The sequence below is a fragment of the Peribacillus sp. TH14 genome (genome assembly GCF_016651145.1).
Lineage (GTDB): Bacteria > Bacillota > Bacilli > Bacillales > DSM-1321 > Peribacillus > Peribacillus butanolivorans.
This window is the reverse complement of sequence record NZ_JAEKEK010000001.1, coordinates 3,246,102-3,303,772: the sequence shown is the minus strand read 5'-3', so window position 1 is coordinate 3,303,772 and position 57,671 is coordinate 3,246,102. Positions and strand designations below refer to the sequence as shown.

Below are 57,671 nucleotides of genomic sequence, written 5' to 3'. Positions count from 1 at the left end.
CTTTTTTATCCCAGCAGCCAGAGGTGAACGTGGTACCGATCATCATCAATAACAGAACTAGCCATTTACGATTCATTGCCTTCACCTTTTTTCTTGTCAGAAGTTTTCATTCCCCGCGATGCAGGAGGAAGGGGTCTTTGATTATCGCCTTCTCGTATCAGATTATTATTGGAGCTTAATAACTTTGGTCTTTCTTTGAACGCCCACATAGGTCTTCTGAAGAATGTGTCACCTAATCCTTCCGGGTTCAGAGGGGCGAGCGGTGACATATAAGGAACTCCAAGTGAACGAAGGCTGCATAAATGGACAATAAGGACGATAAAGGCTAAAATCATGCCATAAAAACCTAAAACACCGGCACAAATGATAAACCCGAAACGCACTATACGGGCGGAAATGGCTATCGCATAAGATGGGGTAGCAAAACTGGCAATCGCCGTGATCGAAACGATGATGACCATTGCCGGCGATACGATGCCAGCCTGGACTGCCGCCTGCCCAATCACCAATGCCCCTACAATGGACATGGTCGAACCAACCGCCTTTGGCATCCGAAGGCTTGCTTCCCTTAAAATTTCAAAAGTCATTTCCATGAGAAGCGCTTCAATGACGGCCGGCAAAGGAACCGTTTCCCTTTGGGCCGCAACGATGACCAGCAACTTCGTTGGGATCATTTCCTGATGAAAAGTCGTGGCTGCGACATAGACAGCTGGCCCGATTATAGAGATTATAAAAACGATGATCCGTAAAAAGCGTGTGGCTGAAGCAATATCGAAGCGATTATAGTAGTCTTCGACAGATTGGAAAAACTGTACGAATAAGGCCGGGGCCACCAAGACAAAAGGCGTTCCGTTAACAAATATCGCCACTCTTCCTTCAAGAAGATTACCCGCAACCATATCAGGTCTTTCTGTATTATTAAGGGTGGGGAACGGCGTCATGACCTGGTCTTCTATCAATTGCTCAATATATCCTGATTCAAGAATGCTATCGATGTTAATTCGGTTTAAGCGCTTCTTGACCTCTTCGACGATCCCTTCCTTGGCAATCCCATTTATATACATGATAGAAACATCCGTCTTTGTCACAGTGCCTATTTTCATAGACTCTATCCATAAATCCGGACTGTTAATAATGCGGCGTAACATGGCAATGTTTGTTGCATTCGATTCAGTAAATCCTTCTCTTGAACCGCGGACCGTCAAATGTGTGCTTGGTTCCTGAATGGAACGCCGTTCTCCCCCTCTTGTACTGGCAACCAGGGCTTTGTTTACGCCGTCAACAAAAATGATGCTATCCCCTGATAATAATGACAATAATAATTTTTCCCAGTCCGTAACAGTTTCTACACCACCGAGAGAAACTACTTCTTCAGAAATCACGTCCAGTGATTCTTTAGGAAGTAGTTTTTCTTTTAGATGAGGGTTTTTCATGATTGATTCAATTAAAAAGTCCGTAACGCTTGGATTATCTATCAAACCCTGCACATACAAGATAGTCGTTTTAATTTCAGGGTTTTGACTGATTTTCAACGTTCGGACAATAATGTCCGGGCTGTTACCCGTTTTCTTTTTCATATTGTCTAGATTGGCTGAAATAGAGCTGTCAATATATTCAAGTTTTTTACTTTTAGATTGATCTTTATCATCTATCTTTTGCTTCTCACGTTTCTTCATTTGTCCTTTATTTTTGAAAAAAGAAACCATCGCGCCGAACCTCATTCCTTTTTCGTTTCACTCATTTTGTCCAAAGCACATTCCCTTTATTCTACGTTCAAAGCTCATCCTCTCCGCTTTCCCGTTTGAGATGACATAAGAAAAAGGCTGTCATAATGACAGCCTCTGATGTTTATATAAGATTATGTAATAGCAGTTCGGACTTGAACGGCCCTTTTATCATTTTTTATATCTACTATAATCACTTTCTTTTTCCCTTATTTCTTCTAAAAATTAAAACAACGAAAAGAATAAACAGTAATACAAGTATTGCATAAACGATGTTTGAATAGATGTCCATATACCCTACGATGTCTTCCCATGAAGATCCTACAGCGGCTCCAACATTCACCAGAATCACGTTCCAAATCAATGTTCCGGTTGTTGTGTATAGTAAAAAAAGCCAAAAACTCATATGAGACATGCCTGCGGGAATGGAAATTAAGCTTCTAATCAACGGAACGAGTCTACAGAAAAAAACAGTCCACGCTCCATATTTATCAAACCAAGAATTTGCCTTATGGACGTCAGTTACTGTTAACCGAAAAATATGCCCCCATCTACCCACAAACTTCTCTATCCTTTTCACATCAATCAGTAAACCAATCCCGTAAAGTACCACAGCCCCTGCCACTGATCCAAGAGTTGATGCAATCACGACTCCGAATATAGTCAAATTTGTTGATACCGTGGTCATAAAACCTCCAAAGGTTAGAATGACCTCTGACGGAATAGGCGGAAAAATATTTTCAAATGCTATTAATAGAAAGATTCCAATATACCCAAAATTATTCATAAACTCCGTAATCCAGTTTTCCATTTAAAAGCTCCTAACTATTTCAATCATTTGATATAATCAGCAGCTAACTAGTTTAGTCCCTAGCTGCTTTCTTACTGAATTGCCTGTCCTAACTTTAGTTAATCTCTTTATTTTTCTGGCTTTCTTTATACTTTTGGAAAACCCAAATAGAAATGGCAAGCCAACAGCCACTCGCTAAATATCCTCCAATAATATCACTAGGATAATGGACTCCCAAGTATATTCTACTTATTCCTATTGTAAGGATCATCATCACGCTGAACAAAATCAACAGAGTTCTCCCCCACATAGTCGAAATATGCCGCCATAGTAGAAATGTGAGAATACCATATAAAGTGAATGCATTCATCGCATGTCCACTTGGAAAACTGTATCCCCCTATCTCAATGAGTCGATGTAAATCAGGTCGGGCTCGTTGAAAGAAAAGTTTCAATATCAAATTGAGGAGAGTTGAGCCAACCACGACAGCACTAAATAAGACTAGCTCCAAACGATGTTTCAATACCTTATACAAGTAAAATAAAACAAGTAAGGAAAGTATAATTATGGAACTAGATGAACCAATAAACGTAAAGACCTTCATGATGGTTGTTAAAAACGGAGACTCTAAGCCTTGAACGAAGGAAATCACCGCTCTATCAAAATTCAAGAATTCATATGCACTTATTGTGAATGCCATTATACTAAATCCAATTAAAAAAATTACACTTAATACAAAGGCAATAGACAACTGAAACTTTAATTTCATAATAACATCCTTTCACTTTTTAAAACCGGTGTTCCATGATTGAAGTAAGATCTCATTATAGAGTTTTAACTTCATCCTATATGATCTAAACCATAACAAGGAATGAAAGGAACTTGCATTTCTTTCTGTTTATCCAGTGTATATACTAATAATTCATTAGTTAACCCATTTATTCTATCTGTTTCATTTATGATTGTATGTATCGAGCTTTATAAAACGTCTTTTTGATTTCCCACCATCTATTTAATAGAGAAAGATTTCTATGAATAATAAGAAGTGGAATCGGAAGGACATATGAGGCATCTTCAGCGTATCCATTATTAGAATATACAAACTGAATGAAGAAGAAATAAGATTTTGATTAGATTTTCATTAAAATTTGCTAATCTTTCTACAAAAAATAAACAGGTCGGTTATCTTCCTCAATTAACTCCACAATTTATTCAAATAATAGGTAAAGAACCACTCATGAATGAAAATCCTTGCTCCCGCTAAATAATTTAAAATCATTCTATCTTTTAATACTACTCTATACAGCTTAACCAACTCAACTTAAGGTTACGGTAAATATATCTCCTTATCCAACTTCAACTTGCTGGATTCTACACCAACATGGTCTTAACCTTAATGATGAAAGTAATATCTATATCGAATAACCCTTATGTGTTAAGAATATATTTTGGTAAAGAATTTTTATATATAGGTATTTCAAATTAAAAAGGTTCCTAAATTTCAGGTACGATAAGGCAAAGCAACGCCTCTTTTTGTCTTGTGAAAATTAGGGACACTTAACTTAAACAAATACCTTTCTCCTAAAAGTTATTGCTCATTTGGAGATTATCTACCTTTCCTTCTATATCGATAACATCAAATTTACTAATTGACTCCCCAAATAAACAAGTAGTAACAGCCATTATTATAAATAAAACCTCAAGTATTTTTTTCAACTTAAACTCCTTCTTAACTTTGGTGCTATCTAAAATACCCCTATTACATTTACATAATTACCCATTATGGTACAATCAAAGATATACATATTCTGTCATCCGTATTTGAAAGGTAATTATTATGGGGGATTTTCTTTCTAGCTTTCTACTTATTACTGGTTGGAAATATTTGTTAATGCGACTTTTTATATGGTTAATAAAGCTTGATAAACACATAATTGCTTGTTTCTTTATAGCTCAATCCTATCATTTTAGATCACCTGAGTCTGAGCAAAAAAAAAAAAATAGAAGGTGGAAAATGAATGAAAGTGAATTTCGGAAAAGTAGCTAAAGATTATGCTAAATGGAGAAATGATTTACCTGGTGAATTAATAGAGAGCTTAAAAATCAGAGGAATAAACTTTGCTAATGTTCCGGTTGCAGACTTAGGTTCTGGGACTGGCGTTTTGAGTAGAGCTTTATTTAAGGAGAGAGCTAAGGTGGTTGGCGTTGAACCATCAAAGGAATTGATAGAAGAAGCGCATAATATTGATAGACAAGAAAATAGTAGAATAAAATATGTTAATCGATATTCAGAGGATACAACTTTAGAAAGTGATACTTTTGACTTTGTAACCGTTTTAAGGGCTTGGCACTGGTTTGATCGAGAAGCAGCCTTGAATGAAATAAAGCGGATTATTAAAGAAAATGGCACGTTAATAGTGATGGATTCAGGATTCGTTTCTAAAAGTAACGTAATAAAAGAAACGCTTCAAATCATTAAAGGTCATATGCCGGATGGCAAACTAACCTCTGCAGGATCTAAAGCGAATGTCCAACAATTTATTAACGGCTTTCCGGTTGAGTGGTTTAAAGAATGGCAGGAACATCAATTTGATTTAACAGATACATATAAATTCTATTACGATGTGACATTTAAAAACGAAGAATGGTGTGGAAGAGTGGGGTCATTATCCTGGCTTTCAAGTTTTTCCGAAGATAAGCGGGTACAAATCCTCGATGAAATCCACTCACATTTGGTAAAAGAGTTTGGGAACATTCAGCATACCATTCAACATGTATGCAATGTAGTAATTTTAAAACGAAAAAAACCTTATGCTGGTTAATGGCATAAGGTTTTTCTTTTTAATGTTTACTGAATGCCTTAAGTGGTAAGCTAGTTAGAGTTTGCCCGGTCGCTGAATCGGTCAGATTCTCTTCCAACTGAAACGAATCCACTGATTCAATATGTGAGTATTTCTCTAGAAAAGTGGTAAGGGCAATTTTTGCTTCCAGTCGTGCTAGCGGAGCACCTAAGCAGAAATGCGGCCCATTTCCAAAGGCTAGATGTTTCTTATTATTAGGACGGTGTATATTAAGAGTGAATGCGTCTTCAAACATCTCCTCATCCATGTTTGCTGCACTCATCCAGGCAACCACGACATCCCCTTTCTTCAAATCTACTCCTAATAAATCGTTATCTTCCTTTACTGTACGATCTAATTTGGTTAAATTGAATCGGTAACGCAGCATTTCCTCAACGGCTTGTGGAACTAAATCCAGGTTATTACGTAACTCTTCATAGACTTTATTGTCATCATATAATAGTGAATAAAAGGTATTGGCAAGTAAATGACTGGTTGTCTCGACTCCCGCTCCTAAAATCAACATGGTCGTACGCACAACTTCATCATCTGTAAAGGTTTCACCATCTACTTCGGCCTTCAATAGATCGGATATGATATCATCCGCTGGATGTAACCGTTTCTGTACAACAATTGGATATAAATACTCATAATATTCTCTTGCTGCCACTTGCTTCATTTCATTTACTTTTTCTTGTTTTTCTTTGTCAAAGGGAAGGAATAAGATATCTACCCATTTTTTAAACAGTAAACGATCTTTTGAGGGAACGCCCATTAAGTCTGACATGACAATAATCGGAAGCGGACTTGCCAATGATTGTACAATATCAATTTCCTTGTCTGTCCCCATCTGTTCGACTAATTCATCTGCAATTTCCTGAATGCGAGGTTCCCAGTTTTGGAGACTTCTAGGTGTGAATGCTGCGGCCAACAGTGATCGGCGTTTTCTATGCACAGGTGGATCCGCTTCAGTGATCTTGATTTTCTCAGGTGCTGAACCTTCCTTACTATCCGTTCCAACAGATATAGTGGTTCGTTGGCGTTCACTCGTAAAATGTTTATAATCACTAAGAACACGCTTAACATCTTCATATTTAAAGACATTCCACGTATCTGTTCCTTCGTGATAGCTCACTGGGTCATTTTCTAACATGTGTTTACACCAGGCGTATGGACTAAATTCCTCTGCACGGGACTTAAACTGAGTGACTTCTTTAATAGCAATAATTTCTTTCATGATACCGACTCCTCCTACTTCTCAAAGATACCTAACAAAAGGATTGAATGTTTAGCATTCTTCATCTCCGACACTTAGTTATAGGGTCATCATTCATGTACGTAAATTTTTGATGGTTTGTTTGTATTTTCTTTATTTCCCTTAAATATCTAACCCACTCCATTATAAGATAAGAAGCCATCACAAACCATGCATCATCTATACCAACTCCTTAGCAGGCAGTTTGCCCAACAAATGTCATGTATTCCATCATCTCGCCATGTAAAACTGCTTATTTTTAACAAATCCTATTTCTTTTTATGATTCGTTATGTCTTTCAAAAGATGAAAAAAACCTATCTTCTTTTCAAATTCTGAGACAGGGGTTTTTCATTAGCTATTTTAATAGATGATTTCCCTGACTAACCTTCACAACCATCAAAGCGGTAATTAGACTGTACCCAATGACTCTTTTGCATAGAAAAAACGGCCACAGAATGTAGCCGTCAATCGCTGTCCTTTTTAATTAGTTCATATAAATCATCCATTTTCTTTTCCATGATATCCAGTCTAGTTTTGCGTTGCTTGACGGAACGGAAAAGCGATACGATACCTACTATGATCAGGATTAGAAATACAAAGCAAAACAATTGGTATATCATATCCGCCATATTAAAACTACTCACTATGTAATCCCCCTAAATAGCATTCTAAGTTTTCTATTATACACCTTAAAATTAACAATTTAACCTTTAAAGGGGAATTAAGAATTAAAATCCATTTTTTCTTTCCTGATCTTTTTTATGTTCCAAAAACTCCATCGTATATTGAATGAAGCTCTTTACAATATCATTACATGGCCGGCTTTTATGCCAAACCAACCCAACTGTTCTGGAGCAGGGAGGCTCAATGATCTTCAATTTTGCCGTTTGTAAATCATGTAATCTTTCATTTGATAGCAATGATGGAAATAAGGCAACGCCGAGGCCTTTTTCTACGAGCTCATGAGTGATTCCCGTTTCGTCTCCTTCAAAAGCAAAATCAGGATAGAAACCTGCTTCTCTGCAAAAGCGTTCCGTCATATCGCGAAAATCATAACCTAATGGCATAACGATGAAAGGAGCATTCTCCACTTCTTTTAGATAGATGCTCTTTCTATTGGCCAAAGGGTGGGAAAGGGGCACGGCTAGAAGTATTTCTTCTTCTAGGATGGGAACCCACTCAATATGTTCCCCTATCACAGGTACTGTTGAGATACCGACGTCTATTTCCCCTATTTCAATCTGTTTTTTGATTCGTTCGAAGGAAGCCTGATGTTGTCTAAATCGGGCATTGGGATGTTTCTTTAGAAAACCGCCTAATAACTCTGGCAGAATACTCGGAATGGTAACAGCTATGGAGATTAATTTATCCTGCTTATCTGCCAGGTAGGCTAATTCCTTTTCCCCTTCTTTTAATTGTAAAAAGACCTGTTCGACAGTTCGCAAATAGGATTCACCGAGTTTATTTAATTGGATTTGCCTGCCTCTTCGATCAAATAATTCATAACCAAGACTATTTTCCAATTTACCAATCATTTTACTAAGGGCTGGCTGAGTGATGTTCAATGCTTCCGCTGCTTTTGTTAAATGTTGATGTTTTGCAACGATTTGAAAGTATCTCATTTGTAAAAGATCGATCGGGGACGCCCTCTTTCTACGTATTTTAAAAACCCATTATATACTATAAGACTTTTCATCACTTTTTTGGATTTTCTTCAAAACAGGTTTCCTTTGACCAACAAAGGCACCGGATATAATTAATAATACAGTAATGAAAATCAGGATCAGTTTTGGTAATGCCCAACTATGAGTAAGATCATGAATCAAGCCAATCAAGATTGGTCCGATCGCGGCAAGTAAGTATCCAATAGATTGTGCCATTCCTGAAAGAACAGCTGCTTGTTGTGCACTTTCCGTACGTAATCCGAATGTGATCATGGCAAAGCTGATGGCCATACCGTTCCCTAAACCTATCAAAACCATACAAATTGGTATCAGCGAAAGCTGACCGAAACCCATACCCACCATACCGATGGTCATTAATATCCCTGATATGATTCCAAGAATACTCCTGTTTGAGATACGCATCGCGACAATCGGGGTAATGATGGTCGCCGGCAGCGAAGTGAATTGATTAATACTTAGCATCCAGCCGCTTTTAGCCTGATCCATGCCTTGAGCCATCAACATATCAGGAAGCCATGCTGACAAAATATAAAACGGTAATGATTGTAAGCCCATGAAGAGTGTGATGTTCCAAGCTGTCGGCGATTTCCACATTTCAAAAGAAAAAATCGATGTTGTTGATTTTGAAGCGCGATTCATTCTTTCTCCCCGCTTGCCCTTCACTTGGGGCAACCAAAGAATCAATGTGGCAATAGCCAGAATTGCCCAACATAATAAAGACCCTTGCCATCCTAAGCCTGCTTCTTTGGCTAATGGAATACTGATTCCAAAACCGATGGCTGATGAAAGGTTCATGCTCGCTATATAGGCACCAGTCAAGATGCCTGCTTTCTCTGGATGTTTCTGTTTGATGATACCTGGAAGTAGAACATTCCCAACTGCAATGGCAATTCCCATAAAAGCCATTCCGGTCATTAAAGCCGTAACTGATGAAATCGATCGAAGGAATAATCCCACTATGAGTAGCAGTAATGAGTATAGTAAAGTCCATTCCATTCCAATTCGCTTAGCAATCAATGGGGCCGCAGGGGAAACCAAGGTAAAGGCTATCAGCGGAATCGTCGTCACCATCCCTGCGACTGCATTATTGATTCCTGTATCATCACGAATCAGGCTAATTAATGGACCTATTGACGTAATAGGTGCACGAAGATTGGCCGCTATGAACAGAATGCCGATTACCCAAATGATGCTGATCTTTGCTTTATTGTCTTTGATTCCTATGGTTTTTCTCATTTATCCGTTTCTCTCCTGAGCGCATAGAGCCATTATTTTTCGATTCAATCTCATTATACTCCCGCTCTCGTGAGGAAAATAATAGAAATTCAATCATCACTTCATAACCAAATGGTTATGAATGACCATAAAATAAGATATGCGGCAGGTTATGAGTAAAAGCCAAAGTCCTCCCTTGGATTCGTTCCATCCTTTATCAAAACAAAGCAATAGTCTACAATACTGTCATTCTCATATTTGACTAATACGAGATACTAACAATAAAAAAACCGATAGCAATTTTGCTATCGGCCAAGCGTTTATGCTTCTATTTGATCGTTGTCAGAATCATCTTGAGGTACAATTAATTCATTATAGAATGCTGCCATTGTTGTTCCTGCATAAGGGGCCAACCATAAAAGTCCAATCCCTAAGGTGAATATACACAGTATTCCCCAGCCTATGAAGCTTAAGTGCATTAGAAAATACTTCCATTTCAACCCTTTCATTCGTTTCTTACTTTCTGAAAATGCTTCAAGCACTGTTAATTGAGGGTGATCTTTTAATAAGAAAAATAGTTGGGAATATGACAGACTTTTGATGATTCCTGGAATAATAAATAATAATGACCATAAAAATATGAAAATACCTTGTAAAATTGACGCACCGATAATCTTAAAAGAGGTTTTTCCTTCTTTATAGATAGCGAATACCTCTGGAATATCAGGGTTTCCTTTCCTGACTATATTCAGGTAAAACCAAGTTGTTGCTATAGTCAGCGGGATTAAGGCTATAGATAGTACGGTTCCGAAGATATCCGACCATACCGGTGTTTCTTCTTGCGCGAACCACTGTGTAAACCCACCGCTTCCGATCACTTCAACAATTATAGGTAAAATGACATTGATCAAGAACAAGAGCAACATAAGTGAAACGGCTACTCCCCATTTACCTTTCAAAGAAAGTAGGGCTTCTCTTTTTAATTCTGAGATTCTCATACGTTAATTAACCTCTCCTTTTTTAAATAGAAGAAATCTGAAAATACACTCACTTAGCAAGTATGGGTAAATTCAGAAAAACTACTATTTATTTGATGTTTAAATCTCCTGTTGTATTCTAACATAATATTTCTAACTATAGGCTTAAATTCCTATAAACTTCTCTCAGAAAAATATCCCTACGATAATAACCCGACTTTTCTAGAAAAAAGAGAGAGAGAATCTGTTTCGAATAATCCTTTATCACCTCCCAAATTGCACTCAAAAAGTATAGTACAAATCTTTTTAAAATTTCCTGCCTTGTCTTTTATGTTTATGAAAGGGAATATAACAATATTCCATCTATTACTTCAGGCACAATGAAAGCCTCGAACTTCAGCAAGCCATATGGTGTTTAATAGAACAATTGCTCACATAATGTGAACTCCGCGGATAAACGTGCTATAAACTAAGTCGGATTCCTTTCAAATGAAAAACACCTTCGTTGAATGTACAATGAAGAAAAGTACATGCAGCAAAGGTGTTTTTATTTATAATGCAAGGAATCCTCAGTGCTTTAGGAATTCTCTATATTTAACTATGATATCTGTTTGAACAACAACAAAAAAGAGCATCCCAAAAGTCGAATTGCCTACACCTTTGGAACACTCTCTTTTCTATAATTAATCAGAGCCTGTTATAACAAAATCGTCTTGGAGCAAAGCTAAAGGAAGCTTTCTATTAATAGGATCCCCTGCCGTGACATTAATTTCAGTAATGTGACCACTGGCACCTATTGAAACATCAATCAATTTCCCATCTTCTGTTTTCACTAAAAAGAGCCTTTCCCATTCATAAACATAGGAATTCTTTTGAACATAAACTTGTTCGATGGTCCCATTCTGAGCACACTCAATTGTGTAAATCGGTTTTAACAAGGAATCACCCCTCCACTATCTATCATAATATTCAGCTTATACCCAACCCCGGAATATCGAGGCTTCTGCCATTTTTCTGACACCCACCATATATGCAGCTAATCTCATATTCACTTTTCTTGTCTCAGCCATATCATATATTTGATTAAATGAGTTGACCAATAACTCTTTTAATTTTTTTTGAACTTCTTCATCTTCCCAGTAGTAACCCTGATTATTTTGAACCCATTCAAAGTAAGAAACAGTTACACCACCTGAACTTGCTAATACATCAGGTACAAGAAGCACATTGCGTTCTGTTAAGATTTTAGTGGCCTCCAAAGTGGTTGGACCATTCGCTGCCTCTACGACAATTTGCGCTTTTATAAGATGTGCATTTTCATTCGTGATTTGATTAGAAATAGCAGCTGGCACTAAAATATCACAATCTTGTTCTAGAAGCTCTTGATTGGTAATTTTATTTTCGAATAATGTTGTTACCGTTCCAAAGCTATCCCTTTTATCAAGTAAGTAATCGATATCGAGGCCATCTGGGTTATATATGGCACCATATGCGTCAGAAATACCAATCACTTTCGCACCTGCATCATGCATGAATTTTGCTAAAAAGCTTCCCGCATTCCCAAATCCTTGGACAATAATGCGTGCACCTTTCAGTTCTATGCCCTTACGCTTTGCGGCTTCCTCGATACAAATCGTGACACCTTGTGCAGTTGCCTTTTCCCTACCGTGTGAACCGCCCAGCACTAGTGGCTTACCTGTAATGAATCCAGGAGAATCGTGCTCTCTTATTCTACTGTATTCATCCATCATCCATGCCATGATTTGAGAATTTGTATAAACATCCGGGGCCGGAATATCTTTAGTCGGCCCCACTATTTGGCTAATCGCTCGAACATACCCGCGGCTAAGCCTTTCTAATTCACCCATAGACATTTGGCGCGGATCGCAGATAATGCCACCTTTTCCTCCGCCGTATGGCAGATTCACAATCCCGCATTTTAAACTCATCCACATCGAAAGTGCCTTTACTTCTTCCTCATCGACTTCAGGATGAAAACGGATTCCACCTTTTGTAGGACCAACAGCATCGTTGTGCTGGGCACGGTATCCAGTGAATATCTTTGTTGAATTGTCATCCATCTTAATTGGAATTCGGACGGTCAGCATACGAAGAGGCTCCTTTAAAAGCTCAAACACTTCTTCCGAATAACCAAGCTTACCCAGCGCCTCCTTGATTACGACCTGTGTGGATTCAAGCAAGCTGGCAGTTTCTTTTTCTTCTTTGATCGTTGTACTCAATGGAATTCACCTCATAGGGATATTAGGATAAAACTCTTTTAATACGTTCAATTGCCCAATCTAGCTCTTCTTTAGTGATCACTAGCGGCGGAGCAAAGCGGATAACTGTATCATGTGTTTCTTTACACAGTAATTTTTCTTCTTTTAGTTTTTCACAATAAGGTCTTGCCGCTTCAGTTAATTCCAATCCAATAAATAAGCCTCTTCCACGAATATCTTTAATCATAGGATTATTGATTTCTTTTAAACTATCCATGAAATATTTCCCTAGCTCTAATGAACGTTCTGCCAGTTTTTCATCTTCAAGAACTTCTAATGAAGCGATAGAAACTGCACATGCTAATGGATTACCACCGAATGTAGAACCATGTGAACCAGGATTAAATACGCCAAGAATTTCACGGTTTGCTGCGACACATGAGATTGGAAATACTCCACCACCAAGTGCTTTTCCTAAAATATACATATCAGGAATCACTTCATCCCAATCGGAGGCAAACATTTTTCCTGAACGGCCAAGTCCTGATTGAATTTCATCCGAAACGAATAGTACATTATTTTCTTTACATAGTTCGTAAGCTTCTTTTAAGAATCCTTGTGGAGGAATGATAATTCCCGCTTCACCTTGGATCGGTTCAATTAAAAATCCAGCTGTTTGAGGAGTAATCGCTTCTTTCAATGCTGCAAGATCTCCATAAGGAATAAGCTTGACTCCTGGTAGCATTGGTCCAAATCCTCTTCTGTATTCTTCATCTGAAGACAATGATACGGCTGCCATTGTACGGCCATGGAAATTGCCTATACAAGCAATAATCTCCGCTTGATTTTCAGCGATTCCTTTCACGTCGTAGCCCCAGCGTCTAACAGCCTTGATAGCTGTTTCAACTGCTTCAGCACCAGTATTCATAGGCAGCGCCATATCTTTTTGTGTAAGACGAGCAACCTTTTCATACCAAGGGCCTAATTTATCACTATGAAATGCACGAGAAGTTAACGTTACACGATCTGCTTGTTTTTTTAGTTCATCGATAATTTTTGGATGTCTGTGGCCTTGATTCACTGCAGAATAGGCACTTAGCATATCCATATATTTGTTTCCTTCAGGATCTTCCACCCAAACTCCTTCTGCCTTTGAAATGACAATTGGAAGTGGATTGTAATTGTTTGCACCATATTGCTCTGTTTGTTCAATTAATTTTTCTGTTACTGTTGTCATGTTGATTCCCCCCTATGATTTATAACGTTTCTGCTGTTGTTTTTCCTTGTAGATGAAGAACTAAATAATCTGGTCCACCTGCTTTTGAATCTGTACCTGACATATTGAATCCGCCAAATGGTTGGTATCCAACGATAGCTCCTGTACAGCCACGATTGAAATACAAGTTCCCAACATGGAAATCCTCACGTGCTTGCTCGATATGTTCACTGTTAGTTGTGATAACTGCACCTGTTAACCCATAATCTGTGTTATTAGCAATCTCAATCGCATGATTGAAATCTTTTGCTTTACAGAACGCTACTACTGGTCCAAAAATTTCTTCCTTCATGACACGAGCATTTTCATCCACATCTGCAATAATTGTTGGTTGGATAAAGAAACCTTTTGAATTGTCTCCTTCTCCTCCTGCAACTAACTTCCCTTCTGTTTTACCGATCTCTACGTAGCTCATGACTTTGTCGTAAGCAGCTTGATCGATAACTGGACCCATAAAGTTATTTACATCTGTTGGTTCTCCAACTGTTTTTTCTTTTGTTAATTCAATAACACGATTTAATACTTGATCATACACATCTTCCACAATGACTGTACGTGAACATGCAGAACATTTTTGACCTGAGAATCCGAATGCAGAAGCAACGATGGATTGTGCTGCAAGTTCCAAATCCGCCTCTGTATCAACAACGATCGTATCTTTACCGCCCATTTCAGCGATGACACGTTTCAACCAAATTTGACCTTCGTGAACTTTTGACGCACGCTCATAAATACGAATTCCAACATCACGAGATCCAGTAAAGCTGATGAACCGCGTACGAGGATGATCCACTAAATAATCGCCTACTTCAGCACCGCTTCCTGGAATGAAGTTCACAACTCCTGCAGGTAAGCCGGCTTCTTCCAATACTTCGATAAATTTAGCCGCAATGACCGGTGTTGTACTTGCTGGTTTCAATAAAACGGTATTTCCTGAAACAAGAGCTGCTGTCGTCATGCCTGCCATAATCGCAAAAGGGAAATTCCAAGGTGAGATAATGACACCTACACCAAGTGGCACATAACTAAATGTATTTAGTTCAATTGGGCGGCTTTCCACTGGCATACCGTCTTTAAGCTTCAACATTTGACGTGCGTAGTATTCCATAAAGTCGATTGCTTCCGCTGTATCAGCATCCGCTTCATTCCAGGGCTTCCCTGCCTCTTTAACCAATAGAGCTGAGAAGTAGTGTTTTCTTCTCCGAACAATGGCTGCTGCTCTGAATAAAATATTTGCACGCATTTCTGCTTTTGTTTTTCTCCAAGTTTGGAATGTCTTATCTGCCGCTTGCATTGCTTGCTCTGCAAGGTCTTTGTTTGCTTTTGATACAATCCCGATTACTTCTTTTTTGTCTGCTGGGTTTACAGAGGTAATGACTTCATCTGTAAAGATTTTTTCACCGTTAATAACTAATGGATATTTATTTCCTAATTCTTTAGCTACATCATTCAAAGCTACCTGAAATGCTTTATTGTTTGCCTCATTATTAAAATCAGTAAATGGTTCGTGTTTGTATGGTTGGACCATTATGTCTCATCTCCCTAAGATTTATGTTTTTGCTTCTCCCTTTATAACTAGCAAGTTCCGTGCCAACTTTTCAACTTTTTTGAAAAATATAGATTTTTCTAAAGGAAATGCAAAGAAATTCAGCACTTTTGGTGAAAAATAGCATAGTGTGCCATTATTTTTTGCTTTAATTCTTATATTTGTGCCTTGAACACTATAGTTTTTATTAATGCAAGATTTGTGCCAACTTGTTTTTTCACGAAAAACAAGGAATTTTTATCTTTTGTGCAAAAAAAATTTGCACTTTAATGCAAAATAATCTTGCTGTGCAAATTTTTATTGCGCCTTTTCTGCAAATCCTCTACAATAATCTCTAAGAAATGAATAAAAGTAGGAGGCATTAATGAATTTAGATCAGATCATAAAAATAGAAGGTTTTCAATCTATCCTGTATTCACTCGTAGATGTAATTGATATCGGGATACATATAATAGATACAGAAGGTCTAACCATTGTTTATAACAAGAAAATGGCTGAAATTGAAGGAATGGATTCAGAAGATGTATTAGGGAAAAAGATCCCTGATATTTTTAAGTTCCAAGAGGAAACTGAGAGTACGCTAATACGGGCTCTTCATTCCGGAAAAGCAACTGAAAACTCAAAACAGACCTACTTTAATAATCTCGGACAGGAAATTACAACAATCAATAATACGTTTCCAATTTTAGATCAGAAGCAAAATATTATCGGTGCTATTGAAGTAGCAAAGGATATAACAAATCTTGAAAGAATTATTAAAGACAATATTTTAAATAAGGGCGATACCAAATATACGTTTGACAGCATCATTGGAACTAGTGAGAATTTCTTAGACGTCATTGAAAAGAGCAAGCGCTCCACAAGAACCACATCCTCCATCTTGATAGTCGGGGAAACAGGTACCGGAAAAGAACTCTTTGCCCAAAGTATCCATAATGGAAGTAACCGTTCGACACATCCTTTTATTAGTCAAAACTGTGCTGCACTGCCAGATAGTTTAATTGAGGGAATTCTCTTTGGAACGAAGAAAGGGGCTTTCACAGGATCCATTGAAAGGCCTGGGTTATTTGAACAAGCTCAAGGCGGAACCATCCTTCTTGATGAAATCAATTCTTTAAACCCGAATTTGCAAGCAAAATTATTACGGGCCCTTCAAGAAAGAACGATTCGCCGAGTAGGAGATACAAAAGACAAAAAAATTGATGTTCGAGTCATTGCAACGATAAATGAAGATCCAATAGATGCGATTTCAAATGATCATTTACGAAAGGATTTATATTATCGATTAAGCGTTGTATCCTTATTTATCCCTCCACTTCGTGAGCGGAAAGAAGATATACCATTGCTGGCTCAATCCTTTATTGAAAAGTTCAATGCGTTGTTTGAATTGGATATTGAAGGAATCAGCGATGAGGTCTACTCTCTTTTTTATGATTACGAATGGCCAGGAAATGTAAGAGAACTTGAGCATATTATTGAAGGGGCTATGAATTTACTAGAACCCGGGGATACAAAAATTGAGATCCCGCATCTTCCAACTTTATTTAAAAAGAAAGCTCATATGGAAGAAACTCAGCTGGATATTAAAAATGACCTTATTCAAAATGAAGAATTACAAGACACAACCCTATCTCTTGATGATTATATTGCTAATACAGAAAAGATTTATTTAGAGAAGATATTAAAAGAGCATGGCATGAATATCTCTCAAGCAGCTAAAGCCTTGAATATAAGTCGCCAAAGTCTTCAATACCGCTTGAAAAAGCATCAGGTTAAATAACATCATTCCCGCACAAAGAAGGCCCCCATTGATTGAACTATACCCCGGATAACGGACACACATAAAAAAGTGTCCCTTATCCGGGTTTTTTTATGTTTCAATAGATGTAATGAGTATGGACGGAGGGTTTCTATGAGTAAGAATATATATACTGAATTTCAGATTAAAGAACTTGAAAAGAATCCAAATATCATTAGTGCTTCCGAGCGATCTATTTCCTATAGTCCTGAATTTAAGACAAAAGCTGTTAAGGAATATAAAAAGGGAAAGCCCCCTCTCAAATTTTCATTGACCAGGGAATTAATCTCGAAATAATTGGAAAGAAACAACCCAAACGTTGTCTACAGCGCTGGCGTAGTACCTTTGAAAGGTTTGGTGAGGAAGGCTTCCTTACGGAACGCCGTGGAAAAGGAAGTACAGGACGCCCCACTTCCAAGCCACAGTCTGTAGAGGATCAACTTAGGAAGGCCGAGGCGAGAATCAAATTCCTTGAAGCAGAAAATGACTTCCTAAAAAAGCTGGAAGAGCTAGAAAGGCAGGCTCTGAAAAAGAAATGATTCTAACTGCTGCTGAGAAGTTCTATCTGATTGAAAGGACGATCAGAATACACCAATTAAAGAAGGCTGTTTCTTATCTATGCAAATTGGCTGGTGTAAGTCGAAGTGGCTACTATGATTGGTTAAAGGCAGCTCCTTACCGTGAGCTTCGTGAAGAACAGGATGAATTGGACATAAAATTGATCAGAAATATCTTCATCAGTAAAAAGGAAAAAGTAGGCGCCCTCCAAATCAAAATGATTATGGAGAATGACTACTCGGCCGTAATGAATCATAAGAAAATCAGACGGTTGATGACAAAATATAATCTCCTAGCGAAAATCAGAAGGGCCAACCCGTATCGGAAGATGGCCAAGGCAACCAAGGAGCACCTTACTTGTCCAAACCTCCTTAATCGTGAATTCAATCAGGAGGTGCCAGGGAAGGTCCTGCTTACTGACATTACCTATCTTTATTATGGGAAAGGCCAAAAAGCGTATTTATCCTGCGTAAAAGATGCCGCCACAAAAGAAATCGTTACGTACCATTTATCTACTTCATTAGAAATGGATATCGCTTACGAGACTTTAAATAAGCTAAAGCAGGCTGTGTGTCACGAGTTCCACCCGAGTGCAATCCTTCATTCTGACCAGGGGTTCCATTACACCCATCCGCTATTTCAACGCAAAGTGAAGGAACTTGGGATAACCCAATCCATGTCCCGCAAGGGAAACTGTTGGGATAATGCGCCAATGGAAAGTTTCTTTGGCCACTTTAAGGATTTGGCAGAATATAAAACATGTACTAATTTAACGGATGTGAAGGAAGAAATTGATCGAGTTATTGAAGAATATAATGAACATCGTTATCAATGGGGGCTAAAGAAAATGGCCCCGGTACAATACCGGGACCACTTATTAGCCGCTTAGGCACTTTTTTATACTGTCCGTAAAATGGGGCACAGTTCAGATATGGAGGGCCTTTTGTTTATCGACAAAAGGGAGTTTGGAATAGTCACATCCCGAACCGTGATTTTAAAAAATGGTTTAATTCTGCTTTATGGAATCCTCAATGGATGGAAGAAATTTGCGGCACTCCTGCCGAATAACTGGCTAGCCGAGACCCCCAGACGCTTGCGGCGAGGAGGCTTGGCAGACAGTCGGCGGAAAGGGTGCGGATTTCTGAAATCAACTGAAACGTTTTTCAATAAAAAAACTGCAGGCAAACTCGCTTTCTACGAATTTGTCTACAGTCTGAAGGCCCCGATTGATAGTGAGGGCCTTCCATTGCCTGCTATTCTTTTCACTTCACAATCAGAATGTTTCAGCTGCTTTTGCAACGTTTTCCAAACCATCCGCAATGATTTTTTGCGTGCGATCAGGATACTGATTATGTCCTTCAATAACCACTTCTTCTGGATTTTTGATGCCCCATAGGCTAATGATGGTTTTTACTAAGTTTACAGCCATTTCAGCAGAAGCCATTCCTTCTAAGGAATAATCTGAGCCACGAGCGTTTAAAAGCATGACTTTTTTATCACCAGCATATCCAACAGGACCTTCCGCTGTATAATTAAACATTTTACCAGCTTGAGCCAAATAAGAAAGGTACGTGATTAGCGGAGCAGGTACCGTTGAATTCCATAAAGGGAAAGCAAATACTACTTTATCCACAGCAAGGAATTGATTTAAATATTGATCAACTAAACTAGCTGCTTTTTCTTCTTCAGGTGTCAGTTCAAAACCTTGGTTTCGTTTATACATCCCAGTTATCGCTGTATTACCATAGTACGGTAGCTCTTCTTTAAATAAATCTAACTCAATCACTTCATCCGTACCATTCGCTTCTTTATAAGTTTTTACAAATGTATCATACATTTTTGAGCTTATTGCCTGGTCTGCTGGACGATCGTTTGCTTTGATAAATAATACTTTTGTCATTTTTTTATTCTCCTCTGCACTTGTATCTTTATTTCCAAATAACTTACTGAAAAATCCCATTTTTTCTCACCAATGCTTTCTGAATATACTATAGTTCCAACCCTAAAGGCTTTAGATAACTAAATGAATCTCATTTCCTGACGGATCTGTGATGACATAAAAACCGTCTTCTTTTGTAGCTTCAGCACCAATTTTGTTTAGTTTTTCAATCACTTTGTTTCTCGCTTCTTCATCTGCAAAAACAAGTGAATACCAGTTGAGCCCTACACTGTTTTTCTTTGGAGCAGGAGCGCCAACGCCATTCCATGTGTTTAATCCGATATGATGATGATATCCGCCGGTTGAAGTAAAGAGAGCCCCTCCGAATCGATTCACAATAGTAAACCCAAGACCCAACATGTAAAACTCTTCTGTTTTTCGTAGATCCGCTACATGTAAATGAATGTGTCCCATTAACGTACCAGCAGGCAGTCCGTTCCACTCGGCGTCACTTTCTGCCAGGAGGCTGTTTCCATCTAACGGGTCCGTTCCCATCGCAACTTCTCCATTTGACCATTTCCAGTCAGAAGATGGACGGTCCCAGTAGACTTCAATGCCATTTCCATCCGGATCAGTAATGTACAGCGCTTCACTTACATCATGATCCGAAGCTCCAAACCGGTATTCTGTTTGAAGTAAATGGCGTAAAAAGATCGACAAGTCAGCACGGGTTGGTAGCAAAAGAGCAAAGTGATATAAGCCTGTTGTTCTTCCTTCTTTTGGAATTACATCAGCGGGCTGCTCAAGCGTAAGCAACGGGGTTTTACCATCTGTTGTTAAAACAGCTTTGCGATCCGTTTTTTTCAATAATTGGAGACCTATGATATCTTGATAAAACCTGATGGCATTATCCAGATGCATGACATTAATACTAACTTCCCTAACAAACGTAACGGGCTTTTGATGAAATTCCCCCATCATATTGTTACTTCCCTTCTTTATTTAAGAGTTTATTATCTAAAGAAAAAAGCGAGCGATTTGCACATGCAAGATAAACGGACATAGCAAGCAGTGCTAAGTCCAGCTCGTATCCTGCCATTTGTCCATTGCCAAGAAATCCAGCAGGTAATTTAGCCGTGAAAATGGCACCCAGCATAATAACGACAAACAAGATAGAAACGACTCGTGTTCCAAAGCCAACTATTACTGCAAGACCTCCGACTAATTCGATAAATGCTACCACATAAGCCATGAACCCAGGAATTCCGAGGCTATCAAAGAAGCCTGCCGTGTTACCTATTCCACCTTGAAACTTTGAAACTCCGTGAATGAAAAAAGTAAGACCTAAAATTATCCGTAAAAAAACTTGACCAGCTTCATTTCTATTCATGTTATTTATTCTCCTTTTTTGTTGGTTACTTTATGTAAGTAATTATATTTTTATAAGCTTATATTGTCAAGTAAGTTTTATAGACTTACATTAAACTTAACAAATCCCCCTATGTATCTTTCAATATTTCGAAGGACTATCTTGTCTAGAACAGCTGAATTAGTTGGGATCTTATTGGAGATAATAGGTGTCAGTACATATGAAGGAAGGAATAGTAGAAGTAAATAAACTTATTCCTTAGAAAAAGTCATAAGGGTTTTTAGGAGCTGAACTCATAAATCATGAAAAAAATAAAAAAACCTGAATACCTCAAAAAAAAGTGAGGGATTCAGGTTTTAAGGTTAATTTTTCTTTGATAATTGTAATGCATTTTTGATGCTTTTTAGTGATTTTGAGCTTCCATACATCAGGACTCCACCACGATAGATTTTCGCTCCGATAATACCAAGTAAAATAATTGTTAAAATCAATACAGCAATGCTTATTGCGATTTCCCAGAAAGGGACATCAAGCATTCCTACGCGCAAAAACATAATCATTGGAGTGAAAAATGGAATGAATGATGTAATGGTGATATAACTAGCTGAAGGATTCCCTAGTCCAAACATCGCAATCATAAAGGCAATGACAACAAGCATGGTCATCGGTGAAATCATTTGCTGGACATCTTCAATTTTGCTGACAACTGACCCAAGACAAGCCGCAAGTGTCGCGTACAGAAGATAACCAAGCAATGCGAAGATGATCGCATAAATGATCGTTGAGATATTGATGCTGCCGAAACCAAAAAATGCGAAAAATCCTTCATTCATACCTGTCAAGTTTTGCTTAATTGATAAATAACCCAATCCAAAAAATAAAATCATTTGTGTAAGACTAAGCAAAGCTACCCCCATTATTTTGGCAAACATCTGCGTGACTGGCGGGACACTTGAAATCAGGATTTCCATGACCCTTGATGTTTTTTCAGTGGCTACTTCCATTGCAATCATCGTTGCATACATCAACACACCGAAGTAAATGACGAATAAAAGCACATACACGAGACCACGGGCTTGATTGAGGTCTTCTTCTGTTTTTGCATTCTCCTGAAGTGCAATCGTTTCAAAGGCTGGCGGCGTCTTCAATTTAGTGATTTGCTGCTCTGTCAATTTCAATTCATTCGCTGTGATTTGGCTTTTCAATTGGGTAAGTGCGAGAAGCAAATCATTACTTACCATTGAATCTGAAATTTGATTCGCTTTATACGTTCCCTTAAAACCTAGGCTGTCATCCTTTTCGATCAAAAGATACCCAACGATTTCTTCTGCGCCAACCATTTCATCCGCTTCCTTTTCATCTTGGGCGGATATTATCGAGAGCTCATCGTTCACACCTGCTACCGCAGTCTTATAAGAATCAAATAAGCTATCTTCAGTCAGATCGATAACGGCAACCTTTTCCTGATCCTCACTAACGAATGTATCAATAAGCTTCGAAATATTTGTAAGAACAAGAATCAATGCCATCATAATGACTGTAGAAATGATAAAGGATTTCGTTTTTAATTTTGATAGATATGTATGGGAAAGAACAATCCAAAATTTATTCATAGACTGCACCTACTTTTTCAATGAAAATATCCGTCAGCGATGGTTCTTCCAATTCGAATTTTCGAACGAACCCTTTTGGAACAAGATCACGAATCATGCTCTCAGCTACATCTTCACCAGTGACTTGAAGAATTTTCCCTTCCATCGTGTTCTTAACTTTTGTTACACCAGGATAAGTATCCAAGAAAGATAAATCAAAATCAGCTTTAATTGACACATTCTTTTTGCCAAAAGAACGCTTAATTTCTTTCAATTTCCCAGCCACTACGGGGGATCCTTTATGCATAATGCAAAGATGCTCACACATCTCTTCAACATGCTCCATACGATGACTTGAGAAAACAATCGTCGTGCCGCTGTCCCTCAAGTCGATGACCGCCTTCTTCAGCATTTCCACATTAACAGGATCTAGTCCGCTAAAGGGTTCGTCAAGAATAAGCAATTCCGGTTTATGAATCATGGAAGCGATCAACTGAATTTTTTGCTGATTTCCCTTTGAAAGCTCTTCAACACGCTTATCGATGTACTCTGGCACCATAAAACGGTCAAGCCAATATTCTAACTCTTTCAATGCATCTCCTTTTCTCATGCCTCTTAATCTAGCTAAATATACAATCTGATCACGTACCTTCAGCTTTGGATATAGTCCGCGTTCCTCAGGAAGGTAACCAATTAATGAACTGGTCGTATAATCGATTTTCTTACCATCCCAAACTATTTCTCCTTCGGTTGGGTCAAGCAAGCCAAGTATCATACGAAACGTGGTTGTTTTCCCTGCACCATTCCCTCCTAAAAAACCAAACATTTCTTTCTCGGGGATAGTGAAATTTAGATTATTAACAGCTGTGAAATCTCCAAATTTCTTTGTGATTTCTTTGATTTGTAAAGCCAATGTACAACCTCCTATCACATTATTCATATTCCATATTAATAGAAAACTTTTCCAATTACAACCACCCTTGAGGAGCAAGAACATCTCTCCGCCACCATACCGTTTGTAATTATATGCAAATATCCATAAATAAAGTTCCAATATTTAGCCCCAAACGACTGCCGCATAGACAACCTTTTGACACTTCCCTTTTTTTTCTATGAATCTTAAGAAAAAATTCCTTTCCTCTTCTTGCTACAGATTAGGCCAATGATAATGAATTCATGGAAATGCAAAGGCGATTTTCACATCGATATATAATAGACTCTCAATTCAAGTATTACTTGTAAATATCGCAAATCAAAATAAACTAGTCATGCAGGCGTGCCTTATTCTTATTCTAATTGCCTGTTCACACCTGCTGGGGGTAAATGCTCCCTCCCGAACCTTTTAGTTTAATAACTTACTCATATAAAAAACGAATTGCCGAAGCAACTCGTTTGATGGGTTTACTGTTTGTATGTGTATAATATTGTTGAATTAATGATGAAAGAATCTGCAATAGTTCTGCCGACTTCTTCACATGCCACTTTGTGAAACTTTGTTGCATCGACTTGTTCATATAATAATTGATGTATGCCATCCACCGATCGAATGGCCACTATAGCCTTTGGATTCGTCTCAAATATTTGTTTTAAAATATCCTCTTTATTAGGAACAAGGCTGGCAATCCAGATAAGATCATATCCACTATAATCATGTAGAGCACCATCTTTTAAAATATAGCTTGAGTTCCTATCAATATCTAAATCTTGTATGAAACCCTGGCCATATGTATAAGCCTGCTTATCAATATCGAGACAGGTCATTTTTGAACCCAATTCTTGTTTAAGCAGTAAAGGGCTTAAAGGTAAAGGACCCGCTCCTATAAATGCGAACGAATGAAAATCATTTTTTACTTTTTTCAGTTCATGTATTTCTGTTTTGATCAGTTCTTTGTAGTTATCCCAATAAATAAATGAACGAAAGTCATCTAAGGAATTCACCTTGCCAATAAATAATTTGGCATAGTAATCCTCCATTAAGGTTTCTGCAATCGTCAGCTTTTCAAGCATGGTTCCCCTAATTGATTTAATCTCCTTATCGTTAAGAATATCTTCTGCTACGGATTGATCTATTGGTTTAGAAAGAGTGGCAACTAGTTCAGATAAAACGTGATTAATTATCTCATTATTTGGTGTTAAATCTTGTTCTGCTAGTAAGATTTTATATGTTTCTGTATATGTATTAATGATTTTTTCTTGTTTTCTAGCTAATTCGATTGTCTTCATGTCTAACACTCCTCTTAGGAAATAATTTATGACTTAACTGTGGTATATACAGTGCTAAAAATACTGAACGCCCTAAGCTAAATACAGTAAAGGCCAACCATAACGCATGGTTTTGAAACGAAGGCACAAAGATATATAAGGTTATTAAAAAAACAATTAAGGAGTAAATCATTGAGTTCCGAATAGGCGCAGCTTCTGTAGCCCCTGTAAAAACACCATAGAAAACGATGCCTACACTTGCCGAAAGAGGAAACAAAATAAGCCAGATTCCATAATCATTTGCCAAATCAATGACACTAGGTATGCGTGTAAATAGTGAAATGATGTAATCACTAAATAGATAGTAACTGGCAGCAATCATTAGAGAGGATAGGCCCCCCCACTGCCAGGACAACATAAGGGTCTTCTTATACAAGTGCTTATCCTTCGAACCAATGGCTTTTCCAACAAGAATGCTAGAGGCATTTGCGAACCCATCAAAGAAGTAAGCCATTATATAGTGAATTTGAATAAGGACGGCATTGGCTGCCAATATCTCCGTTCCATATGACGCGCCCTTTGCCGTAAAGATATTAAAAACAGTTAGCAAACAGAGCGTTCTGATAAATAAGTCTCGATTCACCGCCATCATTTTTTTAAAAGATAACGGGTCAATCATCTCTTTAAAGGGAGGCATTTTAATTCGATAGGGCGTCGCTTTCCAAATAATAAATAGCCCAATGAAAAAGGCTGTTACCTCTGATAGAAGAGTCGCTATAGCTACTCCAGATACACCCCATGCGAAAACATGGACAAACAACAAATCAAGAACAATGTTCATGAGGTTCATAAACACTTGTAGCACTAACGAAACCTTGATTTTGGACATCCCCATTAGCCATCCTAAGATAACGTAATTCATTAAAGTAAATGGAATTCCCCAGATTCGAATGCTGAAGTATTCAGAGGCATATAAGTGAACGTCAGTGTCCGGGTTTATCAAGGTTAATGAAACATGTTCTATCGGACCTTGAAGCAAAATGAAAATTATTCCTACCGCAATCGCTATTAATAACGGCCTGATAAAGGCTAACATTCCTTGCTGTTCATTCTTTGCACCAAGTGCTTGTGCAGCAAATCCAGATGTACTCACTCGCAAAAAGCCGAACAGCCAATACATGGTGTTAAAAATAATCGTACCTACAGCTACACCTCCCAAATAAGCCGGATTGGGTAACTGACCAACTACTGCCGTGTCCACCGCACCTATTAGAGGTGTCGTTATCGTCGAAATGGTCAGAGGAATGGCTAAGGCTAGATATGATCGGTGATTCACCGCATTTCCCCCCTTATGGTTCAAAACCTTATCTGCCATTAATCGAAATCATTACGATTTATATTTTAAACAGATAGAGCGGTTCTCCTGATGTTCTTCATCATTCAAACATTGTTAATAATTCTTGTGTGTATGAATGACGGTCCATAGAAAAGAGGTTTTCCTTCTCGAATGAATCAACAATGACACCCTCTTTCATCACCATGATTTTTTGACTCATCTCATGCACAGCCGACAGGTCATGAGAAATAAAAAGATATGAAATATCCAACGTAACTCGTAGTTCATCTAACAAACGCAATACGGCTGCTTGTGATAGCACATCAAGACTTGAAGCCGGTTCGTCTAAAATTATAAGCGCTGGTTCAATACTAATAGCGCGTGCAATGGTCACCCGCTGCTTCTGTCCTCCACTTAGTTCATGCGGAAATCGTTCAGCAAGCCCCGTTGGAAGTTCTACAGCTTCTAATAGCTGTGCGACAAAGTTTTCTTCACTTGTATACTGAAATTGTTTCATCTTAGCTTGACTGCTGTATTGCAGGTAAGGATCTATTAGCGAATCTTTTATCCTTAGTTTTGGATTCAACGCTGAAGCAGGATTTTGTAAAACCGCTTGGATGTTTTTTCGGTACGGCTTTAAATTGCGCTCGCTTTTGTTTTGCAGAGGCGTCCCCTCGAACATGATCATACCTTTATTAATAGATTCAATTTGTAAAATGCAGCGAGCAAGTGTGCTCTTCCCGCACCCACTCTCTCCTACTAAACCTAGGCACTCTTTCCTCTCCATGCTAAAATTCACGTTCTTAAGAACTTCCACACCGTTATCGTACGTTTTATGGACATTTTTCACTTCTAATAAACTCATCCTGACACTCCTTCAAGTGTTAATGGACTCCTGCTTCTAAGTGATGGCAATGATTGAATCAGTTTATCTGTATAAGCGTGCTGCGGATGATTCAGCACCTGATTTTTATCACCGGTTTCTATGATTACTCCTTCTTTCATAACAGCAATTCGGTTCGCATATTTCTTCACATGACGCAAATCATGGGTAATGAACAAAATTGCACAGCCGGTCTCTACTTGCAGCCGGGATAACAATTGCAAAACCTTAAAAGAAGATACACTGTCCAAAGCAGTAGTCGGTTCATCTGCTATCAATATATCTGGTTTAAGCAGCAGGGCTATCGAAATGGACACACGTTGAAGCTGCCCCCCGCTTAATTGAAACGGATATCTTCTATAGATATCTTCATAAAGGCCAACGGAAATAAGCGCTTCCACAGCTTGCTGCCGTCTTGCTTTTTTAGACAGTTTAAGGTGCGTCCGCTGATACTCCTCGAAGTGTTGTCCAATGGTAAGAAACGGAGTAAATGACCCTTGGTAATCTTGAAAAATATAAGCTAGGTGCTTTCCGCGAATTTTCCGCATTTCAGAGGAAGACAGCGTTAATAAATTCTTTTCTTGATACCATATTTCTCCCTTTGCTTGGAGATTTGGCGCTAGCAACTGTCCGATTGCCATGGCTGTCATGCTTTTGCCGCTACCACTTTGACCAACAAGTGCGAACCACTCTCCTTTATGGATGTCTAACGAAATATCTTTGACAATCCTATTTTGTTTTCCTATAACAGATAGATGATTAACGGTTAAAATACTCACGATTCCACCTCCTTTTTCACATCAAATTTATCACGCAAATAATCACCGAGTAAGTTTGATAAAAGAACGACAAATCCAATAGCAAGTCCGGGATAAATCATCAGAAACAGATTGGATTGAAAGTAAGGACGGGCGTCATTGAGCATCGCTCCCCATTCTGGTGCTGGAGGCTGCGCACCGAGTCCAATATAAGACAGGGAAGATATGAGTAAGATGATTTTCCCTAAATCGAGACTTGCCAGTACGAGTACATTCCCAATAAGGTGCGGAAATAGATGTTTTCGCATAATTCGGAAGGAACTAACTCCATTAATTTTAGCTACCGTCACATAATCTTTCTGACGCTCAGTAATCACCGTACTGCGCACAAGCCGAGCATAGTTCACCCATTTCACTACAACAATGGCCAACAGCAGGTTCTCAATTCCCGGACCTAATAGACCACTCAACACAATAGCTACGATCGTATCTGGAAACGATAAAAAAGCATCTGCAATACGCATGAAAATTCGATCGATCAGACCTCCTTTGAATCCAGAAATCACCCCAAACGGGACGCCGATTATAACAGCAAATAACAAGGATAAGAGCCCATAGCCAACCGTCAGCTTTGTACCAAGCAGCAGACGCGTTAATACGTCACGCCCTAAGTGGTCCGTGCCGAGCGGATGTTCTAAGCTTGCTGGCAATAATCTTTCAGCCAGATTGACTAGTAGCGGATCATGCTTCAGGCCAAGAAAGGTGTACGCTGCAACAGCAAACACAAAAGCCATCGTTGTATAAATAGCGGCAGCTTTCCATCGTCTTTTGATTTGTTTTCTGAACACTAATTCCATCAACTATTATTCCTTTCCTTTAGTCTTAGCTCAGGATTCAAATATCGGTAAGTTAAATCCACTGCGCTATTTACCATAAATACAATAATGGCCATAATTAAAATGTATCCTTGGATGACTGGATAATCACGAGATCGAATAGAGTCAACGACCATCTTCCCAATACCAGGATAAGCAAAAATCACTTCAACCACGACGACCCCGCCGATCAAGCTGCCAAGGCTAACACCGAATACGGTAATGACCGGCGGTAAACTATAGCGAAATGCGTGGGCAAAGAAGATACGTATTTCTGAAATCCCCCTTGACCGGGCGGCTCTGATAAATTCATGACTAAGCGAGTCAATCAAACTCGAACGCAGCAAGCGGACGTATACACTTGTAATGGCAAGGCCCAAAGTAACCGACGGCAAGACCATTGAAATGAATCCGTCCCTCCCCATTGTTGGAAATACCCCCCATCTCACCGCGAATAAATCAATCAAAAGTAGTCCCAGCCAAAAGCTAGGGATAGCTGCGCCTAATAATGAGACTCCACGACTTATCTGGTCAATCCAACTGCCTCTATATAAAGCAGCAAGCGATCCTAAAGGAATAGCTATACTAAGCATGACAAGTAAAGCACCCATTGACAGTTCAAGTGTCGCTGGCAGACCGCTTATAATCATTTTCATCACAGGCTGATTCGTAATATAGGAATTTCCGAAATCTAATTGAACAAAGTCCGCAAACCAATGACCATACTGTACAAGCAACGGATCGTTGAATCCCAATTCTTCACGAAGCTCATAGACTTGCTCGTTTGTGATCGATACATCATCCACTTGAAGAATTGATAGTACCGGATCACCTGGAGCGAGCCGCACAAAAAGAAAGCTGATAAATGTAATAACAAGGATAAAAATCACAACCTCGATAAATCGCCGGCCTAGAATGCGGAACATTTACTTCACATCCAGTTTATTCGTCAGCATGTAGTATTCACTTCGCGAAGTGATCCAGTTTTCAACTTTATTAGAGTTATATGCAACAAGTGTGTTGGGATGTAAAATAAATGAGTTATATACTTGTTCATCCACATACATCGCAATTTCTTCAGCTAAATCTGAACGTTTTTTCTGCCCAACCGTTACGTTTAACTTGTCAATAAGTGCCGTCAAGTGATCGTCATCCGCACCACTGAAGTTTAAGGCGCCATTTGGATGATACGTTGCATTTAAATAGTAACCGGCATCTCCGCGCGGTGCCGTTAAATTACTGTACGTTGTTAAATCCCAATCCCGATTGGCAGCCATATACTCTTCCGGGATTTCAATCTGTTTGATTTTCACATCAATTCCTAACTGCGCAGCATCCGATTGAAATACTTGAGCGATTAACGGTAAATCGGCACGTGAACTGTAAGTAAGAAGCGTAACCGAAAGCGGTTTGCCGTCTTTTTGCATAACATCATGTACTTTCTTATATCCTGCTTTTTCAAGATATTCTCTAGCCGCTTCCATTCCGTTCTCTTTTTTTGGATAGTCTGGAGCAAATGAGAACGTAGATGGAAAAGGTCCTGTGGCAACTTCTGCATGACCTTGTAAAATCGTATTCGCAATGGATGAACGATCTATCAAAGCATCAATAGCCTTACGAACGTGTATATCTTGCAGCGCTTTCCGTTCTAAGTTCATCGTCATTTGATGCACACGGAAAGTAGATGTGGACTCCACAGTTACCCCATCTATAGCTTCTAAATTTGCTAGGCTTTCAACTTCTGGACGGAAGACAATATCAGCATCTCCTGATTCAAGTGCAAGAGAGCGCGCGTTGGCATCTTCATTAAACGAAAATCTGGCTTTCTCCAGTTTCACGGCTCCACCCCAGTAAGAATCGTACCGCTTAAGATCCACTGCAGTTCCTGGTGTGAATTTCGACACAGCAAATGGGCCTGTCCCAACTGGTTTGTTTATATAGTCACTTTCCTTTACGTCAATAATCGATGTGTTTGGATGAACTAATTCAGATGGGAACTCCGGAAAGGGACCTTCTGTTTTAATCATTAAGGTATTTCCTTTTGCTTCTATCGAATCAATGCGCAAGGCATTTTTAATCGCTAGACTATCTTTCATCGCCCTCTCTAAAGATGCCTTTACCGCCTCGCCATCCATAGGTTTTCCATTCTGAAACGTCACTCCCTCCCTTAGCTTGAACTCCCATAATTGTCCATCTTTACTATCCCAGCTGCTGGCAAGCCAAGGCTCAATAGTCAAGTCCTTATCATTGAGATGTACCAAAGTTTCAGTAATTCCTGCACGCAGTGACACATAACTTGTATCAACATTTGGATCAAGCGAGCTAGTGGCAAAATTAAAAAGTAAATTCACTTCTTTTTTCTTTTTCTCTTGTTCTTTTGTAGTCTCGGAAGAACATGCTACCAAAAGAAAGACTGTTAGAAATAGAATAAATAATGATTTGTATTTCCTGAACATAAGATAATCCTCCATTAATATTTTTAGTTTTATATCAGTTGTTGTAAATCGTATTAATTACGATTTTAATCACGGTTTTACTGTCATGATTTGCCAGGCAATAATTGCCTGATATTACTGGTGAGAGATTTCTCCAATCAGAAATCATTCAAATTGTCCCTTGTTTATAGGTTTCTTACTATGTATGGATTGGATAATCTTCTACGTTCCTTCTGCTTCTCCCTTCTCCAAACTTACTCGTAAGAGGACTAAACTCGAGTTAAAGAACGAACCCATGAGTAAATGCACTCAATTCACGAGTAAAAGTACCAAATTCACGAGTAACTGCGCTAAACTCACGAGTAACTGCGCTAAATTCACGAGTAAAAGTGCCAAACTCACGAGTAACTGCGCTAAATTCACGAGTAAAAGCGCTAAATTCACGAGTAACTGCGCTAAACTCACGAGTAAATGCGCCAAACTCACGAGTAAATGCGCCAAACTCACGAGTAAATGCGCCAAACTCACGAGTAAATGCGCCAAACTCACGAGTAAATGCGCCAAACTCACGAGTAAATGCGCCAAGCTCACGAGAAACTGCACCAAATTCACGAGTAAATGCGCTAAACTCACGAGTAAAAGTACCAAATTCAAGTACGAGCTATATTCTCAACATAAAAAGACCCCTTCATCACACAAATCAAAATAATTACGATTTATATTATAAAAAAATCCTTTTTGTTCAAGAATTATCACTATAGATGTCTTGACTGTCTCTCATTATAAAACGTAATGATTACTATTTACAAGCGTTAAATTTATATTCCTAAGAAATATCCTTTTTCTTTTTCCTTAAAAACAACAAAAGCACCGTAGAGATTTCTCCACAGTGCCTTTGAAAAGTTAAAAGTATTTATTCTCCTTGGTTCTGATCAGTAACTATTTTTGCTTGTTCTTCCCCATTTAAAATTAGCCGGAATGAGATATCGGCTTTCAAAGAATCTGATACCGCACAGTATTTTTCTTTGCCCAGATTAATTGCCCTCCAGATTCGTTTACTGTCCACTTGCCCATCAATGATGAAAGTCACAACAATGGATGTGAATCCTTTTGGCAATTCTTCTTTTCTCGTGCCATCTGTTTCAATTTCAAGCTTGTCCACAGATGACAAATAAGGTTTCAGTATCATCGTGACATCAATTCCAATGCAACCAGCTAGAGAAGCCAGCAGCATTTCAGTTGGTGTACATCCTTTACCTTCGCCTCCATATGCAGGAGTTGCGTCCATACTTACTTCATAACCTGAATCTCCAACAGCTGTGAAAGCACGCTGGCCATTCCATTTTGTTACTACTTTCATAATAATTCCTCCAGCTCTCCTTATATTAACTACATTTTCTTCAAAAATTTCTTGGCTCGATCGGTTTGTGGTTGTGAAAAGAATTCCTCTGGGGGACCTTCTTCAACAATGACACCATCTGACATGAAGACGATTCGATCAGCAACTTCCTGAGCAAAAGTCATCTCATGTGTAACGATAGCCATGGTCATTCCATCTTGAGCAAGTTCTTTAATTACAGCCAACACCTCATCTACCAACTCTGGATCTAATGCAGACGTTGGTTCATCGAACAATAAGATATCCGGTTCCATGGCAAGTGCTCTTGCAATCGCAACTCTTTGTTGCTGACCTCCAGATAATCGGGAAGGATACACATCTTTTTTATCAATCAAACCTACTCTTTTTAACAGCGTTTCCCCTTTTATCTCTGCATCATTTTTCGACCATTTTTTCACAATTAACAGTGCTTCGATAACATTTTCCAATACCGTTTTATGCGGATATAAATTAAATTGTTGAAAAACCATTCCCGTATGAAGACGGACTTTTTTAATTTGTTTATTGCGCTCTTTATGACTTTTTTTCGCATCAACGACAATGTTGCTCACTTCAATAGTTCCACTCGTTAATTCTTCGAGACCATTTATACATCGAAGCAATGTACTTTTACCTGAACCACTCGGTCCAAGAATCACAACAACTTCGCCGCTGTTCACTTGTAAATTAATATCCTTCAACACTTCTAATGTTGAAAAACTCTTCGATAGGTTGTTGATGTTTATCATTCTACTTCACCATACTTAGTCATATATTGATAACCGTTTTTCAATTCTTTCCAAGACAAAGGAAAATCCTGTACTCATAATCCAATACATTAGCGCAATTGCTAAATAAAATGGCATGTACACATAGTATTGAGCGATTAATAATTGAGCTGAACGCAATAATTCGGTAACCGTTATAACGGAGACAAGTGATGTCTCTTTTAACATCCCAATAAATGTATTGCCTGCTGGCGGGATGGCCACCCGAATCGCTTGCGGGAAAATAATCCTGCGCATCGTTTGATATGGCGTCATTCCAGAAGCATATGCCGCTTCATATTGCCCTTTAGGGATAGATTGAATCGCCCCGCGTAATGTTTCAGACAGGTAAGCCCCGATACTAATACTTAACGCAATATAAGCCGCTGTTAGTGGTTGAAGATTTAATCCGTAATCAGCCAGTCCATAATACACAATAATAATTTGGACCAAAGTGGGAGTACCTCTTATGATGGAAACATATGCACGAGCCATCCACCTAATAAACTTATTACCTTTTAGTCTTGCTACCGCCACAACCACAGCAATAATCGATCCAAAAAACATTGAAATAATGGTGATAAGGAGCGTATAATACGCTCCCTTCAATAAAAATGGTAGGTTAACCCAAATAACATCCATAACTTTGCTTGTATCCTTTCTACTACTAAAGGTTTATTCTTTTGGCTCTTCCCCAAACCATTTCACAAAAATCTCATTATATGTGCCGTCTTCTTTCATATCAGCTAGATGTTTATTCAATTCTTTCAATAATGATTCATTGCCTTTACGAATCGCGATTCCTGCTTTATCAGATTTAACCGGTTCACCAACTGCTTTGATCTTAAATCCATTACTCTCTACAACTGGTTTCAACGCATACATATTATTAATGGTTGCATCGATTCTTCCAGAGTCCAAATCCTTTAATGATGTAATAACATCATCATATGTTTTAATTGTAAAATCCCCCACCTCTGGAAGCAGCTCTGTACGAAGATATGTTTCGTCATTAGTACCTAGCCCCACTCCAATGTTCTTGCCTTTGAAATCTTTTACAGACTTAATCGAGTTATTATCTTCTTGAACGATTACCTTCACATGGTTAGTGATATACGGTTCCGTAAAGTCCATTTGTTTTTTACGTTCATCAGTAATGGTCATTTGACTAATAACTGCATCAAATTTTTTTGTTTGTAATCCTGCCACCATACCTGAAAATTCTTGAGAAACAAATTCAACATCCACTCCAAGACGCTTGGCCATTTCTTTCGCGATATCAGCATCAAATCCATCCATCTCTTTCTTATCATTCAAGAAATTGTATGGCTGATATGTACCCATAAGCCCTACTTTAAGTGTTCCGCGATCTTTGATTTGTTGTAATAAATCTGCACTGCTTTCTTTATTTTCGCTTGCCTTATCATCTTTCGAACCACAAGCACTTAAAATCAAAGTAAATGCTAATAATAATACCAATGTAAGGTATGAATATTTTTTCTTCATAATAATCTGTCTCCTTTTTATGTTCCTAATAATCCAAAAAATTCGAATCTGACCATTTCTTTAGCCAGTTCCGCCGTTGTTTTGTTTCGTATATGCGAACCCTCTGAGACCGGTCCGAATAACCACCTAGATAGGATTCCTTCAAATAAACTCATTAATAATGCAGCTTGTAAACCAGGATCCCTTTCCGGTAGAATGTTTAGCTCCATCGCTCTTTTAATATTATTTTGAAAAGCTTCTTCCACCTTCAATCGAGTTTCAATAATCACCTGTTTAAGTGACTCTTCACCGTCAATTCCTTTGAATATCATTTCCATCATATATCGATTAGATGCGGAAAAATCAAACAACTCTTCAAATAACTTTTCAGAGGAACTCACAACATCCTTAACAGTTCCAGGAAATTTTCGATGTCCGTGCGCTACAACTTCCAGAAGTCCGTTCCGCCCTTCTTGAATAATTTCTAAAGCAATAGCTTCTTTACTTTTAAAATGCCAATAAAAAGTTCCCTGCGCAATACCCGCTTCTCGAACGATGTCAGAGATCTTCGTTTTATGATAACCAAGTGAAGCAAAAAGTTGTTGCGAAATCTCTAATATTTGCTCTCTTCTATCCACCTTTTCTGTAGAAATTCTTTCTCACCTCCCGATTGATTAGTCAGTCAGTATTATCATATAAAATTACTGTTCTGTAGTCAATTATCTTTAGTGGTTTAGTCGGTATTGAGAGAAATTTATTTTATCCTTTTGAGCATTGTATAGCGTAAAGCAATTGATCACGTAAGTACTTTGCATCCCTTCAGCAATATTCCTAAGTTAAAGAGCTCCTGAAAATTCATTTCAGGAGCTCTGGTCATAAACTATTTATTTCTTTAACTCATTGTAATGACTGACAACTTCTTTGGTAATTTCGCTATTTTCGTCTAAACCACTAACTTCTTTAAGAACAGAAGGTACACCGTTTTCTTTCACCATCGCTTGCAGCCTTAGTGCTTCTTCATCCTCGTTATAGTTAAAGAGTAAAGCTGCTGCTATTGCCTTCGCTAGATGTGTATAGGAAAGTCCAGCTTTCTTCGCTTCTACTGCAGGGCGTACAAGACGGTCGTTTGGTCCAAGCTTACGCAGAGGTGAACGGCCTACTCTATTTACTGAGTCATTTAAGTAAGAATTTTTAAATCGGTTAATAATCTTGTTAATATATTGCTGATGCTCGTCTGGGTTCAACTGGTATTCCTTTATTAAATAGGCTCCAGTTTCATCTAATGTTTTCTTGACTTGCTTTACAATGCCTTCGTCTTCCAATGACTGGTCAATCGTCAATTTGTTATCCTTAAGATAACCCAAGTAAGCAATGACAGCATGTCCTGTATTAACGGTAAAAAGTTTTCTTTCAATGAATGGAGCGAGTTCTTTTACAATGGTCATCCCCTCAACGGCAGGAATGTTTTCATTCGTTTCAACGACCCATTCATAATAAGGTTCTACTAAAACATCGAGGGAACCCTCGTTATTTTGAATCGGAACAATTCGATCAACAGCTGAATTAAAGAAGGATACTTTATCAGCTAAGTTTGCCTTTGTATCTTGATCTAAGTTTTCTAGAATGTATCCTTCTAAAAGATCTGTTGCTGATATTTGGTTTTCGCAAGCAATCACATACAGTTTATCATCGGTTTCCTTCACTCTTGAAGTTAACCCTTTTGCAATTAAAGGTGCGATGTGAGGCAAAATATTCGGACCGATTGCAGTCGTAAGGTATGTTGCTTCTTTAATTGCCTTGATGATTTCCTCTTCCTGCTTTAAGCTGTTTAAACCTGATACATTCTCTACTGTGACCGATTCTTGCTGATCAGTCGCCAATTTGACTTGGTATTGCTTTTTATCATTTAACTGGTCGATGATTTGATCAGCTATATCTACAAATGTTACATGATATCCAGATTGTGAAAAGAGTGCCCCAATAAATCCTCTTCCAATATTCCCTGCACCGAAATGTACTACTTGTTTCATTTCTATCATCCCTTTATCAAGTTAGTATATAAATAATCCAAAAATATGGCTTCCATTCTACTGCGAATTACTTCTTCCTCTGATGATGAAAAAATCATTATAGATTCATTGCTTTCAATTAAACTTGAACTGATTAAGCTGACGATTTCCTGCTGCTTCGCACTTAATTCTTCAGGTGCAAGCATCAGCAACAGGTTTTTCATATACACGTCTTTTCCGTCCATTCCTCTTACCATACAGAGTTCATCTAAGTGGGCCACCTGGAAAATCAGCTCTTTCACATTCTTATGTCTGGTATGAAAAAGGCCCATTCCAGTGCCTGGAATACCTAAACCACCTTTTTTTTCCCGTTCGTTAAGAGATCCAATCACATCATCCGCATCCTTTAGCAGATCTTCCTTTTCAGCCATCCGAACCATTTCTTCGATGATTCGCGGATGTCCTTTCAGATGCGGCAGCCGATAAAACCGGAAATTATTGATAACAGCGTCTATTGCTTGTTGGACGTCTTTCAGTTCCTGCAATACTTCTTTCAATTCGCCATTCTCTTTTTTTGGCAGGGAATCCTTTTGGGCTGAATGACTGCTATAACGCTTATTCTTAGTGAAGTTTTCAATATTCTTCCTTAAATAATTCCTGATGTTCAATATATTCTCTTCACTCAAAAGAGGGGATACGACGATATAATCCATATCGATATACGGAAGCCGAACCGTAGAAATGATTACATCATAGTTTTTCAGGCTGCCCTGCTGCTGGATATCTTTGATCGTCTTGATTTCTACAGTCTGGATTTCTATGATTTCTTTTTTGATCCGGCTTGCAAGCATCTTCGACGTACCTATACCTGTCGGACAAACAATGAGTGCCCTTATTGATATTTCTTCCTCCCGCATCACTAATGCAGATCCGAAATGAAGGACAATGAAGGCTATTTCATCTTCAGGAAAATCTTTAATTTCTTTGAACCCCTTTTCCAGACTGGTCTTTACTGCTAAAAAGAGAACCGGATACTTTCGTTTAATATCTTCCGTTAAGGGATTATATAATCCCATTTCCTGTTTGATCCGGAAAAGCGATGGTTCCATGTGAGCAAGGAGCCCTTGATACAATGGGAAATCCTTGGTCAAATCGATTTGCAATTGAGCAGAAACATCTTTTATCAAATTCCTTATCAGCTGGCCTAGCACCACACTGTCATATGGAACTGCATCCGCCGCATGAAGCTTGGAACCTTTAAGGATGGCGGCCAGGTAGCTTATATCATCGATAGTAAAAGAGACTTCCAGCATGGTGCTGAGTTCCTTGCCTATTTTATTCATAAGATTATTCTCATCCGAAAGTTCTCTTATTTTCTTGAAGTCCTTCTCCAAAAAAAATTGGCTTTCATTCCTTTGCAGGGTTACATAAATATGCACAATTAACCCTATATACCCGCTATCAGCCAAACGCGAATGGACACTGTTAAAGGTCGAGTTCAGCACCCCATCAATAGCCAGAAGATAATCGGGATCGAAATAGTCGAGGATTTTCCCTTCTGGGAATTTTCCTTCTTGCAACAAAAATAAACTTTCAATCAGCTCTTCATTAAAGAAGTGCAAGAAATAGGCAGCCTGAGCTTTCCGTTTATTTTCTTCAGTGCCGGTAAGCTCTATTCCGACTCCCCTTTTTCTGGTAATCACGATATTAAAATTTCTTATCCACTCAGTCAGTTCGTCTAAATAGGTTGAAAGAGTGGTTATGCTTATACCGAGATCCCCCGCTAGAGCTTGAGTTTTATATGATTCTTCCTGCAGTAAAGCTAAAAGAAGATGCAACTTTCTTTCTTGTGGCGTTTGATCAATCGGATGATTACCCATCAGATGCTGTACAAGCCTAAAGACTTGTTCATTCTTCCCATCGATGGACAGCCCTTCATGTGTATTGCGTGTTAAATGCAACTCAAAAGATTGCAGGATTTTTTCTATGGCCTTCAGATCACGTTGAACCGTCCGGACACTTACATTCAGTTGTGTTGCAATGGATATGGCCGTATGTTTTCCTGAAGTTTTTATGATCAATTCTATGATTGATTTTTCCCTTGAAGTAATATACATGCTACCAACTCATTTCAGGTGGAGTAACACGAGAAAATACTGAATAGAAAAGCGTAAAACGCTTTTCTATTCTTGGTTAAGAGTATTTAATTATTTTTAACGTTTATAATATCCATCAATTCCCTGGCTGATGTGGCTTTAACCATCTTTTCAATATTCTCCATCTCCGAGCAAGTAACCGCAATGCCAGATAGAATTTCAAGATGCGTGCCATCCTTGCCGGCTATTCCGAATATTAACCGAGCCTTTTGACCGTCAAAATCGACACCGTTTGGTATCTGTAAAACGGTAAATCCAGATTTAAGGACATCTTTCTTAGCTTCCTCAGTTCCGTGTGGAATGGCTACATCATTTCCCATATAGGTTGAAGTCATTTCATCACGTGCAATCATCGCTTCAATGTAGCTTTCCTTAACGTATCCTGCATTTACCAAAGCTCTTCCCGCAAAGCGGATCGCTTCTTCCTTATTGTCAAAATGCTGATTAAGGAAGACATTTTCTTCGCGAAGCAGATCATTATCATCCGGTGCATCTTCTTCACCTGCATCGATGCCAGGTTCAATTGAATGTTCACGAACACCTGGAACTTCCTCTTCAGCATCTTCGACAATCTCATGAAGCTCGTCAGTACCATCATCCTGAAGCCGCGCTAGCAATGAATCGTATTCAGGACTTGATAAGAAGTTATCGACAGATACATGAAAAGCATTCGGCACTTTATTTTGTGCTCTTGGAGTTAACTCTTCCTGTGTAATAACAATTTGTGCGTCAGAAGGAATGTTGCTGATTGCTGTATTTGTAACATCAATATTCAAACCAGCTTCCTTTACCTTTTTGCGCAGGAGGGAAGCACCCATTGCACTTGAACCCATACCAGCATCGCAAGCAAAAATAATTTTACTGACGTTTGTTGGCATAGTGCCCGGATCTGAAGCAAATACATCAGCAACAGAACTTTTCTTCCCTTTCATTTCTTGCATTTTTTTCGCAGCATCTTCGATATTTTCCTCCGTCTGTTTGCCTGTTTTCAAGACGAATGCAGCTACGATGAATGATACAATTGCAGCTACGATCACACCTGCAAAGTTAGCAATATATGCGCCCATATTATGCGGAGTTACCGCTGTAATGGCAAGAATACTGCCTGGCGAAGCGGGAGCGAACAATCCGCCGCCTAAAAGAACTAAAGTGAAAACTCCGCTCATGCCTCCAAGAATGACCGCTAAAAATAACATCGGTTTCATTAGAATATAAGGGAAATATATTTCATGGATACCACCGAAGAAATGAATGATGGCAGCTCCAGGCGCCGATCTCTTCGCAGTACCTTTTCCGAAGAAGCAATAAGCAAGCAGAATACCAATACCGGGTCCAGGATTTGCTTCAAGCAGAAACAGAATGGAAGATCCAGTTTGTTTAACTTGCTCTACACCGATTGGTGAAAGGACGCCATGATTAATTGCATTGTTTAAGAACAATACTTTGGCAGGTTCGATTAGAATACTTGTTAATGGCAGTAAACCTGTACCTACAAGCCAATCAACACCTGCTACAAGCCATCCTGTAAACACGTCAACAGCAGGACCTATCGCTAAGAAAGATAGAATGGACAGCAAGCCGCCAAGAATCCCAGCTGAGAAATTGTTAACAAGCATTTCAAAACCGGCTTTTATTTTTCCTTCAATAAATTGATCGAATTTCTTGATAACATATCCGCCAAACGGCCCCATGATCATTGCACCAAGGAACATTGGAATATCAGATCCAACAATAACACCCATAGTCGCAATAGCACCAACTACGCCCCCTCGGTGATCATGAACTAACTTACCACCTGTATACCCAATTAAAAGCGGAAGTAAGAAAGTAACCATTGGGCCAACCATTTTGGCAAGGCTTTCATTTGGGAGAAAACCAGAAGGAATGAATAGTGCAGTGATTAACCCCCAAGCTATGAAAGCTGATATATTCGGCATGACCATTGAACTTAGAAAGTTACCGAACTTTTGAACAGCAACCTTTATATTAAAGTGAGCCATTTTGCTCTCTTCCCTTCTTAATATAGTTTCACCTAATGTTAAGGTACGGTACATCCACATTCAATAAAAGAAAAAGCTAATTTTGTCGCGAGAGAGAAGACAAACATAATGTTTCTCTTAATTCTAGTTTTATCATTTCCCGCCAGAATATTCCCTCTTCAAACGTGTGAAGGGCGAGAGCCCAACGGTAAGGGGAGATGAATGGCGGTTGGCATAAGCCAAAGTAATCTTTTGACAAACATACGTTCGGTGGTTAATAATAACTATAAGGGGGTGAAACCAATGGTCGTAAACAAAGCTTATAAATTTCGAATCTATCCAACTAAAGAACAACTAGTTCTAATCAATAAAACGATCGGCTGCTCCCGTTTTGTCTATAACTTCTTTTTAGGCAAACAAAAGGAGAAAGATGCCTACTGGTATATCTGTGAAGAAATGAAGCAGAACGGCCAATTACCCTCTAATGAATGGAAAGGTTCTTTTCTGAATAAATACGCAACAATCAAAGAACTTCCAGCTTTAAAGAAAGAGTATTCTTTCCTGAAAGAAGTAGACAGTATTGCCTTACAGAAATCGGTGGAAAATTTAGCAGATTCCTATAGTCGATATTATAAAAAGCAAAACAAGTCACCACGCTTCAAATCGAAAAAGAATCCTATCCAGTCCTATACAACTAAACATACGAATGGGAATATTGGAATTGTTGGAAACAAAATCAAATTGCCAAAACTCGGTCTAGTTCGTTTTGCTAAAAGCCGCGAAGTCGAAGGGCGAATCATCAATGCCACAATCAGGCGGAACCCTTCGGGTAAATATTTCATTTCCGTTTTAGCCGAAACCCATGTACAAGTACTTCCTAAAACGAATCGTTCGTGCGGTGTAGATGTTGGTTTGAAGAACTTTGCTATTCTTTCAGATGGTACGGTCTATCAAAACCCAAAATTCTTCCGGACGGTCGAAAAGAAATTGGCCAAAGCACAACGGATTCTTTCAAGGCGACAAGAAATAGCCTTGAATCAAAATAAACCATTGGCTGAAGCCAAAAACTATCAAAAACAAAAACGAAAAGTGGCTATCCTACACGAAAAAATTTCAAATGCCCGAATCGATTACTTACATAAAGTTTCTACCGAAATCATCAAAAACCACGATGTTATTGGAATGGAAAACTTGCAAGTGTCGAATATGATGAAAAATCACAAACTAGCTAAAGCTATTAGTGAAGTATCTTGGTACCAATTCAAAAAAATGTTGGAATACAAAGCAAACTGGTATGGTAAACAAATCGTGACCGTATCTAAAACGTTTGCTTCTAGCCAATTGTGTTCTAGCTGCGGTTACCAAAATAAAGACGTTAAACATCTGAATCTTCGTGAATGGGATTGTCCTTTTTGTTCTACTCACCACGATCGAGATATTAACGCAGGACTCAATCTAATGAATGAAGCCTTAAGGCTTCTAACCGTAGGAACTACGGGAGTAGCCTAATTAAAAATTGGCCGATAGGCTAATGTTCTTAGGAATCCCCCACTTCAATCAGACAGTAAGGTCGATAAGTGGTGGGTAGTTCAATCAGCCAGTAATAAATATCATTATGAGCTTTGATAGATAGAGTGTTAGTGAGGAAAGCGAGCAGTAGGATAGAGAGCCACCTTTCAATCGAAATTAAAGAGCCCCATTCGTACTAGTACTAGTACGAATGGGGCTCTTTACAATAAAAGGGTACTTTAAAAGATCGAGGAACTACTTGCTATATCTCTTATAGTGGGATTATTCCTAATACAAGAGATACCAGAATCATGACAAGTGTCGATCCGCAAGCCCACTTCAAGAAAGTACGCTGCAGGGCTCCAAAATCTTCTCCTACCATCCCAATCAATAGATAGGTTGATGGAACAAGCGGACTTAATAGATGAACTGGTAACCCTAAAAGAGAAGCTCTTCCTATCATGGCAGGATCAATTCCATAAGCAGCACCTGCCTTAGCAAGTAATGGAAGTACGCCATAATAGAAGGCGTCATTAGACATGAAGAAAGTAAAAGGTGCGCTAATGATAGCTGTGATAACGGCAAAGTGTGCACCCATTTGGTCAGGAATGTGCTGAATCATAGAGTTTGCCATAGCATCTACCATTTCCGTTCCGGAAAGAATTCCGGTAAAGACACCTGCTGCAAATATCATCGAAACAACTGATAAAGCATTGTCAGCATAATTGGCTACACGATCTTTTTGATCACTTACTTTCGGATAATTAATCGTAATAGCAATGGCAAAACCTATCATAAATAGGACCGCTGAAGGCATAAGTTCCATAATCAGCGCGACTAGCAGGGTAAGTGTTAACGCATAATTAAAGACAATTAATTTAGGACGCTTAATGTAAGCATCTTCAGTTGCAGCCGCATGTTGAGCTACAGCATGATAATCTACTTCTATTATCCCAATTCTTTTTCTTTCTTTTTTACCCATACAATATGCCATGAATAGAACGAATAGCACACCGCCAATCATGGCAGGAATAACAGGCGTGAAAACATCGGACATTTCTAGTTTCAAAGCAGTCATCACCCTTGCTGTCGGGCCTCCCCAAGGAAGAAGATTCATGACTCCAGATGCAGAAACAGCGATACCAGCTAATATAAGCGGTTTCATTCCAATCCGTTTATATAGCGGAAGCATGGCAGAAATCGTGATCATATATGTGGTTGTACCATCTCCATCTAACGAAATAAGTAAAGCCAAAACTGCCGTACCGATGGCAATTTTTACAGGATCTCCTTTTACAAGTCTAAGGATCGTATTAATGATTGGATCAAAAACTCCAGCATCAATCAAAATACCAAAGAAAAGGATTGCAAATAAAATCATGATTCCTGTTGGCGCCACACTTTTGATTCCTTCTAGCGCCATTTCACCCATTTGACTACCGAAACCACCAATAAGTGCGAAGGCACTAGGTACTACGATCAAAGCTATCATGGCTGAAAGTCGCCCTGTCATAATTAAAATCATAAACACTAAAATCATCAAGTATCCTAATAAAGCGAGCATATCTATCACTCCTATCTTCTAATAAAGTAAATTGTATATGAAAATGCTTAATCTGTAAGCGTTTTCAATTTATTGTGTTTTAAAACTATTTTGTTAATTTTGTTCATTGTGTTCACGGAGGTACTTTTCATTTCAATTTTCAGACAATACCGGATGCCATGCCCGGGGTTTGAATGGTTGGTTTTTAAATGATTTTAACAATATTGGTAATCTCTAAAGCACTTTTCTCCCCACCGATTTTCCCATACAAAAAACACCTCCATTTACGAAGGTGTTTTTATATTTCTAGGTTATCTTTCTCTGAATCAAATCTTATAATATCTACGTTCTGGTCTCCCTACTACTCCATATATTACTTCTGCCTTACATTTCTTTACGGATATCAGGTATTCCAGATAACGCCTTGCTGTTGTTCTAGAAGCGCCGATTTGAGAGCTCACTTGCTCAGCTGACAAACCAATGTCGCTTATTTCAAGAACTTCCATTACTTTCGTTAATGTGATTTCGTCGACTCCTTTTGGTAATGCAGGTCCATCATTGATTTCCGGCGTAGACGATCCCTTTTTTAAAATAAGATCAACAAAATCCTGGTCTATATCTTGTTTAGATTGCATAAGGTGGGCTTTCTTAAGATACTCCACTATGACTTGGTTGAAGCGCTTCATTTCTACCGGTTTAATTAAATAATTCTCTACACCATAGTGAAGGGCCTTTTCAAGTTGTTCTTTTTCTGTGGCTGCCGTAATCATGATAATATCCACATTCGGGAATTTCTGACGAATGCTTGGAAGTAAGTCTGTACCAAGCTGATCCGGCATATAGACATCAAGCAGAAGCAGATCAGGGCTTTTTTGTTCCAAGATCCGAAGAGTTTTTTTTGCATTTACTGCTTTCCCGACCACTTCTATTTCTTCAAAGTTTTTTAAAAATTTCTCATGGATATCCGCTACACGAAAATCATCTTCTGCAATGACCGCTCTTATTTTTAGCATTCTTTCCCTCCTGTCTGCTCTTTAGGAAGATACACGGTGAATACGGTGTTTTCTTCCTCGCTTTGAACTTCGATGATGCCACCCAACTCTTTTACAACATGATCAGCATTTGATAGTCCATATCCACTTGGATTTCCACTTGTTTTCGAAGTGAAACCCCGGTCGAAAATAAACGCGATATCATTCTCGGGTATTCCCTTTCCATTGTCACTTACTTCAAATACCATATCATTTCCGATATCGGTAGCGAAAAATTTCACTAGTGGCTCATCCATGCCAGAAACCGCTTCCAGCGCATTATCGATTATATTGCCAAGAATCAAGGTAAGTTGGGACAATTTTATATGGTCCTGGAGTTTCTCTAAGTAACTTTGTGAGTCTATTTCAAAGGGAATCTTCTTTTCTGATGCTTTTCCTATCTTCCCAAGTAACAGAGCTTGTACCTTTGTATCTTTAATCTGTTCGAAAACAACACGGTTCAGAGAGTACAATTCGGATGTTTCGCTTTGAATCATATCTATTGCTTCATCATATTCCCCTAACTGTATCAATCCGGATAGAACATATAATTTATTAGTAAATTCATGGGTCTGTGCTCTTAAATCCTCTGAATGCATCTTCACTTCCGATAATGTGTTAACCATTTCCTCTATTTCTGTTCGATCACGGAACGAAGCGACTACACCGCTTACACCTTCACTATCGAAGATCGGCGTGCAATTCACAATAACAGATTTATCTTTCCATGAAATTTCTTTATCCACTTGCGGTTCCCCTGATTTCAACACTTCGTATAAATATGTTGAAGGAAACAACCCATCTACATTCAAATGGCGAACAGGTTCTTTTATATCCAGCAACTTTTTTGCCGGCTGATTCATAGATGTAATCAAACCATTTTGATCAATGGCTAAAATACCTTCTTTCACCGAGTGAAGTACAGCATTTTTCTCTTTATATAAATTAGCAATTTCAAATGGCTCTAACCCTAATGTATCTTTACGTATGCTTCTTGCCAGCATATAGCTCCCGACGATTGATATCATAATGGCTACTAAAGACACAATCATCTCTTTAGATAAATCCTTAAAAATTTGGGCACGAACATCGTTCACTAAAAAACCGACCGAAACGATTCCAATTATTTTTCCATCCTTATCAAATATCGGTGACTTTCCTCGAATAGAAAGACCAAGCGAACCTGCCGCTTCAGAAACGTAATATTCACCATTTTTTAAAGCTCGGTCGTTATCCCCGCCTTTCATTCGCTTCCCTATTTCAGAGGCTAACGGATGAGAATAACGAATTCCCTCTTTATTTCCTACAACGATGAATTCAGCCCCCGTTTCCTTGCGAATCTTTTCGGCAATCGGCTGGATCGTTCTAGCAGGATTTTCGGATTCAAATGCCTCCGTGACGGTAGGCATAAAACTAATGGTTCTTGATAACTCCAAAGCTAACTTACCTTTATCCTTCGCTATTTGTCTTCCTTCCATATAGGAAAAGGAGGTCGTTAATAGGAGAATCAAAAATAAGCTCAATGATAAGACTAACCCAAGAATCTTGGTTTCTAGCGATACTTTCTTCATATTCAACAGCATCCTCTATTTTCATTTCCACTTTTAAATTTTATAGGAATATAGTGATTTTAACATTTCTAATAAATAATGAACATTAACCCTGATAAAAGAGAGAGCTTGTTTTGAAAAAGATTTATCAAACCAAGCCCAAAACCTGTTCAATACTAAATGGTATTTACTTGATTTATTTCTTATAAAGCTTGTGGAACTACTTGTTGAGTTTTACTAAAACCAGCCTTTTCTACGGGATAATTTAACCAGAGAGGAGGACAATCAACAGTAGGATTTGTTGAATAATGGTTTTCTTTGGCTTGTCCTGATTCTATCTTGCTTTGAAACCCTTTCTAATTGGAAGAAAGCAAAGCAGTTTAAAGCTTAGGCTATAAAATTTCTCCAATGTTCAAAGGGGATATTCTGACTAACATCCCCTTTGAATACTTTATTTTCAAAAACATGTAAATGAATTAATTTGTCTTGTATCAATGCCAAAAACCGTCCAGAACCTGCCATTCCATCTGAAGCCTGCAACAGATCGCGGACCGACAAAAATGGGATAATACCAGAAACTTGCACCATTATTTAGCCATATAAAAGTATTCCGGAATAAGCAAAATGAAATGGCTCCTGGGTCTACAGCAAATGTTGAAGCCGATTGTTGGAGAGGGATAAACGATGGCGGAGGGGCCGTTGGCGCTTGTGAACTTGGTGGTGATCCTGGTTGGCCCGGAGATCCTGGTGCACCTGGAAATCCTGGTTGGCCCGGAAATCCTGGTGCACCTGGAAATCCCGGTTGACTAGGAAGCCCTGGTAAACCAGGTATACTTGGAAAGCTGGGTAGACCTGGAAACTGTCGTATAAGATAATCTTGATTTTCATAATGATACATTGGGTACATATACATAGTCATTCACCTCTACATGATTGAATGTAATAAGATATGGTGAATAGGCTTGAGATGGTTGGGCTACTTTGTAATTATTAGGGGGATTCTCACTTAGTACGCTCTGTAAAACATTATTGTAAGAGAAAGGGGAATACATTTTTGACTCAATATATCTATATGGCTTCTCCAATGAAACTTCCTGAAGGTTCGCTTGGACATAAGCCAGTCTCACCTGAACAACCAAATGTTTTCAAAGATGAATTGGATTTCACACATTTACATTTTGAAGATAATTACGATAGGGCATCAAAAACAAGATTTTCATATAGTTCCCACTTTTCATTCAAACATCAGGTTGCCATTAACCATAACCTTTTACCGCTAAAATACCTATCCAAAAGCAATGCGATACAAGAAAAGTGTTTAGATATATTGTATTCGTATATAGAGGAAGAACTGCACGCTAGCGGAGTTATCGAGTATTTCACTAGTTTGAGTGGCCACGAAGACTTGCCCATAGGAATTAATCGAAGCGTTAGTTGGACTGACATTAAAACACCTTATAATCTAGTTTTAGCGGACCGTGAATTTTGGTATATTACCTTGTGAGCACACTAGCCTCCCACATTGAAAAATGAACATTCAACAGCCCGCTTGAAACCAATTCAAGAGGGCTTTACCATGGCATTTTAATATAGCAATCTCCATAAATAGAACGTCGCATAAGACTCCCAGTTGGCCCACGCTCCTGATAATTTGAGAATTTCTTCTTTCGTAGGTTTTGCTTCAGTTTCCATAACCAATTTCATTGAATTATGCAACCCGACATCATCAATTGGAAAAGCTGCTGGAAAACGTAAACAGCGCATCAATACATAGTTCGCTGTCCACGGACCGATTCCATGAATTTTGGTCAGCATTTTTTCAGCCGCTTTAACATCCTTAGCATTTAACAACTCTTCTTTTGTGAGATCTCCTCGAACCATCAGTTGGGCCACGCCAATTAAATATTCGCATTTCTTCACGGTCATCTTCATTTCTACAAAATCTTCTACGGTTAAATTCGCGATCACTTCAGGCGTTGGGAACAGCCAATATTTCTCTCCTTCATATTCAACAGATTTACCGAATCTCTCAACAAGTCTGCGTTTCAATGTATAAGCATACGTCAAGTTGATTTGCTGCCCAAGAATTCCCCAGGCAATAGCTTCAAATAAATCCGGGATACCTATATTTCGCAGACCATAAAATTGACTTACTGGCCTTTGCAATAAAGGATCATTTTTTGCTAACTCATAAAAAGGAAGCAAATTCGTGTCCAGATCAAACCATTGTCGAACGTATTGGGAAACGGCTTCTTGAACATGTTTTTCTACTGAAGTAGTACTTCTTAAAAATCGAACAAAAATCATCGTGTCGTTCTCAGCTCGGATTTCCACTAATATTGTCTCGTTTTCTACGAATAAGGCACGATAAATTTTTTGATCAACAATTTCAAATAGACATTCATTGGAGGATCGTGACAGGTATCTCAAGTTTTCCGAAAAGCTAAACTCTCTGGGGGCGTGGATGATCAATTCATCCTTCTCTTTATCAAGTAATTCTTTGTTCATTTTATATGGCTCTTTCATTTTGCCCCTCCTTCTTCACGCTCTCTTTATTCTAATCCTATTTCCAAAAAATTAATTACGTTATCTTGCACTTTCCTTCTAAATTTGGACGGTGTATGAAAACAAACAAAAAAAGTAATGAATCCTAGAAGCTGAAAGTCGAGAAATCATAAGTAAACCAAAAGAAAAAAGACCATTATTTTTGGTCCTTCTTAGTGTACATCGTCCATATTTTAGGTATTCCTAAGACCCTCTCAATGTTGACGGATTTGCAAAAGGGGGGAATTAATTTAATAACCCTAATCGAAAAGCAAGGGCAACGACTTGCGTCCTATTTTTTGCTTTTAGTTTAGTCATTAAACTGCTTACATAATCTCTCACCGTATGCTCGCTTAAGAACAATAATTCACCTATTTTTTTATTGTCGTACCCTTCCGAAAGCAAATCAAGAATCGTGGTTTCTCTTTCTGTTAAGTGAAGATCGGAAGTTTTTGCTACTTTTTCACCTTTCCTTGATAAAAATAATCCAAGACGTTTCCCCACTTGTTCAAGTAAATCTAACTCATCTTTCGAACAATCAAAGTCTTCCCCTAACTGATCAAAAGTAAGCCATCCAAACAATTGATCTTGATGGGTGATCGGGATAAAAATAATGGAAGACAGATTAAATAATTTAATATGTTCCTCTTTTACATAATTTCTTGGATTTTTTAAATATATCGGTTTTTTGGAAGTAAGAACTGAAGTCTGCTCAGTAAGCTGTCCTTTCATGCTCTGTACCTTTGGAAGCTCTGCACCAATTACACCATAGAATTGATTCGACCATGGGATATAAGCGTAAAAAACACATCGTTTATAGTGAAAATACTCTTCACATTTTTTTAATATATAGGCTAAATCATGAACTCCTGAAGAGCGAATCAGGAGTTTGTTTAATTTGTCTAATAATTGTAGCCTTTTAAGTTCCCTATTTTCATGGGGATTTTTCTTGGTAAGATCTGTAGTATCTGCATCTACCCAATTGTTATAACTATGGACAAGGTACGTAAAAATAGATAATGAAAACATTAATATAGGAATGATTCGGTTATGTTTTATTTGGATCATGAGTGTAATCAAAGATTTTTGGAAAATCAATTGAAACAGGTTAAAACTTTTCATATTTAAAATCGATAACTGAGATTGAAGCCAATTGTCAAAGTGGCTAGCTAAATCTTCATCGATACCTTCAATGTTCGATTGGGTTAATAGTTGAAAAAATGAATGCAGCAACGTATCAGTTATTTTTCGATTTGACTCGGAAATGGAAGGTTCTAGACTGAGGTAGATATTTATATTTTCTTCAATCTGTTTGCTATGAGTTTTGATGAACAATACGAATTGTTGAAACGTAATTTCTTCATATGGATGAAATGGCTGAGTCATAAGAAATTCTTCTCCTTCAAACAAAATAACCCTATAAATGGAGGATATTCACTCTATTATTATACATCATCTTATAGGATAGTATTTCAAAATGAACGTAGTAAGATGAATGTGTAGCAAGTTAGTAAATCTTTTTGAATCCGATTTCGAATAGTAAAAAGGTTCTTTGTACACAATTTTATCCATGATTTTAATAAATATTGAAAGGATGCGTACTTGTAATGAGACTTGAAAATAAAGTAGCCATCATAACCGGTGGAGGTACAGGAATCGGTAAAGAAACAGCCTTATTATTTGCTAAAGAAGGAGCAAAAGTTGTTATCACTGACATAAATCAAGAATCTGGAAGCCAAGCAGTAAAAGACATTCAAACAAATGGTGGAGAAGCACTTTTCGTCCAACACGATGTTAGCAAAGAAGAAGACTGGAAAATGGTTGCAGAGGAAACCATCAAGACTTTTGGCAAAGTTGATGTTCTTTTCAACAATGCAGGAATTTATATTATAAAACCTGTTGCAGAGATTGAACTGGAGGAATGGAATCGTCTAATGTCTATTAATGTGACTGGCGTATTCCTTGGAATGAAACATATCATGCCTTTGATGGCCAAACAAAATAAAGGTTCAGTGATTAATGCTTCCTCCATAGCAGGTTTGATGGGATCTCCAGGACATGTTCTATATGGTGCTAGTAAAGGAGCAGTACGTATTATGACAAAAGATGCGGCGATGGAATATGCTTCTGCGGGGGTTAGAGTGAACTCTATCCATCCTGGATACATCGATACTGGAATGGCAGACTATGCTTCTGAGGTAACTGGAAATTCAAAAGAACAATTAGGTGCAAATTTATTTCCTTTAGGACATCTAGGATCTGTAAAAGATGTTGCAAATACAGTGCTATTTCTTGCTTCTGATGAATCAGCTTACACGACAGGTGCAGAATTTGTGATTGACGGTGGAGCAACAGCAAGATAAAAAGATTTAGCAATGTTAACAATAGGATATCGACTTGAATTAATTGCAGAATGGAGAGATTGATATGAAATTAAAAGACAAAGTAGCAATCGTAACAGGTGGCGCAAGTGGAATTGGTGAAGCGACTGTTCGCCTTTTTGCTGAAGAAGGAGCAAAAGTGGTCATTGCTGACTTTTCAGAACGTGGTAAAGACATATCAGTAGAATTGAATACGAATGGATATAATACATTATTTGTTAAAACAGATGTAACAAATGAAGAAGATATTAAACAGATGATCAATGAAACCGTGAATAAATACGGCAAGCTAGATATTATGTATGCAAATGCTGGAGTTGCTGATGATGCACCAGCACATGAATTGTCCTATGAAAAATGGAAACGAACCATCGATATTAATTTGTCAGGAGTATTCCTTTCTGATAAATATTCGATTGAACAGTTTCTTAAACAAGGTACAGGCGGTGTCATTGTTAACGCTGGTTCTATTCATAGTTTTGTTTCATTACCAAATCCAACAGCCTATTCCTCTGCAAAAGGTGGCGTGAAGCTACTAACTCAAAACTTATGTACTGCTTATGCAAAAGATGGTATTCGTATTAATGCGGTCTGCCCTGGTTATATTGACACTCCTTTACTTGCAAGTGTTGATCCTCAAACGAAAGAATATTTAGTTTCTCTTCATCCACAAGGCAGGCTTGGAAAACCAGAAGAAATAGCAAAGGCTGTCTTATTTTTAGCAAGTGATGATGCTAGTTTTGTTAATGGTACAACCCTTCTTGTTGATGGGGGCTATACCTCACATTAATTTAAATTAAGGGATATCTTTTAATAACAAAGCAGTCTAAATCGTAGATCATTTAGAACTGCTTTGTTATTTCATTTAAAAAAAGTGAACTAACTCTTTCATCAACAAATAGACCCTTTTGTGATTCACAACCAAACTATGTTTGCGAAACAGCCAAGTTCTCACTCTGCCATAAATTAATTCTATTTGTCGCAAATACTCCTGGAGCTTTATCTACCTTCCTTAACAGATTCAAACTATTTATAGTCACACAAGAAAAAAGCCGATCACTAATATAGTGAAAGGCTTTTTTTCTTATTTGTCCGGGCAGCCATCTTCGGCTGCCTTTTCCTATTCCTATTTGAAAGAAATTACGTTATCTTGCTTTTATATTATCGAAATGTTTGTATATCAATACTTTCTTGTATACTAAATGGAGAGGTGAATGTGATGAATTTGAAAAAAACAGACATTCCTAATGATTACTGGAAAGCTATTGTAGAGTGTGATGCAGCGTATGATGATCATTTTTTATATGGCGTAAAAACAACAGGCATCTTTTGTCGGCCCTCCTGTAAATCCAGGGTGCCCAACAAAGAAAACGTGCAGATTTTCAAAAATGCCAATATGGCTTTAGAAGAAAATTTCAGGCCTTGTAAACGCTGCAAACCCGAAGGCTTGAATCTGCCAACAGATGAGTGGATTGAGCAAATAACTGAATGGATTGATCAACATTACAGCGAGCCCCTCACATTGAACACATTGGCGGATATTTCTCATGGCAGTCCCTACCACTTACAAAGATTGTTTAAGCGTGTGAAAGGTCTATCGCCTACTGAATATATTCAACAACTCCGCCTTGAAAAAGCAATTAGAATGCTTGAAAGCTCCGAACAGCCGGTAACCGAAATAGGATTGGCTGTAGGATTTTCAAGCACCCCCTATTTTATAACGTTATTCAAAAAGAAAACGGGATATACACCATCAGGATATCGAAAAGCTTACCATCAAAACTTGAAAAAGGAGCGTGAACAACATGATGAATGTTAAAGAACAAACAATAGATTGGGCCATTTTAAAATACGATAAGTGGCAATTATATGTAGCCAAGTCTGAAAAGGGACTTTGTTATGTAGGTTCACCTGGTCAATCGTATGATGAGCTGAAAACTTGGATACAAAAACGCTTCCCCCTGGCGAACCTTGTTGAAAATGAAGAAGCCTTAAAGCCCTATCTAAAAGAACTGTATGAATATTTCGGGGGAAATCGGCAAACTTTCTCATTACCCGTAGATGTTAAAGGAACACCATTTCAACAAGAAATTTGGGCAGCATTGAATCAAATACCCTATGGAAAAACCTATTCCTATTCCGATATTGCCGAGCACATTCAAAGACCTAAAGCTGTTCGCGCGGTCGGAACGGCTATCGGTGCTAATCCAGTTCTGATTACTGTGCCCTGTCATCGGGTAATTGGAAAAAATGGAGCCATAACTGGGTACCGCGGAGGAACGGAGATGAAACAATATCTGCTTCAATTAGAAGCAGATATTGGAGGGAGATAAATGAATAGGGATTTGAAGAATTCACCAATCTACACACTTGACTGGGGCCAAATTCATCAAACATTGGACGACCAAGGCTTTGCAAAATTGCCTGTCCTGCTTACTCCTGAACAATGTCAAAACTTTATCAATTTGTATGACCAAGAAGAACTATATCGAAACACAATCAACATGGGACGTTATCGCTTCGGTGAAGGCGAGTATAAATATTTCGATTATCCATTGCCAGCTCTACTGCAGGAGCTACGTACGGCATTTTACCCTGAACTCGCAATAGCTGCTAATCGATGGTTGCACCAGTTAGGGAAAGAAGCCATTTATCCTGATTCGTTAGATGTTTTTTTAGAAGAGTGCCATGAAAAAGAACAAACCCGTTCAACCCCTCTTATTCTTAAATATGAAGCAGGCGGCTATAATTGTATGCATCAGGATCTATATGGAGATGTTTATTTCCCATTCCAAGTTGTATTTACACTAAATCAGCGGGGGGTTGATTATACCGGAGGCGAATCCATTCTTGTGGAACAGCGTCCCCGAGCCCAAAGCCGAGGGCATGTCATCACGCTAGAACAAGGAGAAGCACTCCTCTTCCCTACGAACCACCGGCCAGTAGAAGGTAAAAAAGGATATTACAAGAATACGATGCGTCATGGCGTAAGCACTCTTCAATCTGGAATACGCTACGGGATGGGAATCATTTTTCATGATGCAAAGTAACGGTACAACACGATAACAATGAGATTTTCAGCTTTTTGAACACAACTTAAGCCCCAACAAAACTCGAATTGTTTTGTTGGGGCTTAAGTTTTAGTTAGCTTTGGTCAGAACCTGAATGCTATGATAAGTTTTCTCTGATCAACCTAATAATGCTTTTATAATAGGAAATATCATGCGGCACAAATTTATCTCTGCCAACATATTGATCTATCATCATTCTATGGTCATCTTGATTGATTTCAAAGCCTTGGATATTCACTTCTTCTTTTGTTCCGTCCCACAGATCTTCAAAATCATCCAATTCAACTTTTACCATCCCTGAAACTTCTTCTTTTTGTAAGGTGAAGTCATCGAAACACTGAGTACTTTCATATAGAAATACGTTAGCTAATTCTTTGTCGATGAAATTTTCTTTTGTTACATGATATTCGATAACACCTAATGAGACCAACTTATCAAAAGAAACCTCGATGCCTATTTCTTCTTTAATCTCCCTTACACCGTCGTATATCGTTTCATGAGCCAGCAAATGTCCGGCAGCCGTAATGTCCAATAGGTTCGGATAATCTTTTTTCATCTCACAACGATGTTGAAGATAAAGATAATCCACCCCCGCTTCTCTACTAACGAACCAACAATGGAAAACCTCATGCCAATGTCCCATTCTATGTACTTCTTCACGCGTAGCCACGCCGATTTGTTTACGATCCGCATTAAATACTTTCAACATCTCATTTTCCATATTTCGCTTCTCCCTACGTTTTATTTTTTACTTTTCGTCTCCAAACATTAAAAAGAAACTGCGACATAGAGGACAATATGGGATGCAGGTTAGATATAGGTGGTGAAAAAGAGCCAAGATTTAATGTGGTTCCATGCCCTCACTCTTTTTTACACTACCTTCTAAACTTTTATTTTTCATTTTCCTGCTTTTTCTTTTTTCCAATTTTTCGGGTTTAAGTAACTTTTAAATTTAGCAGCTACTTCTTTTCCGACTAAAAGTGCACCTACCCAGAACATTACTTCTGCAAAGACTATTGCTCCTGTTATGACCCCCGCTTTAACCGCAGTTGGAAATGGCGTAAAAGGAGCTATTACAGGAATAATCCAAGTGAGAAGAGACACTATTAGAAAACCCATTCCTATTTTGTAAAACTTCGATTTCGTTACTTCCTTACCTTCTTTATCCAATTAAATAACCTCCGTTATGATTATACTCATTTAATTTTTCCGGCAACCATTTTACTTTCAATATACCATTCTCTAAATATATTCTTTTTTTATACGTTTGAATGGACATTTCGTTTCATTATAAATGAAAATAAAAAAATAGTTGATAGTGAAATCATAATCAATAAGCCACTGAGGTTACCCGGGATGAAAAATAGAGTAGCCAAACAGGATGATTTATAGGTATCAAGTGTGCAATCCTCCTCCACAATTGGTCCTTTGGGCCAGACTCAGAAAGAGCAATGCCAGTATTTGTAAGTTGTATAAATAATAAATATTCGATTTTAATTTCCATTGTTTCCCAAACTTGTATGTGATATAGTATCATCGTAACTTATTAAAGATCTTTAATAAGTTTTTTATATTAGGTGGTGAACATTATGAATGAGTTATTTGTTACTCCAAAATCTATGAAGAAGGTTATCCTTAATGGTATTCGTACAACTCTTTTAGAACTTGGAAGTGCAACAAAAGTTGAACTCAGCGATAAATTAGGAATTAGTTTCCCGACAATAAGTAAATTCCTAGCGCAGATGGAGAAGGATGGGGAACTTATTTTAGTCGGCCTCGATGATTCTAGTGGTGGAAGAAGAGCAAAACGATATGCATACAATCCTGAACATATGTTAGGTTTAGCACTATTTTTAGAGAGAACAGAGACAAATTATGCAATTTTTAATTGTTTGGGTGAAGTGAAGGAACAGGGAAAAACGTCAAGTGTATTAATAGATGATAATCTAAAATTATTAACCAAGTATATTGAAGACATTATAGCTAAATACTCAAAGATTAGTTCAATGGCAATTGGTGTCCCTGGTTCGGTTGATAATGGTCGGATTTTTTATATACCAGGCTACGAGCATTTTCAAAATTTTGATTTAAAAGGATACTATGAGGATCGTTTTTCTATCCCTGTGGTAGTAGAGAACGATATGAATGCTGCAGTTCTTGGATATCACAATAATAAGGGGAATAATGACAATCAATCTCTTATATATTTGTATTCCGGTCAAAATGGTCCAGGTGCAGGAATTATGATAAATGGAGACGTGGTGCGAGGAAGTACTTTTTTCTCGGGTGAGGTTTCATTTGTCCCGCAGTATGATGACCGAAATTTTCTGCAAGCTTTAGAAAATGGAAGTGGACCTAAGAAAGCAACTATCTGTGAGGAATATGAGATTGATGCAATTAGCCGTTTAGTAGCTACGTTTGTAGCAATCATTAACCCTCATACGATCATTTTTTGCAATGATGATGTGAACAAATTAATAATAGACCAAATTGTAATAAGGAGCTCAAAATATATCCCAGTAGAACATCTTCCAGAGATAACAATGAGTGATTGGAAACAAGACTATCTATATGGATTACAAAATCTTGGACTTGATCTCATGATCACTGGAACAAGCAGGTAAAACGAATCAGAAGTACAATGGAGCACCGCAAAAAAATTAAAGGCGGGTTATATATATGGCTACATTCTTTTTAGTAATCATCTATTTGGCTTTCATCAGCTTAGGTTTACCTGATTCATTGTTGGGGGTTGCATGGCCTGTGATGCAATTGGAATATGGAGCACGGCTTGAGACTGCTGGCTTGCTTTTTATGACGATAGCAGGTGGTACAATTATTTCAAGTTTAGCAAGCGGAACTGTACTTAAACGGTTCGGAACTGGGAATGTTACATTTGTCAGTTGCTTAATGACTGCTGGGGCTTTGCTAGGTTTCACTTTTGCTCCATCGCTTGTTTGGTTAATTATTTGTGCCATACCACTTGGATTAGGTGCAGGTTCTGTTGATGCAGGATTAAACAATTATGTTGCTACACATTACAAAGCACACCAC

Annotated in this window: 52 protein-coding genes and 1 pseudogene (2 of these 53 cut by a window edge); 12 read left to right on the top strand and 41 right to left on the bottom strand. The window is 38.3% G+C overall.

The window, feature by feature from the left end:
• The 4 genes from JFU50_RS15990 to JFU50_RS15975 form a co-directional block, all read right to left on the bottom strand.
• On the bottom strand, positions 1 to 76 hold the 5' end (the start) of the coding sequence (locus JFU50_RS15990; RefSeq protein ID WP_056521624.1) for a Ger(x)C family spore germination protein. Its footprint begins 1,148 nt before the window's first position; 76 of the gene's 1,224 nt are visible here — the first part of the coding sequence; it begins with the start codon at positions 74 to 76; the stop codon falls past the left edge of the window.
• Positions 66 to 1,706 (bottom strand): spore germination protein, encoded by a 1,641-nt coding sequence (locus tag JFU50_RS15985; RefSeq protein WP_201223300.1) that lies wholly within the window; start codon positions 1,704 to 1,706, stop codon positions 66 to 68. Before JFU50_RS15985 ends, JFU50_RS15990 begins: the two co-directional genes overlap by 11 nt.
• A 211-nt stretch (positions 1,707 to 1,917) precedes the next feature.
• Positions 1,918 to 2,535, bottom strand: coding sequence for a DedA family protein (locus JFU50_RS15980; RefSeq protein ID WP_201223298.1), 618 nt, complete (start codon positions 2,533 to 2,535; stop codon positions 1,918 to 1,920).
• A 94-nt stretch (positions 2,536 to 2,629) separates the two neighbouring features.
• Positions 2,630 to 3,283, bottom strand: a complete 654-nt coding sequence (locus JFU50_RS15975) for a phosphatase PAP2 family protein (RefSeq protein ID WP_201223297.1) — start codon at positions 3,281 to 3,283, stop codon at positions 2,630 to 2,632.
• A gap of 1,249 nt (positions 3,284 to 4,532) precedes the next feature.
• Here JFU50_RS15975 and JFU50_RS15970 point away from each other — a divergent pair.
• Positions 4,533 to 5,336, top strand: a complete 804-nt coding sequence (locus JFU50_RS15970) for a class I SAM-dependent methyltransferase (protein WP_201223296.1) — start codon at positions 4,533 to 4,535, stop codon at positions 5,334 to 5,336.
• 19 nt (positions 5,337 to 5,355) lie between these two features.
• On the opposite strand, the gene JFU50_RS15965 is transcribed toward JFU50_RS15970, so the two are convergent.
• The 9 genes from JFU50_RS15965 to pruA form a co-directional block, all read right to left on the bottom strand.
• The gene (locus JFU50_RS15965; RefSeq protein WP_201225103.1) at positions 5,356 to 6,594 is read right to left on the bottom strand and encodes a cytochrome P450; all 1,239 of its coding nucleotides are present in this window, start codon (positions 6,592 to 6,594) and stop codon (positions 5,356 to 5,358) included.
• A 481-nt stretch (positions 6,595 to 7,075) separates the two neighbouring features.
• Entirely contained in the window at positions 7,076 to 7,255 is a 180-nt protein-coding gene (locus JFU50_RS15960; RefSeq protein ID WP_313888853.1) for a DUF4083 family protein, read from the bottom strand.
• 84 nt (positions 7,256 to 7,339) lie between these two features.
• Positions 7,340 to 8,248: a LysR family transcriptional regulator gene (locus tag JFU50_RS15955; RefSeq protein WP_201188010.1), complete on the bottom strand. Its 909-nt coding sequence runs from the start codon at positions 8,246 to 8,248 to the stop codon at positions 7,340 to 7,342.
• A 36-nt stretch (positions 8,249 to 8,284) separates the two neighbouring features.
• On the bottom strand, positions 8,285 to 9,532 hold the full coding sequence (locus JFU50_RS15950) for a CynX/NimT family MFS transporter (RefSeq protein ID WP_201223295.1): 1,248 nt from the start codon (positions 9,530 to 9,532) through the stop codon (positions 8,285 to 8,287).
• A 299-nt stretch (positions 9,533 to 9,831) separates the two neighbouring features.
• Positions 9,832 to 10,509: a DUF975 family protein gene (locus tag JFU50_RS15945; protein ID WP_201186369.1), complete on the bottom strand. Its 678-nt coding sequence runs from the start codon at positions 10,507 to 10,509 to the stop codon at positions 9,832 to 9,834.
• A 662-nt stretch (positions 10,510 to 11,171) separates the two neighbouring features.
• Positions 11,172 to 11,426, bottom strand: a complete 255-nt coding sequence (locus JFU50_RS15940) for a hypothetical protein (protein WP_056521602.1) — start codon at positions 11,424 to 11,426, stop codon at positions 11,172 to 11,174.
• Positions 11,427 to 11,462: 36 nt separating this feature from the next.
• Positions 11,463 to 12,728, bottom strand: coding sequence for a Glu/Leu/Phe/Val family dehydrogenase (locus tag JFU50_RS15935; RefSeq protein WP_207196172.1), 1,266 nt, complete (start codon positions 12,726 to 12,728; stop codon positions 11,463 to 11,465).
• Between the two features lie 22 nt (positions 12,729 to 12,750).
• The gene (locus JFU50_RS15930; RefSeq protein ID WP_083450848.1) at positions 12,751 to 13,944 is read right to left on the bottom strand and encodes an ornithine--oxo-acid transaminase; all 1,194 of its coding nucleotides are present in this window, start codon (positions 13,942 to 13,944) and stop codon (positions 12,751 to 12,753) included.
• Positions 13,945 to 13,963: 19 nt separating this feature from the next.
• Complete coding sequence (gene pruA, locus JFU50_RS15925; RefSeq protein WP_201223294.1) at positions 13,964 to 15,511, bottom strand: L-glutamate gamma-semialdehyde dehydrogenase; 1,548 nt, start codon at positions 15,509 to 15,511, stop codon at positions 13,964 to 13,966.
• 382 nt (positions 15,512 to 15,893) lie between these two features.
• On the opposite strand from pruA, the gene JFU50_RS15920 reads away from it, so the two are divergent.
• Positions 15,894 to 17,309 (top strand): sigma-54 interaction domain-containing protein, encoded by a 1,416-nt coding sequence (locus tag JFU50_RS15920; RefSeq protein WP_056521591.1) that lies wholly within the window; start codon positions 15,894 to 15,896, stop codon positions 17,307 to 17,309.
• 132 nt (positions 17,310 to 17,441) lie between these two features.
• Positions 17,442 to 18,774: pseudogene (locus JFU50_RS15915) on the top strand (IS3 family transposase).
• A 384-nt stretch (positions 18,775 to 19,158) separates the two neighbouring features.
• Here the strand turns inward: JFU50_RS15915 and JFU50_RS15910 are convergent.
• The 20 genes from JFU50_RS15910 to JFU50_RS15815 all read right to left on the bottom strand — a co-directional run bounded on the left by JFU50_RS15910 (position 19,159) and on the right by JFU50_RS15815 (position 41,009).
• Entirely contained in the window at positions 19,159 to 19,845 is a 687-nt protein-coding gene (locus JFU50_RS15910) for an FMN-dependent NADH-azoreductase (RefSeq protein ID WP_057214588.1), read from the bottom strand.
• 51 nt (positions 19,846 to 19,896) lie between these two features.
• Positions 19,897 to 20,742, bottom strand: a complete 846-nt coding sequence (locus tag JFU50_RS15905) for a VOC family protein (protein ID WP_116822248.1) — start codon at positions 20,740 to 20,742, stop codon at positions 19,897 to 19,899.
• Positions 20,743 to 20,749: 7 nt separating this feature from the next.
• On the bottom strand, positions 20,750 to 21,154 hold the full coding sequence (locus tag JFU50_RS15900) for a DoxX family protein (protein ID WP_201223293.1): 405 nt from the start codon (positions 21,152 to 21,154) through the stop codon (positions 20,750 to 20,752).
• A gap of 341 nt (positions 21,155 to 21,495) precedes the next feature.
• Positions 21,496 to 22,746: an ABC transporter permease gene (locus JFU50_RS15895; RefSeq protein WP_201223292.1), complete on the bottom strand. Its 1,251-nt coding sequence runs from the start codon at positions 22,744 to 22,746 to the stop codon at positions 21,496 to 21,498.
• On the bottom strand, positions 22,739 to 23,638 hold the full coding sequence (locus tag JFU50_RS15890; RefSeq protein WP_201186376.1) for an ABC transporter ATP-binding protein: 900 nt from the start codon (positions 23,636 to 23,638) through the stop codon (positions 22,739 to 22,741). The genes JFU50_RS15895 and JFU50_RS15890 overlap by 8 nt, the downstream gene beginning before the upstream one ends.
• 488 nt (positions 23,639 to 24,126) lie before the next feature.
• The gene (locus tag JFU50_RS15885) at positions 24,127 to 24,948 is read right to left on the bottom strand and encodes a nicotianamine synthase family protein (protein WP_201223291.1); all 822 of its coding nucleotides are present in this window, start codon (positions 24,946 to 24,948) and stop codon (positions 24,127 to 24,129) included.
• Positions 24,926 to 26,263, bottom strand: coding sequence for an MATE family efflux transporter (locus JFU50_RS15880; RefSeq protein ID WP_201186380.1), 1,338 nt, complete (start codon positions 26,261 to 26,263; stop codon positions 24,926 to 24,928). The genes JFU50_RS15885 and JFU50_RS15880 overlap by 23 nt, the downstream gene beginning before the upstream one ends.
• A 100-nt stretch (positions 26,264 to 26,363) precedes the next feature.
• The gene (locus tag JFU50_RS15875; protein WP_116820900.1) at positions 26,364 to 27,128 is read right to left on the bottom strand and encodes an ABC transporter ATP-binding protein; all 765 of its coding nucleotides are present in this window, start codon (positions 27,126 to 27,128) and stop codon (positions 26,364 to 26,366) included.
• The gene (locus JFU50_RS15870) at positions 27,125 to 27,925 is read right to left on the bottom strand and encodes an ABC transporter ATP-binding protein (RefSeq protein WP_342366282.1); all 801 of its coding nucleotides are present in this window, start codon (positions 27,923 to 27,925) and stop codon (positions 27,125 to 27,127) included. Before JFU50_RS15870 ends, JFU50_RS15875 begins: the two co-directional genes overlap by 4 nt.
• The gene (nikC, locus tag JFU50_RS15865) at positions 27,922 to 28,698 is read right to left on the bottom strand and encodes a nickel transporter permease (protein WP_242489130.1); all 777 of its coding nucleotides are present in this window, start codon (positions 28,696 to 28,698) and stop codon (positions 27,922 to 27,924) included. The genes JFU50_RS15870 and nikC overlap by 4 nt, the downstream gene beginning before the upstream one ends.
• A gap of 62 nt (positions 28,699 to 28,760) precedes the next feature.
• Positions 28,761 to 29,705, bottom strand: a complete 945-nt coding sequence (gene nikB / locus JFU50_RS15860) for a nickel ABC transporter permease (RefSeq protein WP_201223288.1) — start codon at positions 29,703 to 29,705, stop codon at positions 28,761 to 28,763.
• Positions 29,706 to 31,235: a nickel ABC transporter substrate-binding protein gene (gene nikA, locus JFU50_RS15855; RefSeq protein ID WP_201223286.1), complete on the bottom strand. Its 1,530-nt coding sequence runs from the start codon at positions 31,233 to 31,235 to the stop codon at positions 29,706 to 29,708. It lies immediately after the preceding gene.
• An 892-nt stretch (positions 31,236 to 32,127) separates the two neighbouring features.
• A complete protein-coding gene (locus JFU50_RS15850) occupies positions 32,128 to 32,574 on the bottom strand; it encodes an OsmC family protein (protein WP_053347480.1) in 447 nt (148 codons plus the stop codon).
• Between the two features lie 29 nt (positions 32,575 to 32,603).
• Positions 32,604 to 33,341, bottom strand: a complete 738-nt coding sequence (locus JFU50_RS15845; protein ID WP_053347481.1) for an amino acid ABC transporter ATP-binding protein — start codon at positions 33,339 to 33,341, stop codon at positions 32,604 to 32,606.
• Between the two features lie 15 nt (positions 33,342 to 33,356).
• A complete protein-coding gene (locus JFU50_RS15840) occupies positions 33,357 to 34,001 on the bottom strand; it encodes an amino acid ABC transporter permease (RefSeq protein ID WP_201186391.1) in 645 nt (214 codons plus the stop codon).
• 33 nt (positions 34,002 to 34,034) lie between these two features.
• The gene (locus JFU50_RS15835; protein ID WP_201223285.1) at positions 34,035 to 34,865 is read right to left on the bottom strand and encodes a transporter substrate-binding domain-containing protein; all 831 of its coding nucleotides are present in this window, start codon (positions 34,863 to 34,865) and stop codon (positions 34,035 to 34,037) included.
• Between the two features lie 17 nt (positions 34,866 to 34,882).
• Positions 34,883 to 35,482 carry a TetR/AcrR family transcriptional regulator gene (locus JFU50_RS15830; protein WP_309558054.1) on the bottom strand — a complete coding sequence of 200 codons (600 nt, stop codon included), beginning with the start codon at positions 35,480 to 35,482 and terminating at the stop codon, positions 34,883 to 34,885.
• A 246-nt stretch (positions 35,483 to 35,728) separates the two neighbouring features.
• On the bottom strand, positions 35,729 to 36,874 hold the full coding sequence (locus JFU50_RS15825) for a mannitol-1-phosphate 5-dehydrogenase (protein WP_201223284.1): 1,146 nt from the start codon (positions 36,872 to 36,874) through the stop codon (positions 35,729 to 35,731).
• 5 nt (positions 36,875 to 36,879) lie between these two features.
• Positions 36,880 to 38,970, bottom strand: a complete 2,091-nt coding sequence (locus JFU50_RS15820) for a BglG family transcription antiterminator (protein ID WP_201223283.1) — start codon at positions 38,968 to 38,970, stop codon at positions 36,880 to 36,882.
• Between the two features lie 86 nt (positions 38,971 to 39,056).
• A complete protein-coding gene (locus JFU50_RS15815; RefSeq protein WP_201186401.1) occupies positions 39,057 to 41,009 on the bottom strand; it encodes a PTS mannitol transporter subunit IICBA in 1,953 nt (650 codons plus the stop codon).
• Positions 41,010 to 41,291: 282 nt separating this feature from the next.
• On the opposite strand from JFU50_RS15815, the gene tnpB reads away from it, so the two are divergent.
• Entirely contained in the window at positions 41,292 to 42,497 is a 1,206-nt protein-coding gene (tnpB, locus tag JFU50_RS15810) for an IS200/IS605 family element RNA-guided endonuclease TnpB (protein ID WP_201223282.1), read from the top strand.
• Between the two features lie 271 nt (positions 42,498 to 42,768).
• Here the strand turns inward: tnpB and JFU50_RS15805 are convergent, their stop codons facing one another.
• The 4 genes from JFU50_RS15805 to JFU50_RS15790 form a co-directional block, all read right to left on the bottom strand.
• Entirely contained in the window at positions 42,769 to 44,061 is a 1,293-nt protein-coding gene (locus JFU50_RS15805; RefSeq protein ID WP_201223281.1) for a CitMHS family transporter, read from the bottom strand.
• Positions 44,062 to 44,366: 305 nt separating this feature from the next.
• Positions 44,367 to 45,053: a response regulator gene (locus JFU50_RS15800; protein ID WP_056529765.1), complete on the bottom strand. Its 687-nt coding sequence runs from the start codon at positions 45,051 to 45,053 to the stop codon at positions 44,367 to 44,369.
• Positions 45,047 to 46,642, bottom strand: a complete 1,596-nt coding sequence (locus JFU50_RS15795) for an ATP-binding protein (protein ID WP_201223280.1) — start codon at positions 46,640 to 46,642, stop codon at positions 45,047 to 45,049. Before JFU50_RS15795 ends, JFU50_RS15800 begins: the two co-directional genes overlap by 7 nt.
• 436 nt (positions 46,643 to 47,078) lie before the next feature.
• Positions 47,079 to 47,534: a collagen-like protein gene (locus JFU50_RS15790; protein WP_201223278.1), complete on the bottom strand. Its 456-nt coding sequence runs from the start codon at positions 47,532 to 47,534 to the stop codon at positions 47,079 to 47,081.
• Between the two features lie 141 nt (positions 47,535 to 47,675).
• Here JFU50_RS15790 and JFU50_RS15785 point away from each other — a divergent pair, with 141 nt between their 5' ends.
• Positions 47,676 to 48,125, top strand: coding sequence for a hypothetical protein (locus tag JFU50_RS15785; protein ID WP_201223277.1), 450 nt, complete (start codon positions 47,676 to 47,678; stop codon positions 48,123 to 48,125).
• An 80-nt stretch (positions 48,126 to 48,205) separates the two neighbouring features.
• Here the strand turns inward: JFU50_RS15785 and JFU50_RS15780 are convergent, their stop codons facing one another.
• Both JFU50_RS15780 and JFU50_RS15775 read right to left on the bottom strand, forming a co-directional pair.
• Entirely contained in the window at positions 48,206 to 49,147 is a 942-nt protein-coding gene (locus JFU50_RS15780) for a DNA-3-methyladenine glycosylase family protein (RefSeq protein WP_397443379.1), read from the bottom strand.
• A gap of 264 nt (positions 49,148 to 49,411) precedes the next feature.
• A complete protein-coding gene (locus tag JFU50_RS15775; RefSeq protein WP_201223276.1) occupies positions 49,412 to 50,551 on the bottom strand; it encodes a LuxR C-terminal-related transcriptional regulator in 1,140 nt (379 codons plus the stop codon).
• 221 nt (positions 50,552 to 50,772) lie between these two features.
• On the opposite strand from JFU50_RS15775, the gene JFU50_RS15770 reads away from it, so the two are divergent.
• The 5 genes from JFU50_RS15770 to JFU50_RS15750 all read left to right on the top strand — a co-directional run bounded on the left by JFU50_RS15770 (position 50,773) and on the right by JFU50_RS15750 (position 54,596).
• On the top strand, positions 50,773 to 51,528 hold the full coding sequence (locus JFU50_RS15770; protein WP_201223275.1) for an SDR family NAD(P)-dependent oxidoreductase: 756 nt from the start codon (positions 50,773 to 50,775) through the stop codon (positions 51,526 to 51,528).
• Positions 51,529 to 51,592: 64 nt separating this feature from the next.
• Complete coding sequence (locus JFU50_RS15765) at positions 51,593 to 52,336, top strand: SDR family NAD(P)-dependent oxidoreductase (protein WP_201223274.1); 744 nt, start codon at positions 51,593 to 51,595, stop codon at positions 52,334 to 52,336.
• A gap of 429 nt (positions 52,337 to 52,765) precedes the next feature.
• The gene (locus tag JFU50_RS15760; RefSeq protein ID WP_201186413.1) at positions 52,766 to 53,365 is read left to right on the top strand and encodes a bifunctional transcriptional activator/DNA repair enzyme AdaA; all 600 of its coding nucleotides are present in this window, start codon (positions 52,766 to 52,768) and stop codon (positions 53,363 to 53,365) included.
• Entirely contained in the window at positions 53,352 to 53,879 is a 528-nt protein-coding gene (locus JFU50_RS15755) for a methylated-DNA--[protein]-cysteine S-methyltransferase (RefSeq protein WP_274608351.1), read from the top strand. The genes JFU50_RS15760 and JFU50_RS15755 overlap by 14 nt, the downstream gene beginning before the upstream one ends.
• A complete protein-coding gene (locus JFU50_RS15750) occupies positions 53,880 to 54,596 on the top strand; it encodes a 2OG-Fe(II) oxygenase (protein WP_201223273.1) in 717 nt (238 codons plus the stop codon).
• A gap of 118 nt (positions 54,597 to 54,714) precedes the next feature.
• Here JFU50_RS15750 and JFU50_RS15745 read toward each other — a convergent pair whose 3' ends face one another.
• Positions 54,715 to 55,338, bottom strand: coding sequence for an NUDIX hydrolase (locus JFU50_RS15745; protein ID WP_201223272.1), 624 nt, complete (start codon positions 55,336 to 55,338; stop codon positions 54,715 to 54,717).
• 176 nt (positions 55,339 to 55,514) lie between these two features.
• Positions 55,515 to 55,787 carry a transporter suffix domain-containing protein gene (locus JFU50_RS15740; RefSeq protein ID WP_242485385.1) on the bottom strand — a complete coding sequence of 91 codons (273 nt, stop codon included), beginning with the start codon at positions 55,785 to 55,787 and terminating at the stop codon, positions 55,515 to 55,517.
• 419 nt (positions 55,788 to 56,206) lie between these two features.
• Here JFU50_RS15740 and JFU50_RS15735 point away from each other — a divergent pair, with 419 nt between their 5' ends.
• Positions 56,207 to 57,241 carry an ROK family transcriptional regulator gene (locus tag JFU50_RS15735; protein ID WP_201223270.1) on the top strand — a complete coding sequence of 345 codons (1,035 nt, stop codon included), beginning with the start codon at positions 56,207 to 56,209 and terminating at the stop codon, positions 57,239 to 57,241.
• Between the two features lie 55 nt (positions 57,242 to 57,296).
• Positions 57,297 to 57,671: the beginning of an MFS transporter gene (locus JFU50_RS15730; protein WP_201223268.1), read on the top strand. 858 nt of this gene lie beyond the right edge of the window; the window shows 375 of its 1,233 coding nt (coding positions 1-375); its start codon is at positions 57,297 to 57,299; its stop codon lies beyond the right edge, outside the window.

Excerpts from the sequence above, each read along its gene's own strand:
- JFU50_RS15820 (WP_201223283.1), bottom strand. The coding sequence starts at position 38,970 with ATGTATATTACTTCAAGGGAAAAATCAATCATAGAATTGATCATAAAA.
- JFU50_RS15930 (WP_083450848.1), bottom strand. The coding sequence starts at position 13,944 with ATGACAACAGTAACAGAAAAATTAATTGAACAAACAGAGCAATATGGT.
- JFU50_RS15735 (WP_201223270.1), top strand. The coding sequence starts at position 56,207 with ATGAATGAGTTATTTGTTACTCCAAAATCTATGAAGAAGGTTATCCTT.
- JFU50_RS15745 (WP_201223272.1), bottom strand. The coding sequence starts at position 55,338 with ATGGAAAATGAGATGTTGAAAGTATTTAATGCGGATCGTAAACAAATC.
- JFU50_RS15985 (WP_201223300.1), bottom strand. The coding sequence starts at position 1,706 with ATGGTTTCTTTTTTCAAAAATAAAGGACAAATGAAGAAACGTGAGAAG.
- JFU50_RS15750 (WP_201223273.1), top strand. The coding sequence starts at position 53,880 with ATGAATAGGGATTTGAAGAATTCACCAATCTACACACTTGACTGGGGC.
- JFU50_RS15800 (WP_056529765.1), bottom strand. The coding sequence starts at position 45,053 with ATGCTAAAAATAAGAGCGGTCATTGCAGAAGATGATTTTCGTGTAGCG.
- JFU50_RS15850 (WP_053347480.1), bottom strand. The coding sequence starts at position 32,574 with ATGAAAGTAGTAACAAAATGGAATGGCCAGCGTGCTTTCACAGCTGTT.
- JFU50_RS15975 (WP_201223297.1), bottom strand. The coding sequence starts at position 3,283 with ATGAAATTAAAGTTTCAGTTGTCTATTGCCTTTGTATTAAGTGTAATT.
- JFU50_RS15775 (WP_201223276.1), bottom strand. The coding sequence starts at position 50,551 with ATGACTCAGCCATTTCATCCATATGAAGAAATTACGTTTCAACAATTC.
- JFU50_RS15910 (WP_057214588.1), bottom strand. The coding sequence starts at position 19,845 with ATGGGATTTTTCAGTAAGTTATTTGGAAATAAAGATACAAGTGCAGAG.
- JFU50_RS15970 (WP_201223296.1), top strand. The coding sequence starts at position 4,533 with ATGAAAGTGAATTTCGGAAAAGTAGCTAAAGATTATGCTAAATGGAGA.
- JFU50_RS15945 (WP_201186369.1), bottom strand. The coding sequence starts at position 10,509 with ATGAGAATCTCAGAATTAAAAAGAGAAGCCCTACTTTCTTTGAAAGGT.
- JFU50_RS15950 (WP_201223295.1), bottom strand. The coding sequence starts at position 9,532 with ATGAGAAAAACCATAGGAATCAAAGACAATAAAGCAAAGATCAGCATC.
- JFU50_RS15905 (WP_116822248.1), bottom strand. The coding sequence starts at position 20,742 with ATGGGGGAATTTCATCAAAAGCCCGTTACGTTTGTTAGGGAAGTTAGT.
- JFU50_RS15790 (WP_201223278.1), bottom strand. The coding sequence starts at position 47,534 with ATGTATATGTACCCAATGTATCATTATGAAAATCAAGATTATCTTATA.
- JFU50_RS15770 (WP_201223275.1), top strand. The coding sequence starts at position 50,773 with ATGAGACTTGAAAATAAAGTAGCCATCATAACCGGTGGAGGTACAGGA.
- JFU50_RS15920 (WP_056521591.1), top strand. The coding sequence starts at position 15,894 with ATGAATTTAGATCAGATCATAAAAATAGAAGGTTTTCAATCTATCCTG.
- JFU50_RS15980 (WP_201223298.1), bottom strand. The coding sequence starts at position 2,535 with ATGGAAAACTGGATTACGGAGTTTATGAATAATTTTGGGTATATTGGA.
- JFU50_RS15765 (WP_201223274.1), top strand. The coding sequence starts at position 51,593 with ATGAAATTAAAAGACAAAGTAGCAATCGTAACAGGTGGCGCAAGTGGA.
- nikB (WP_201223288.1), bottom strand. The coding sequence starts at position 29,705 with ATGTTCCGCATTCTAGGCCGGCGATTTATCGAGGTTGTGATTTTTATC.
- JFU50_RS15815 (WP_201186401.1), bottom strand. The coding sequence starts at position 41,009 with ATGGCTCACTTTAATATAAAGGTTGCTGTTCAAAAGTTCGGTAACTTT.
- JFU50_RS15895 (WP_201223292.1), bottom strand. The coding sequence starts at position 22,746 with ATGAATAAATTTTGGATTGTTCTTTCCCATACATATCTATCAAAATTA.
- JFU50_RS15835 (WP_201223285.1), bottom strand. The coding sequence starts at position 34,865 with ATGAAGAAAAAATATTCATACCTTACATTGGTATTATTATTAGCATTT.
- tnpB (WP_201223282.1), top strand. The coding sequence starts at position 41,292 with ATGGTCGTAAACAAAGCTTATAAATTTCGAATCTATCCAACTAAAGAA.
- JFU50_RS15885 (WP_201223291.1), bottom strand. The coding sequence starts at position 24,948 with ATGAAGACAATCGAATTAGCTAGAAAACAAGAAAAAATCATTAATACA.
- nikC (WP_242489130.1), bottom strand. The coding sequence starts at position 28,698 with ATGGCTTTTGTGTTTGCTGTTGCAGCGTACACCTTTCTTGGCCTGAAG.
- JFU50_RS15845 (WP_053347481.1), bottom strand. The coding sequence starts at position 33,341 with ATGATAAACATCAACAACCTATCGAAGAGTTTTTCAACATTAGAAGTG.
- JFU50_RS15805 (WP_201223281.1), bottom strand. The coding sequence starts at position 44,061 with ATGCTCGCTTTATTAGGATACTTGATGATTTTAGTGTTTATGATTTTA.
- JFU50_RS15840 (WP_201186391.1), bottom strand. The coding sequence starts at position 34,001 with ATGGATGTTATTTGGGTTAACCTACCATTTTTATTGAAGGGAGCGTAT.
- JFU50_RS15875 (WP_116820900.1), bottom strand. The coding sequence starts at position 27,128 with ATGAGTTTATTAGAAGTGAAAAATGTCCATAAAACGTACGATAACGGT.
- nikA (WP_201223286.1), bottom strand. The coding sequence starts at position 31,235 with ATGTTCAGGAAATACAAATCATTATTTATTCTATTTCTAACAGTCTTT.
- pruA (WP_201223294.1), bottom strand. The coding sequence starts at position 15,511 with ATGGTCCAACCATACAAACACGAACCATTTACTGATTTTAATAATGAG.
- JFU50_RS15900 (WP_201223293.1), bottom strand. The coding sequence starts at position 21,154 with ATGAATAGAAATGAAGCTGGTCAAGTTTTTTTACGGATAATTTTAGGT.
- JFU50_RS15755 (WP_274608351.1), top strand. The coding sequence starts at position 53,352 with ATGATGAATGTTAAAGAACAAACAATAGATTGGGCCATTTTAAAATAC.
- JFU50_RS15825 (WP_201223284.1), bottom strand. The coding sequence starts at position 36,874 with ATGAAACAAGTAGTACATTTCGGTGCAGGGAATATTGGAAGAGGATTT.
- JFU50_RS15760 (WP_201186413.1), top strand. The coding sequence starts at position 52,766 with ATGAATTTGAAAAAAACAGACATTCCTAATGATTACTGGAAAGCTATT.
- JFU50_RS15795 (WP_201223280.1), bottom strand. The coding sequence starts at position 46,642 with ATGAAGAAAGTATCGCTAGAAACCAAGATTCTTGGGTTAGTCTTATCA.
- JFU50_RS15780 (WP_397443379.1), bottom strand. The coding sequence starts at position 49,147 with ATGAAAGAGCCATATAAAATGAACAAAGAATTACTTGATAAAGAGAAG.